Here is a 57,671-nt window from a genome sequence, read left to right on the forward strand (position 1 = left end):
CATGCAGGACACCCCGCTGTCCATCGGACAACTGGTCCGTTACGGCACGTCGATTCACCCGTCCGCCGAGGTCACCACCTGGAGCGAAACCGGTCCGACCACAGTCACATTCGCAGACCTGGGCCGTCGCGCCGCCCAACTTGCGCACGGACTGCGCGCCCTCGGCATCGACGACGACCAGCGCGTGGCCACCTTCATGTGGAACAACTCCGCCCACATGGAGGCCTACATGGCCATTCCGGCAATGGGCGCGGTGCTGCACACCCTGAACATCCGTCTGTTCCCTGAGCAACTCACCTACATCGTCGACCACGCCGACGACCGCGTGATCATCGTCGACGCGAGCCTGCTCCCTCTGCTCGGGCCGCTGCTGCCGACCATGCCATCGGTGCGTCATCTCATCGTGGTCGGCGCCGACCCCGCCGGGGTACGGGCGCCCGAGGGTATGGAGGTGCACGGCTACGACGATGTCCTCGCCGGTCAGCCCGAGGAGTTCGACTGGCCCGAGCTCGACGAACGGTCCGCTGCCGCAATGTGTTACACCTCCGGAACCACCGGCGATCCCAAAGGTGTCGTGTACTCGCACCGGTCGATCTGGTTGCATTCCATGCAGGTCTGCATGACCGACGCGATGGCGCTCGACCAGTCCGACACGGTGCTCGCCATCGTGCCCATGTTCCATGCGATGTCGTGGGGCCTGCCCTACGCGGCCCTCATGGTCGGGGCGTCGCTGATCATGCCGGACCGTTTCCTGCAGCCGGCCCCACTCGCCGAGATGATGACAGCGCTGCGGCCCACCGCCGCCGCGGCCGTGCCCACCATCTGGCAGGCGCTCCTGGTGTATGTCGAGGACCACCCGACGGATCTGTCGTGCCTGCGCGACGTCTCGGTCGGCGGCAGCGCGTGCCCACCGAGCGTCATCCGCGCCTTCCACGACAAGTACGGCGTCCACATCTCGCAAGCCTGGGGCATGACGGAAACGTCGCCGCTGGGCACGTCGGGCCGTCCCGACGCCGGACTGTCACCTGAGGAAGAATTCGATTTGCGTTGTACGCAAGGACGATTCGTGTCCGGCGTCCGCGCCCGGTTGGTCGGCGACGTCGGCACCGAGCTGCCCTGGGACGGGCAACACGTCGGCGAACTCCAAGTGCGCGGACCGTGGATCACCGGCAGCTATTACCGCGACGACACCACGGACAAGTTCGACGACGGGTGGCTCCGCACCGGCGACGTCGGCACTATCTCCGAGGGTGGCTACCTGACGCTCACGGACCGCTCGAAGGACATCATCAAGTCGGGTGGCGAGTGGATCTCGTCGGTCGAACTCGAAAACCACGTCATGGAACACCCCGCCGTGCGGGAAGCCGCTGTCATCGGGGTTCCCGATCCGAAGTGGGACGAGCGGCCCCTGGTCGCCGTGGTGGTGCGCGACGGGCAGAGCGTGACCGCGGACGAGCTCCGAACGTTCCTCGACGGACGCGTCGCGCATTGGCAGCTTCCGGAGCGCTGGACATTCATCGACGAGGTCCCCAAGACCAGCGTCGGCAAGTACGACAAGAAGCGGCTGCGGAGTCAGCATGCCGATGGTGGGCTCGAGGTCGTCGAACTGGTGTGATGGATGGCCCGAGCCGTGTCGTCGAGCATCCTCACTGCGCGGAGGCGTCCACCATCTGCCGAAGTCGCTGCAGGGTGGCCTCGATGTGCTGGGTGTTGACTGTTCCGCGGTCGCGGACTCCCGTGGCCAGACCGCCGATTCCGACGAACCAGCTCGGTCGACGGTCCCACATACGTTCTGTCACTGTAGTTTTCGAATCGATCGTCTCGATGTCGTAGCGCCAGTGCGCGATCGGAATCGACGTCGGACCGTAGTGGACGTCGAATGCGAACACCTTGCCGGGGAAGGCGTCGGTGACGGTGCAGGTGGTGGACCATCGGTGCATTCCGTTGCGGTTGCGGCCCTTGAACTTGGCGCCGGGCCGGGCGGAGTCGCCGCTCGACCACTGCATCGAGTGGGTTTCGTCGGCCATCTCGGAGAATGTCGTCAGATCGGTCAGGACGGCGAACACCGCATCCGGTCTCGCCTCGACCGAAATCGTCCCCGACGCGAGTGGGGTGGCTGCTTCGTGTGACACGTGCTCCAGTCTACTGAGTGTTCACGCCTCGGACCTCGGGCTGTTCACGCAAAGAGGTCCATCGTTGTCCGCAATAGTTGCCACGATGAATACATGACCATCACCAAGCCGCCCGTTCCCTTCACCGTCGACGTTCCGCAGTCCGATCTGGACGACCTGGCCCGACGCGTTCGCGACGCCCGTCTCCCCGAACCCCTCGGCGACGACGACTGGAGTACCGGTGTTCCCATCTCCGTCCTGACGTCGCTGGCCGCCACCTGGGTCGACGACTTCAGCTGGCGAGACATCGAGACGCAGCTTGCGTCGTTCCCGCAGTTCCTGGTGGAGATCGACGGACAGCGCATCCACTACCTGCATGTGCGGTCCTCGCGTGCCGATGCCACACCCGTTCTGCTGTGCCACGGGTGGCCGGGGTCGTACCTGGAGTTCCTCGACTTCGTCCCGATGCTGACCGAGCCGGACGACGCGGACAGTCGTGCGTTCGACGTGGTGGTGCCTTCCGTCCCCGGATTCGCGTTCTCCACGCCGTTGACGGGCGACGGATGGAGCACCGACCGTGTGGCGGGGGCGTTCGTGGAGTTGATGAGTCACCTCGGATACGACTCGTACGTTGCGCAGGGCGGCGACTACGGCGCCGGCGTCGCACCGGCGATGGGTCGTCTCGACCCCGACCATTGCACGGCCATTCACGTCAATGGGTCCATCGGCGCACCTTTCCAGGAACCTGACGAGGACGAGCAAAAGCGTTGCACCGAAGTCGAATTAGACCGCTACCGTCGCGTCGGGGAATTCATGCAGTCCGAGTTCGGGTACATCTCCATCCAGTCGACGCGGCCGCAGCTGATCGGCGCCGCGATGACGGACAGTCCCGTCGGTCAGCTGGCGTGGATGCTGGACAAGTTCCGGGCGTGGACCTATCCGTTCGACGCCGAACCCGACGGACCGCTGGGCCGCAACAGAATTCTGGCGCACGTCACGCTGTACTGGCTGACCCGCTGCGCCGGGAGTGCCGCCTACATCGTCTACGCAGCGGACGCCGGTGCGTGGGGTGATCAGCCGCAGAAGCCGTCGCAACCGGTCGGCGCCATCATGTTTGCGCACGACATCGGCATCCGGCACCTCGCAGAGCAGGAGTTCGACGTCGTGCATTGGACCGAATTACCGGACCACGGTGGGCATTTCGCCGCGATGGAGAATCCTGCCGAGTTGGCGGTGGATCTGAGGAAATTCCTGGACGTGATCGACGCTTCCCGATGACACAGTCGTTCAGCGAGAACGGCTTCCCCGATCGGAGAGCTCGATCGACGCTTCGCCGTACGCCCCGCCGGTCACCATACTGTTGTACTCGAGCGCCGCATCGACCCAGAATTTCAGACCCTCGTCAGTGGCCACAGCCTTGTCCTCGACCGTGATCCACCCTTCACCTGTCGACTGGTCATCGCCCAAGTCGGCGCGACGGGCCCCGTCGATTTTCAGGTACTCGGCGTCGCGCTCGCTGTCGACGCGAACGAGTAAGGCATCCCGACCGACTCCGACGCAACACGCCATTGTGTCGTTGACGATGAATCCTTTTCCGCCGAACATCTTGAGCTCACGCAGACGTTTCTGGTATGACAGAGCGTCGCGCACCCGCTCCACGAGTTCGTCGTCATACGCCATGGGCACACCTTTCTCCGGAACTTCCATCGAATCGTGGTTCGCACATTCCCGCAGGGTTTCGACACAATCGGACTCGGACATGGCACGGTATCCGCATGCCTGTGCGTCAGCCGGAGAACCCGCAGCTCGTGAACAGCGCCGAGACGGCAGTGTGGACGGCGTTGTCGAACCAGCTCGGTGAGCACGATTTCATCGCTGCGAATCAGCGAGTCACCGACCGCGGCAAGGACCACGAGATCGATTTCGTGGTCGCACTCGATGGACTGGGCGTCGTGTGTATCGAGGTCAAGGGCGGACAGGTATCGCACGACGGTGAGACGTGGTGGCAGCGACGCCGCGGTGACGACGTTCGCATCGACCCGGTGAATCAGGTCCTGGGCGCAAGCTATTCGCTGCGGGACTACGTCGAGAAGGATCCTCGCTGGACGCAGGGACGGGTGCGGTGGGATCACGTCGTCGTACTGCCGAACGCCCAGTTGCCTGCTGATTTCGCCATGCCCGGCTGTCCACGGTGGAGAGTCATCGACCGCACGCAGATGAACCAGCTCTTGCCGACGCTGCGAAAGCTGTTGAGCAGCAAAGAGTCCAACCAACGCTCGCTGTCGGTCACCGGCGTCGACGAGTTGGCGGCAACCCTCAGCGGTCGAGGTCTACCGCAGAAGGACGTCCTCGCACGCGCACTCGCCAACGAGGACGAAGTCAACGCGTTGACCGACCAGCAGGCAGTGATCCTCGACGCCATCCGCTTGCTCAGACGCGTCGAAGTGCGCGGCGGCGCCGGCAGCGGCAAGACCTTTCTGGCCGTCGAGCAAGCGCGACGCCTGGCGAAATCGGGTGAACGCGTTGCGTTGCTGTGCTATTCGCACGGTCTCGCGTCCTACCTGCGTCGGCTCACGTCCACCTGGCCGTGGAAGGAGCGCCCGGCGTATGTGGGGGAGTTTCACGCATTGGGAATGCAGTGGGGTGCTGCCAGTGGGCCGGATGAATCCGTGCGGACCGCGTCGACGGTGAAGTTCTGGGAACAGGACCTGCCCGAGCAGATGGTCCGGTTGGCCGGCGACCTGGAGTGGGGGCACCGATTCGATTCCGTGGTGGTGGACGAAGCGCAGGACTTTGCAGACGCGTGGTGGCATCCGCTCGTGGAGTCGCTGCGCGATCCCGAGGGCGGTGGGCTTTTTCTTTTCAGCGACGAGGCGCAGCGGGTGTTCGACCGGCAGGGAACGCCTCCGTTGCAACTCGTCCCGATCGTCCTCGACCACAACCTGCGCAACACTCGTCAGATCGCGTCGTGCTTCACTCCGTTGGCGGGCCACCGGATACGGTTGCTCGGTGGAGACGGTCCCGAGGTGACGATGGTGCCGTGCACTGTCGACGACGCTCTTGATCGCGCGGACGATCAGATCGACGCGTTGTTGGACGTCGGTTGGCGACCCGAGGATCTGGCGATGCTGACCACGGGAAGTCGGCATCCCGAGCAGGTGTCGCGGCAGAGCGAGGGCCACGAGGCGTACTGGAACAGCTTCTGGGATACCGAGCAGGTGTTCTACGGCCACGTGCTGGGATTCAAGGGGCTCGAACGGCGCGCAGTCGTGTTAGCCGTCAATGAATCCGGTCATCGCGACCGCTCGCGCGAGCGCCTCTACGTCGGGTTGTCCAGGGCGCGTGACCAACTGGTCGTGTGCGGGGATCCGGACTTCATCCGGGACGTCGGCGGTCCGGAATTGGCGTCCCGGCTGGGGCTGTGACACCCGCCTGAGCGACGGTGTTCAGCGCCGACCTGTCCGCGTTGCCACACATCACGCATTGGACGCGTCGGGACGATCTGATCCGCCTGCTGGCGTCGTTTCCCCAGGATGAAGCTCTGGGGGCGATGAGTGTCCGGCGGTTGCGTTAAAGCTCGGGTTGTATCAATCCGCTCGCGAATCCCATCCGGTCCACTCAGGTAGCAGAGGTGCTACTCTCTTGGCATGGACTCCATCGGGCTGAAGGAATTGCGCCAGCACGCGTCCGACTACGTCAAGCGCGCAGAAGCCGGTGAATCGATGCTGATCACAGTGTCTGGTCGCGCGAGTGCTGTTCTCGGGCCGGCAGTGCGCAAGCAGTGGAACACCTACGCGGAGGTCTCCGAGGTCTTTGCGGCTCCCGCAGATCCGACGCTTGCTGACGACCTGGCCGACAGAAACGACGAGATCAGGGACCCTTGGCAGGCATGAGAACAGTTCTCGACACGAGCGTGGTCATTGCCGACCATCTCGACGAGGTCGAGGGTGAACTCGCTATCAGCTCGATCACGCTGGCAGAACTGCACTTCGGCGTGCTGGTTGCGTTGGATCCGCAGCAGCGAGCGGCCCGTTTGCAGCGCTTGGTTGCCGTTGAGCGAAAGTTCGAGCCGCTGGCGGTCGATACCGAGGTTGCACGAAGCTACGGCATCTTGGCTGCTGCGGTTCGTGCCAGCGGGCGCCGGCCGCAGGCGCGCGCCATGGACATCATGATCGCTGCGACAGCACTGGCCCACGGTGCGCGACTGCTGACGAGGAACGCTTCGGACTTGCGTGGGATCGAGCATCTCATGCAGATCCGAACACCCGACTGACGTCTTCAGCGCGGACGATCGCTGACCGCATGTAACCCACGCGAGCGCGTCCCGACTGTCCCCACCCAGCCCATCCACAGGAATACTGGCCACAAGGCCAGTCGTTCCAGCAGTCCGCCGAAATCTTCACTTCCAGACAGCGTGAAGAAGGCGACGGACGACGCAACCGTGACAGCACCGATGATCCACGCGCTCGTCGATATCCAGCCGAATCCGGTGAAGGCTCTGGCAGCAGCAAACATCGCGAGCTGCAACGCGATGAAGGACGGCGCGGACACCAGCACATGTAGTTCCAGATCGACATCGAGCGGCACCAGCCCCGTTGCCACCGAGCTGACTCCTCCAACAGCGATGAGCCACAGTGCGACAGTGGAGCTGCGACGCTCTGGCCAGCTTCGTCTGCTGAGGAGGGCGCCGACGATCAGGGCGATGCCGGACACGACGAATGCTCCGTTCATGACCGCGTGCAGAGGCGAGCAGACGGCGACAGGGCCGTACGCGTAGGTGATATCGGTACACGTAGTCGCGCCTAAGTCGCTGATCGTGTTGTCCAACAGGCTGTATGGGCTGCTTGTCGTGAAGCTGAGAGCGACCTCGACAAGGATATAGAGCGGCTGGACGGCCAGCATCGCCCAGCCGATGTGGGTCGGAAGAGGGCCGGTGGTCGTATCGGACATGGTGGCCACCCTTCCAGAGTCGGCGGTGTCGGGTCGACGTCCTAGATGCCGAGCTGAAGCCGCCCAGGACGCAGCGAATTGTTTTCGTCGGAGTGTCCGGCACCGACATCTCAGCGGCCCCGCCCTCGCGGAGTACTCAGCTCACCAACCCGGCCCGAAACGCCACCAACGCCGCGCCCACTCGACTTCCCACTTCGAGCTTCTGGAACACCGAGCTCAAATGCGTCTTCACCGTGGTCTCGCCGAGGAACAGTTGCTGGCCAATCGCGGCATTGGTTGCGCCGGTCGCCATGACGCGTAGGACTTCGATTTCGCGGTCGGTCAGCCGTTCGAGTCCACCAGTCGATTCCCGTGGACGTGCGGTGACGATCTGCCGCACCGACTCCTCCGAGAACAGGGTCTTGCCCGCAGCGACGACGCGAATGGACATCTGAAACGTCTCGGGCGCTTCGGATTTGCTCAGGAAGCTGTGAGCCCCTGCTTCGATGGACTGCACAACGAGATCGTCGACGTCCATTGCTGTCATCACCACCACCTTGGGCGGTTCGGGCAGCGCCATCATGCGGCGGGTCGCTTCGAGCCCGCCCACTCGGGGCATCTTGAGATCCATCAACACCACGTGCGGCCGGTGGTTGCGCACGGCGTCCGGGACTTCGTCGCCGTCGGACACGCTCTCCACCACGCGGATGTCCGGCGTCGCCGCGAAAATGTCGGCGACCCCGCGGCGAACGAACGGGTCGTCGTCGGCAAGGACGACCCTGATCTCGAAAGGCGATGTCATGGTGGAACAACCGTAACCGGCTGGTCCGACAGTCCTAGGAATACCAGGGCAACCAGGCCGTGACGACGAATCCGCCTTGCGCAGCGCCCGATGTCAGGTGTCCGCCCGCGCTGCCGACCTGCTCCGTGAGGCCGCCGAGGCCGTGGCCGGCTCCAGGAGTCGACGACACCGTACCGGCGAGGTGGTTGCGTACCTCGATCGTGAGCCCGCTCGCGTCGGAACCGCCGACGGACACCTGCACGGGTGAACTCGGAGAGTGCTTGTGAGCGTTGGTCAACGATTCCTGAACTACTCGATAAGCGACGTGGCTCGTCAGCGGCCCCACATCACCCGGTGCGACGTCCTGGACGTAGCGCACCCGCATGCCCGTCGTACGCGCGCTGTCCACCAGATCGCCGATTCCGGCGATGCTGCGGCGACCGGAATCGATGCCACCGGTGTCGGACCCGCGCAGGACCCCGATGATGCGTTTGAGTTCGTCGAGCGAATCATGAGCCGTGGAGCGAATGAGTGACGCCGTGTTGGATACCTTCGCCGGACCGTCGCCACTGTTGACCTGCATCCCGCCCGCCAACAACGAGATACGGCTCAGACCGGCAGCGAGGGTGTCGTGCATGTCGCGTGCGATGCGGGCACGTTCCTCGGTCAGCAGCATTTCCTCGCGGAGTTTCGCCGATTGTGCGGTGACGTGGTCTCGGGAACGGACGGCGTTGTCCAGATCGGTTTTTGTTCGCCTGAAATACGCGATCCCGAGCACAATCAGAACAAGACCCAGAGCGACCATGCACGGCACCCACAGCGGAAGATTCCATTCCGGCGCGGGGCCCGTTTTGTCGACCCGGATTCCGATCGTCAACACCGAATAGTCCCTGCGCCGGTACGCGTCGTAGCTCAGCGACGCCGAGCACGCGAAGAAGACGACAACAGTTGCACCGACAAGCCGCCACCCACGAGCAACCGCCGTTACCGCGAACAGTGCGAACAGTGCTGCGGTTCCGTCGGTAGGGAAGAGCAGTGGACCAGCGACGCTGACGGCGAGTACTAGCCAGGGTTTCTGCCGTCGCCAGATCAGGGCGACTCCCGCCGCAAAGTTCAGCACGCTGCCAACGGCGACACTCCACGGCGGCGAACCCGAGAATCCGGCCAGACCTGCAGTCATGAACGTGCAGAAGAGACAGAACGCCACTATCGCGGTGGTCGCGGCTCGGCGCCGGACCTTGGCAGCGGTGGTCGTCATCGGGCCGAGCTTACGGCCGGACACCGACAAGCGGATCGTTCGAACGGACCGACCGAAAGTAGGAACGAGCGCGACCGGTTCGACGATCCGCTGCGCCTCCTGTCTGCGGTTTCGTGGAGTCATTGCGACACCGCCCGGTGTCGATGTCGACCGGAAGGACCGCAGTCATGACGTACCCGCAGAACCCCGCGCCTCAGCAGCCGGAGAAGAAGAACTGGGCCGCCCGCCACAAGATCCTGACGGCTTTGGGCGTCGTTATAGCTGTGGCGGTTGTCGTCAACCTGGCTTCCGGTGGGTCGGATTCGTCGTCGGTCAGCTCGGTGGCCTCACTGTCGTCGAGCGCAGTCGATGCTTCCGCTCCGGCAAGCGAGCCGGAAACGGAATCGAGTCCGGGTATCGGAGTTCCGGTGCGCGACGGCAAGTTCGAGTTCGTGGTGCAATCCGTCCAGCCGGGCGTGACGAGCGTCGGTGAGAACTACGTGGAGCAGACACCGCAGGGGGAGTACGTCCTGGTCACGCTCAGTGCGGCCAATATCGGCGACCGTCAGCAGCTTTTCGACATCACGTCCCAGAAGCTCCTCGACGCTGCCGGCCGTCAGTTCTCGGCCGACACCGTCGCGACCATCACGAACGACCCGAACATCAGCGTCACGCAGATCAACCCGGGCAACTCCGTCGTCGCAACTCTCGTGTTCGACGTCCCCGCGGGGACGTCCCCGGCCGAGATCGAGTTGCACGATTCGTTGTTCTCCGGCGGCACTGTCGTGGCTCTTACCTAGCTCGATCGAACTTGTCGGTACCCCGTTCTACAGTCCCCTCATCAGTTCGCTCCACGGCCTTTCTCGGGCCGCATCACCCTTTGGGAGTTTTCATGACCGACTCTTCTCTGTCTCTCGTTGCCGCGTTGCTCGACCGCTCCGGATCCATGCAGTCCATTGCCGACGACACCCGTGGCGGGTTCGACGCGTTCATCGCCTCCGAGCGGGGTCATGACGGCCGGACCGTTGTCACGCTCGCTCAGTTCGACAATGAGTACGAGTTGGTCTACGAGAACCGTCCGATCGAGGACGTGCCCAATCTTGTTCTGCAGCCTCGCAACTCGACGGCGCTGTACGACGCGTTGGGGCAGCTGGTCACCGACATCGGAACGAGCTTGGCCGCGCAGCCCGAGGACGAGCGACCGGGTTCGGTCACCGTACTGGTCATGACGGACGGGCACGAGAACGCCAGCACGGAGTGGACGCACGCTGCGGTGCGGTCGCTCATCGAGCAGCAGGAGTCGCAGTACAACTGGGACTTCGTGTTCCTCGGCGCCAACATGGACGCGGTCGAGACCGGCCGCCGGCTCGGTTTCAAGGCGGACAAGTCGATGACGTACGCGACTACCAGTGTGGGAGTGTCGGCGGCCTTCTCGGCTGTGGCGGACTACCAGAACCGGAAGCGGGTGTCACCGGTTCCGATGGCCGTTCCCGGCTTCTCCGAGAGCGATCGGCGACGGGCCGGGGGAGAGTAGCTACGCCCGCTGCCGCCGTCGGTAGCTATCTCGTCGCTCATATCCGATCTCGCTTCAGCAAGTCAGTGACACAGGACACTACCGCTTTCCCGTCACGTTTGAGTTGTAGTCGAGAACCGCGTCTATCCAGAACCGCAGGTTGTCCTCGCCTGTCAACGCTGCGTCGTCGACGGTGATCCACCCCTCGCCCATGGACCGCTCTGTGCCCATCTCCGCGCGGCGAGCCCCGTCGACCTTTAGGTAGTCGGCGTCGCGGTCACCTGACACGCGAACGAGGAGGGCGCCTCCACCGGTTCCGACGCATACGACCATCTTCTCGTTGACCATGAACGCGAGGCCGCCGAACATTTTTCGCTCGCGCAGGCTTTCCTCGTCGGACAGGGCGGCGCGGACTCGATCGGCGAGTGCGAGGTCGTAGATCATTTGGACACCCCTTTCCCTGCGTCGATCGAATACCCATCGACGCGGGTGCGCAAGGGCATGATGTGCAGGCGGCGGCGGGCGTGGCCATGATTCTGCGAGTCCAATGGGCAACAGCGAGGAACATTTCCCGAGCACTTGCACATTTCACTCGCGAAATCGGTAGGGAGGTCCACCGGCTGACGTGGAATCTCCCGAGTCAGGAGCGCCCTGAATCGGAACCAGGGGAGGAGGGCACGTACTCCATCAACTCGAACGACTCCCGCACCACCGCCCGCAGCTCCGCCAACCCGCCCTCGATCTCCCCGGCCGCCCTCGCCTGCACCAGCACGTTGCCCAGCGCCGACCCTTCGACCGGACCCGCGACGACGGGAAGACCCGTGGCGTCGGCGGTCAGCTGACACAGCAGTGTGTTCTGCGATCCCCCTCCGACGATGTGCACCACCTCGACGTCGATCCCCGCCAATTCACCTGCAGTACGGACGGATCGGGCATACGCCGCAGCAAGGCTGTCCATGATGCACCGGATCGTTTCCGCTGGATTGGACGGCTCCGGCACCCCGGCCGCCGAGCATTCGGCCGCGATGCGTGCGGGCATGTCGCCGGGCGGCAGGAACACCGGCAGGTCCGGGTCGATCACTGAAGAGCCGGGCAGCCCCACAGCTTCGTCCAGCAACTCGGTCAGCGACACGGTCAGCCCGTCTCGCTCCCACTGCCGCAGCGACTCCTGCACCAACCACATCCCCATGACGTTGCGCAGCAGGCGGACGGTGCCGTCGACGCCGGCCTCGTTGGTGAAGCCGCCGACGCGGGCTTCCTCCGTCACAACGGGTTCCGTCGTCTCGACCCCCACCAAAGACCATGTGCCCGAAGCGATGTAGGCGAACGATGGTGTCGACGCGGGGACTGCGACGATGGCCGACGCGGTGTCGTGAGTGCCGACCGCGACGACGGACGACGGTGACCCAACGAGCGCTGAGACATCCGAAGTCAGCGAACCGATCACCTCGCCTGGTGACAACAGGGAAGGCAACACGTTGAACGGCAGCCCGAGCGACGCGATGGAATCGCGATCCCACGTCCTGGAAAAAGGATCGAGCAACCCCGTGGTCGACGCGTTCGTCACCTCGCCCACCTGCACCCCGGTCAGCCAGTACGCCAACAGATCCGGGATCATCAGCAAGCGGGCCGACAAAGCCAACACCTCGGGCCGCTCGGTCTGCAGTTGAAAGACCGTGTTGAACGGTAGGGCGGCAATTCCGTTGCGCAGGAACAGGTCCTCGTGGTCACCGTCGGTACGCGTGTCGCGGTAGTGAAACGGTACCCCGAGCATCCGCCCGTCGGCGTCGAGTAGCGCGTAGTCCACGGCCCACGTGTCTATCCCGATGGATGTCAAACCAACGTCCAACGAGTCAACGAGCGTCCGCAGTCCGTCCAGCACTCCCTGATAGAGATCCAGGATGTTCCAGTGCAGCGACCCGCCCAGCTGCACGGGCCGATTGGGAAACCGCGCCATCTCGGTCAACGTAATGCGACCATCGACGATTCGCCCGAGCATCACACGACCACTTGACGCACCGAGATCAACTGCTGCGTAGGCGTTCACCTGAGGAACGCGGCAGCAACACCCGCATCCACCGGGATGTGCAGCCCGGTCGTGTGGGTCAGTTCGCCGCCGGTCAACGCGAACACCGCGTTGGCCACATGCTCCGGAAGAACCTCGCGCTTGAGGAGAGTGCGCTGGGCGTAGTACTCGCCCAACTTCTCCTCTTCGACGCCGTAGACGGCTGCACGTTTGGCGCCCCACCCGCCCGCGAAGATGCCCGAGCCGCGGACCACACCGTCGGGGTTGATGCCGTTGACGCGGATGCCGTGGTCACCGAGCTCGGCCGCAAGCAGCCGAACCTGGTGCGCCTGATCGGCTTTGGTTGCCGAGTACGCAATGTTGTTGGGGCCGGCGAACACCGAGTTCTTCGACGAGATGTAGACGATGTCCCCGCCCATGCCCTGCTCGATCATGATGCGCGCGGCTTCACGGGAGACAAGGAAAGAGCCTCGGGCCATGACGTTGTGCTGCAGATCCCAGTCCTGCAAGGTCGTGTCGAGTAAAGGCTTCGAGATGGACAGCCCGGCATTGTTGACGACAAGGTCGACGCCGCCGAACGCCAGCACTGCTTCGGCAAACCCGGCAGCGATCTGACCCTCGTCGGTGACGTCCGCCGCGATGCCCACGGCAACGTCCAACCCACCGATCTCAGCAGCTGCCGCAGCAGCTTTCTCCAGCGAGAGATCGGCGATGACGACGCACGCCCCCTCGGCCGCAAGCCGTGTCGCTATGGCCTTGCCAATGCCCGACGCGGCCCCGGTGACCAATGCGACGCGGGTGGCAAGAGGCTTGGGTGCAGGCATGCGCGCCAACTTGGCCTCTTCCAGCGCCCAGTACTCGATGCGGAACTTCTCCCGCTCGTCGATGGGGGCGTAGGTGGAGACGGACTCGGCGCCGCGCATGACGTTGATGGCGTTGATGTAGAACTCACCCGCCACACGCGCGGTCTGCTTGTTCGCACCGAACGAGAACATGCCGACACCGGGCACCAGCACGATGGCCGGATCGGCGCCGCGCATCGCGGGGCTGTCCGCGTCGGCGTGCTCGGAGTAGTAGCGGGCGTAGTCCTCGCGGTAGGAGGCGTGAAGCTCACGCAGCCGTGAAGCAACCTCTTCCAACGGTGAAGAAGGAGCCATGTCGAGCACCATCGGGCGCACCTTGGTGCGCAGGAAGTGATCGGGGCACGACGTTCCCAACGCCGCCAGCCGTGTGTGCTCGGCCGACGCAAGGAAGTCCAACACCACTGAGCTGTCGTCGAAATGGCCAACCTGCGGTCGGTCCGTCGAGGCGAGCCCGCGGATCAGGGGGAACAGGGCAGCAGCTCTCGTTCGTCGATCATCCGAAGACAGGGGGCCGAAGCCATCAAGAGCTGGCCCGAACGGTTCGTCCCGACCGTTGTCGGCCAGGAACTGCTCGGCCGTGCGGATGATCTCGAGGGACCGCGCTTCGCTCTCCTCGCTGGTGTCGCCCCACGCGGTGATGCCGTGCCCACCGAGGATGCAGCCGATGGCCTGCGGATTGGCGGAAGCAATAGAGGCGATGTCGAGGCCGAGCTGAAATCCCGGTCGACGCCACGGGACCCATACGACGCGATCGCCGAAGCACTTGCGGGTCAGCTCTTCCCCGTCTGCGGCGGTCGCGAGCGCGATGCCGGAGTCCGGGTGCAGGTGGTCGACGTGCGGGGCCTCGACCAGTCCGTGCATCGCCGTGTCGATCGACGGCGCGGCGCCGCCCTTGCCGTGCAGGCAGTAGTCGAAGGCCGCGACCATTTCGTCTTCGCGTTCGACACCGGGGTAGACGCTTTTCAACGCGCGAACCCTGTCGAGACGCAAAGCGGCCAATCCGGCCGGCTTCAACGTCCCGAGGTCGCCGCCGGACCCCTTGACCCACAACAGCTCTACATCCTCACCGGTGACGGGGTCGGTCTCGGTGCCCTTGGCGGAGGTGTTGCCTCCGGCGTAGTTGGTGTTGCGCGGATCGGCGCCGAGTCGGTTGGACCGGGCGATGAGATCGTCGATCGTGCTCACTGAGACAGCTCCTGATTAGACGTGGGTATACGAAATGCCGAGCAACTCTGCTGCGGCCTTGATGTCCTTGGCGCGGTGGCCGGTGCACAGCGCCCAGTGGTGACCGGTTCCGGTGGCGCTCCACTCGTCGGTCCACTCGCCGGGATCGCGACCGAAGTCGACGCGGGAGGTGGTGTTGCCGATCTGCAGCAACGGACCCGGAACGACGGTTCCCTCGGACGTGATGAAGGTGAAGGAGCCGTCTCGGTTCTGGCCGATGGCGAACGTCGTGACCGGGCCGGGTTGGACGTCGAATTCGACGCTGATCCCGTTGCCGCGCTTGCCGTGGTAGACGCCCAATCCGCGCAGAAGTGGCTCGGCGGAGGAGATCTGGAGGTGAGCCGGCCCGTCGTGCCCCATTTCGACGACGCCGTCCCGGAAGTTCAGTGCCTGCAGTTCGGTGAACGATCCGCCGGCACCGAGTCGGTCCGCGATGAGCATGGCCACGGCAGTGCGGATGTCGTATTCGCCGGCCAGCGGCACGCCGCGGGCGGTGAGCAGCGATGCACCCAGAATCATTCCGGCACCGAGGCGTTCGTGCAGTTCCCCGTCGAGGCCGCGGTGGTAGTAGGCCATGGCGTCGAGACCGAAGTCGTCGACCAAGCGGTCCAAACCGACGGACACCTTCGCGCCCCAGGCGAAGTCGTCGTCGACCACCGAGTCGTCGATGTGGAAGACGCTGCGGGCCATGTCGAGTCGCTCGCTGATCTGAGCGTCGGTGACGGCCTGGACCCGAACGCGGAGGTCGTCGAACTCGAGTACCTCGACGTGCGCACCGAACTGCGACGAGAGCAGCGTCATGTCGGTGGAGATGTCGAGCATCCCCGGGTAGAGGTGGCCCATCAGGCCGAGGCGCGAATGCCGGAGCGCTGCGCGTGCCGACGCGGCGCCGACCCACGCGTCGATGCGCGACCAGGCGTTCTCGTCGTGCAGGTAGCCGGACACGGAGCGGAAGTCGATCCCGCTACGGCGAAAGACGTTGGCCACCTCGGGGAGTGGGCACTGACCGCAGTAGGCCAACCACTCACCGGTCCCGGTGGTCGCGTGGTCCATCGCCTCGGTGGGTTGGAGGTCGATCAGCAGAATGGGGGCGTCGACGCGTTGCGCGATGGGTAGCACCATCGACGATGTCAGATACGTCGTGAGGAAGATGACCACCAGGTCGCAGTCGGCTATCCGCAGCTTCTCGGCGGCCACTACCGATTCGGTTGCATCCGAGACGAATCCGGCATCGATCACCGTTGCTTCCTGCTTCTCGAAGCGCTCGGTGACGTACCGGGCCGACTGCTGCAGGGTCGCCAGCAGGCCGGGGAACTGGGGCCAGTAGGCGCCTAGTCCGCCGGCCACCAAACCGATGCGGGTTCGGCGAGGCGCGATGCGTTCGAGCATCACGCTCCCCACCCAGCCTGCTGTCCGCCGACGCGGTCCGTCTCGACTCGTTCCATGTAGCCGGAGCGGGCGAACGCCGCGACAGGATCCCGGTCCAGACCCTGTGACTCACGAAGATCGGCGAGAAGGCCGCGGACGTCGGTGTTGTACGCGTCCATCAGAACCGCGTGTGCGCCGAGGATGTCGCCGTCGATCTGAGCCTTCTCCAGCGCGGACGCGTCGACGAGCAAAGCCTTGGCCGTCGCTTCCTGCACGTTCATGATCGAGCGGATCTGGCCGGGGATCTTCGGTTCGATGTTGTGGCACTGGTCGAGCATGAAGTTGATGCCCGAGGTCGGTAGGTGAGCGCCGACCGAGACGATCTCGTGCATGATGCGGAACAGCTGGAACGGGTCAGCGGCGCCCACGATCAGGTCGTCGTCCGCGTAGTTACGGGAGTTGAAGTCGAACGCGCCCAACTTGTTCTGCCGGATGAGCTGCGCGACGATGAACTCGATGTTGGTGCCCGGCGCGTGGTGGCCGGTGTCCAACACGACCTTTGCTTGGTCGCCGAGGGCGAGGCAGTGCAGGAGCGACGTGCCCCAATCGGGGATGTCGGTGTGGTAGAAGAACGGCTCGAAGAACTTGTACTCGATGAGCAGCGTGTGGTCGGCGTCGAGGCCGGCGTAGATCTCCTGCAGCGATTCCGCGAGACGGTCTTGCCGGGCCCGAATCGAGTCCTGCCCTGCGTAGTTGGTGCCGTCGGGAAGCCAGAGCTTGAGAGTCTTGGATCCGGTCGCCCGCATCACGTCGATGCACTCGAGGTGGTGCGCAACGGCCTTCGCACGAATCCGCTTGTCGGCGTTCGTGAGTGAGCCGAGTTTGTAGTCGTCGTCCTGGAAGACGTTGGAGTTGACGGCGCCCAATGCGACTTTGTGGTCGGCGGCGAACGACGCCAACGAGCTGAAGTCGTCGACCTTGTCCCACGGAATGTGCAACGACACTCGGGGAGCGGCGCCGGTGACGCGGTTGACCTCGGCGGCGTCGGCAACCTTCTCGAACGGTGTGCGGGGGACGCCGGGGGTGGTGAAGACCTTGAACCGAGTGCCCGAGTTGCCGTAAGCCCAGCTCGGAACCTCGATGCCGAAATCGGCGAGCGCCGAGATGTCCTGTACAGCAGCGGTGGTCATGACACGTCACTTTCAAGTTGAGTCTCGAGGTGGAAGAGCTCGCGCAACAGCGTGAACCCTTCGTCGGGGGTGGCAGACCCGAGGCCCGTGAAGAACGGAGCCATCTGGGCCTGCCACCGTGCGTTGACGTCGGTACTGCTCATCGCTGCCTGCGCCGCGTCGAGATTCTCGCTCTCGACGTATCCGACGATCAGGCCGTCGTCACGGATGTGCAGGGAATAGTTGTTCCAGCCGTTGGCTTTCAGCGCCTGGAGCATCTCGGGCCACACCGCGGCGTGACGTTCGGAATACTCCGGAACCGATTCCGGTCTGAGCTGCAGCGTGAAGCAGTACCGGTTCATCTCTAGAAGTTGTACTGGTCGATATTGGCGTTGTCGAAGACGGTGGGCGGCCCGAGGACCAGTTCCCCGTCGACGCCGATCGTGTAGTCGCCGAGCTCGCCGGCCTTGAACTTCTCACCTTCGGCGCCGGTGATCTGACCCGATGCCAGGGCTGCGCCCGCGTAGGCGGCGAGGTAGCCGATATCGGTGGGATCCCAGAGCGCAAACTGCTTGACCGTTCCGTCCTTGACATACTCCCGCATCTGGTTCGGGGTGCCGAGGCCGGTCAGGACGATCTTGTCCTTGTACGACGAACCCGAGATGTAGCGGGCGGCAGCAGCAATGCCGACGGTGGTCGGGGAGACGATCGCCTTGAGATCCGGGTAGGTCTGCAGCAGACCCTGGGTCTCCTGGAACGACTTCTGATCGTCGTCGTTGCCGTAGACGGTGGTGACGAGCTCGATGCCGGAGTACGCGGGGTTCGATGCGAGCTGCTGCTTGAGCACCTCGATCCAGGCGTTCTGGTTGGTGGCGTTGGGAGTTGCGGAGAGGATGGCGATCTTGCCGGAGCCGCCGATCTGGTCGCTGGTCATCTTGGCCAGTGCCTCGCCGACGCCTTCCGTCGTGGCCTGGTTGATGAACAGGTCTCGGCAGTCCTTGGACGCGTCGGAGTCGAAGGTGACGACCTTGATGCCGGCGTCGCGTGCCTGGTTCAGCGACGGGCACACCGCGTTCGGGTCGTTGGCCGCGATCGCAATCACGTTCTGCTGCTGCTGAATCAGCGTGTTGATGTAGGAGACCTGTGAGGATGCGCTGGCGTCGTTCGGGCCGACGAGCTTGTACTCGCCACCGAATTCTCCCGTTGCCTTCTCGCCGCCCGCGACCTCGATGTCGGAGTACGGGTTGTTCAGCTGCTTGGGCAAGAAGCCGAACTTGAGGCCGCTCGTGATCGGCGCATCCGGGTTGGCGGTGCCGGTGACGCGGCGGGCGCTGTCCGAGGACGAGTCGGTGGCCGAGTCCTGGGTGGTACCACCGCATGCGGTGAGGGCGAGGGACAGGACTGCGAGCCCTGCCATCGGAGCCAGCATCAGGCGCCGAGAAGTTCGGGACATGAGGAACCTTTCGTGAAGGGTGAAAAATCAGGGGCGAGAAAGTGATGTGCGAACCCGGGTAATGATGTTGGGAAGTAGTACCGCGACGATGAGCAATATTCCGGTGACGACCGTCAGCGCTTCGTTGGAGATGTCCTCGAGACGCAATGCGTTCTGCAGTGCCGCGAGGAGCACCACGGCGGCCAGGACTCCGACGAGTCGGCCCTTGCCTCCGAAGATGGAGACGCCGCCGAGGAGAACCGCTGCCACGACGGACAATTCGAGACCGGAGCCGTTGTCGGCGCGGGCACTGGAGTACCGCAGGCTCCACAGCACCCCGGCGAGAGCTGCTACCGCACCGGCGACGACGTAGAGCCAGAACTTGATGCGGTTGCCGTTGATACCCGCAAATCGAGCGGCGGTGGCGCTGGCGCCGGTGGCGTAGATGTTGCGGCCGAGCGAGGTGAACTGCAGCACCGCGCCGAACACGATGGCCAGGATCACCAGCGGAATGGCGAGGTTCGGTACCGGGGTGTCCCCGATCGTTCCGGTCACCCATGAGGTGTAGACGCGGGGGAAGTTGGAGACGGCCGTGTCGCCCAGCAGCACGAAGGCAAGCCCGCGGAACAGGGCAAGTGTGCCGATCGTGACTGCGAGAGAGGGCAACCCGAGGGTGGCGACCAGGAAGCCGTTCAGGGCTCCGAGGAGCGCGCCGAGCAGGATGCACATCGGAATGATTGCTTCGATGGTGAAACCGTTGTTCCACATCCACCCCATCGCGGCACCGCTGAGGCCAAGGGTGCTGGCGACAGACAGGTCGATCTCACCGGTAACGATGATGAGCGTCATCGGCAGGGCGATGAGGAAGATCGGAGCGAGGTCGAGCACCAGGAACGTGAAGTTGGTGGTGCTACCGAAGTCCGGGTTCATCACCGAGGCGCCGAGCACCACGACGATGGTCAGGAAGATGATCGCGGTGTCCCAGCTGCCGAGCAACTCGCGCAGCCGGCTGGTCTGCGGGGTGGCGGGAGCAGGGGCGTCGGGGCGGGTGGCGAGATCATTCGACATGAGCGCTCCTCTTCCGGAGTTGCTGGGCGGCACGCACTGCCGCGATACGGTCTGCCGCGATGGCGACGAGGATGAGCGCGCCCACGATGGCCTGCTGCCAGAACTGATCGATCTGCAACACGGGGAGCGAGCTGTTGATGGTGGTGAGCAGCAGGGCGCCGAGTGCAGCACCCCAGACGGTGCCCACACCGCCGACGACGGCGACACCGCCGACCACACACGCCGCGATGACGTTGAGCTCGTACCCGGTTCCGGCGGCCGCGTCGACGGTGCCGAAGCGTGCGGCGAACATGACGCCGGCGATCCCGGCCATGGCCCCGGAGAAGGCGAACGCGGCGAGAGTGCGCTTGCCGACGGAGATTCCGGCGAGTTCGGCGGCGTGACCGTTGGAGCCGATGGCGTAGAGGTCGCGTCCGCTGCGGTAGCGGGCGAGGTAGAGGCCGGCGCCGATCAGGGCCACCACCGCGACGAGCACCAACACCGGGACACCGAGGACGTTGGCGGTGCCGAGATCGAGGAACGCCCCGGGCATCTCGTCGGCCGTGATCTGCTCGCCGCCGGCCCAGAAGAAGGCGATGCCGCGGAAGATGTACATCGTGCCGAGCGTGACCACCAGCGCAGGAACTCCGCCGTAGCGCACCAGCAGCGCGTTGAAGACGCCGCACACGGTGCCGACGACGATGCCCGCAAGGATGCCGAGAACGATTGGCGCCCCGGACTTCATGACCGATCCGGCTGCGAAAGCGGAGAGCCCCAGCACCGAGCCGACGGACAGGTCGATGTTCTTGGTGATCATCACAACGGTCTGCCCGACGGCCAGCACACCGATGATCGACGCAGCGAGCAGCAGGTCGCGGATGCTCTGCCCGGAGAGGAACGAGCTGTTGGTCGCCGCCGTCACGGCGATCAGGACGACCAGCGCGGCCAGGATGCCGAGCGATCGCATCCGCAGGACCTTCTCCACGAGGGAGGGGCCGTCGCGAGTGATCGGCTTCAGCGGCTCGGCCGTCTGTGCAGGCGGGGTGGTGATGCTCATGCTGCGGACTCCGTTCCCATGGCGGCGAACATGACCGATTCTTCGGTGGCATGGGCGCGGTCGATTTCGGCGGCGATGCGGCCTTCGCGCATGACGAGCACGCGGTCGGCCATGCCGAGGACTTCCGGCAGTTCGGAGGAGATCATCACGACGGCGACGCCTTCGCTGGCGAGCGTCGAAATGATCTTGTGGACTTCGGCTTTGGTGCCGACGTCGATACCGCGGGTCGGCTCGTCGACAATCAGGACGATCGGGTCGGTGGCCAACCACTTGGCCAGCACCACTTTCTGCTGGTTGCCACCGGAGAGGGTGCCGACGGGGTCGGTGATGCGGGCGAATTTGGTCTGGAGCTTGCGGGTCCAGTCGTACGCCGAGCGCCGTTCGGCGCCGCCGACGAGGAAACCGAAGCGCGCCAACGCAGCCGAGCGAGTCAGCGTCGCGTTGCGCTCGATCGACATCTCGGGGATCAGGCCCTGCTGACGACGATCCTCGGGGACGAGGGCGATGCCGGCGCGCATGGCGGCCTTGGGGTTCGACGCTTTCAGTTCTTTGCCGCGAACCTTCACTACACCGGAATCGCGGGGGTCGACGCCGAACACGGATTGCATGACTTCGGAGCGACCTGCCCCGACCAGTCCGGCGAGCGCGACGATCTCGCCTGCCCGAACGTCGAAGCTGATGTTGGAGAACACCCCTGCGCGGGAGAGGTTCTGGACTTCGAGGATCACCGCGCCGGGTTCGACGTCGATTTTGGGGTACAGGGCGCCGAGTTCGCGGCCGACCATCTGCTTGATCAAGTCGTCGACGGTCATGCCGTCGAGCGGGGAGGTGGAGATGTGGCGGCCGTCGCGCATCACGGTGACGCGCTGGCACAGCTCGAAGATTTCCTCGAAGCGGTGCGAGATGAACAGGACTGCGGCGCCGTCGGCGCAGAGGGATCGGGCGACGCTGAACAGCCGCGCGACTTCGTTGCCGGAGAGGGCGGCGGTGGGCTCGTCCATCACGATCACCGACGCTTGGGTGGACAGGGCTTTGGCGATCTCGACCAGTTGCTGATCGGCGATGGAGAGGCCGCTGGCGAGACGATCGGGGTCCAGGGGGACACCGAGGCGGGTGAAGAGGGCGTCGGCGGCGGCGTTCATCGCGCTGCGGTCGATCATGCGTCCGTGGGTGGTGGGCTGCGCGCCGATGTAGATGTTCTCGGCGATCGTCAGGTCCGGGAAGAGCGTCGGTTCCTGGTAGATGACGGCGATGCCCTGCGCTTTCGCCTCGGCGGGGGAGCCGAGGGTGATCTCGGTGCTTCCAGAGAGGAGCGTGCCGGAGTCCGGCTTGTGGACACCGGCCAGCATTTTCACGATGGTCGACTTCCCGGCGCCGTTCTCGCCGACGAGTGCGTGGGCCTCCCCGCCGTAGAGGGGAAACGAGACACCGGAGACAGCGGCGACGCTTCCGAACGACTTGGTGACGTCGCGGACTTCGAGCAGGGGAACAGCGGTGGGCGTCGTCGTGCTGGGGACGCTCATGCAAGCAACCTCCGTTGATCTGAACGCGTCTGATTGAAACGGTTCATTGAGTGGTTAGAAGCTAGAAGTGATGAGGGCCACGCGTCAACCCCGTGACCCCGATCACTCATCTCTGTGACTGAATCGTTATAACTGCTGATCGACGCGCATGACCGTCGGCGGAGGCCGACACGAACTCACGCAGGGTGTCCACGCTTGCGCAACTACCGGTAAACCGTTTCAATGACCCCAACGCAGGAGAAAGGGGGTGAGACGTGGCAGCCAGCATGCGCGAGGTCGCAGCCCTCGCTGGTGTCTCCATGGGAACCATCTCCAACGTGCTGAACAAGCCCGACATGGTCTCCGCCCCCACCCGCGAACGCGTCGAAGCGGCGATCGCTCAGCTCGGCTTCGTGCGCAACGACGCTGCCCGCCAACTCCGCGCCGGCCAGTCCCGCATGCTCGCCGTCGTCGTGCTCGACGCCCGAAACCCCTTCTTTCTCGACGTCGCGGCAGGCGCCGAATCCGTCGCCGATCGAAGCGATTTGCTGACGGTCATCGTCGGCAGCGGTGAGTCGGAGGAACGCGAGAATCGCCAACTGCGACTGCTCATGGAGCAACGCGTGCAAGGGATTCTGCTCAGTCCGGTCGGCGAGAACATTCCGATGCTCGACAAACTCGACCGCCAAGGCACTCCCGTCGTCCTGCTCGATCGCGGCTCCCGTGCACCGGGCCGGTCCTCGGTCGCCGTCGACGACGTCCATGGCGGGCGCCTCGCCGCACGGCACCTGATGGACCTCGGACATCGCACCCTCGTCTACGTCGGCGGGCCGGAAAGCATTCGGCAGGTACGTGATCGACGATCCGGCGCCCTCGACGCCGTCGCCGAATCGGCCAGCACCCGCATGTCGACGCTGTGGGCGCCGTCGCTGTCCATCGAGGCCGGCGCCAAAGCTGCCGCCCAAATCCTCGACGCGACGGACCGGCCCACCGCCGTCGTCTGCGCCAACGACCTTCTCGCACTCGGTGTGCTGCAGGAATGCGTCCAGCGCGGGGTGCGTGTTCCGGAGGAGCTGGCGATCGTCGGGTACGACGACATCGACTACGCCGCCGGCGCCGCAGTCCCGCTCACCTCCATTGCGCAGCCTCGCGCCGAATTGGGCCGGGCCGCAGCCGAACTGCTGTTGCAGCAGGTCGCTGCGCCGGTGGATCACGAATTTCAGCAGCTCACGTTCAGCCCGTCACTGGTGGTGCGCGGCAGCACCGATCACGGCTGGCGCGGGTCCACGCTCTAGGAGGCTCCATGCGCATCGCTCTGTTCGCCACGTGTCTGGCGGACGCCCTGTTCCCCGAATCGGCCAAAGCGACGGTGTCGCTGCTCGAACGGCTCGGCCACACCGTCGTCTTCCCGGCCGATCAGACGTGCTGCGGGCAGATGCACGTGAACACCGGATACCTCAAAGAGGCTGCGCCGCTTGTCCGTCACCACGTCGAGGTGTTCGAGGAGGCGACCTGGGACGTGGCCGTGGCGCCGTCGGGTTCGTGCGTCGGTTCCGTTCGACACCAACACGCGATGGTTGCCCGACGTGCCGGTGACGAGGACTTGGCCGTCCGTGCGGAAGCCGTCGCGTCCAAGACGTACGAACTGTCCGAGCTGCTGGTCGACGTCCTCGGTGTCACCGACGTCGGCGCCTACTTTCCCCACCGCGTCACCTACCACCCCACCTGCCATTCACTGCGGATGCTGCGGGTCGGCGACAAGCCACTGGAGCTGCTACGCAACGTACGAGGGATGACGCTCGTCGAACTGCCCGAAGCCGAATCCTGTTGCGGCTTCGGCGGAACGTTCGCGCTGAAGAACTCCGAGACGTCGACGGCCATGCTCTCGGACAAGATGTCGAACGTGCTCTCCACCGGCGCCGAGGTGTGCAGCGCCGGCGACTCCTCGTGCCTCATGCACATCGGCGGCGGACTGTCCCGCATGCGAACCGGCGTCAAGACCGTCCACCTGGCCGAAATCCTGGCGTCGACGGAGGCAGTGTGACCACCTTTTTGGGATCCCCCGGTATCGGAAATATCCGGGGCGACGAAAGCTTCCCGAAAGCGGCGAAACGCGCCCTGCAGGACACCCAGATGCGCCACAACGTCGGCGCCGCCACCAAGACCATCCGCGAGAAGCGCCTCAATGCCGTTGCCGAGTGCGACGATTGGGAAGAGCTGCGGCTCGCCGGCAGTGCCATCAAGACCGACGTGATGTCGCGACTGCCCGAGCTGCTGGAACAGCTCGAAGCCAACGTGACCACCCGCGGGGGAGTGGTGCACTGGGCGCGCGACGCCGACGAAGCCAACCGCATCATCACCGACCTGGTGAAGGCCACGGGCAGTGACGAGGTGGTCAAGGTCAAGTCCATGGCCACCCAGGAGACCGGGCTGAACGAGTACCTCGAAGCGGAGGGCATCGCCGCGATCGAGACCGACCTCGCCGAGCTCATAGTCCAACTGGGCGACGACAAGCCGAGCCACATCCTCGTCCCCGCCATCCACCGCAACCGCGCGGAGATTCGCGAGATCTTCCTGCGTCGCATGCCCGGCGTCGACAGCTCGATCACCGACGAACCGCGCGAGCTGGCGATGGCGGCACGCGAGCACCTTCGACGCAAGTTCCTGTCCGCGAAAGTGGCGATCAGCGGGGCGAATTTCGGTGTCGCCGAGACGGGGACACTGGCGGTGGTCGAGTCCGAGGGCAACGGCCGCATGTGTCTCACGCTGCCCGACACCCTCATCACGCTGATGGGTATCGAGAAACTGGTGCCGACATTCGCTGATCTCGAAGTGTTCATGCAGCTGCTGCCGCGCTCGTCGACCGCCGAGCGCATGAACCCGTACACCTCGATGTGGACGGGGGTGCACGAGGGCGACGGGCCGCAGAACTTCCACCTGGTGTTGATGGACAACGGGCGTACGAACGTGCTTGCCGACGAGGTGGGCCGCGCTGCGCTGCATTGCATTCGGTGCAGTGCGTGTTTGAACGTGTGTCCGGTGTACGAGCGGACGGGTGGGCACGCCTACGGCTCGGTGTATCCGGGTCCAATCGGCGCGATCCTGTCCCCGCAGTTGACGGGCACCACCGGGCACGACGACCCGAATGCGTCGCTGCCGTATGCGTCGTCGCTGTGCGGTGCGTGTTTCGATGCGTGTCCGGTGCGCATCAACATCCCCGACATTCTGGTGCATCTGCGGGCCGAGCAGGTCGACTCCGAGCGCGGCGGCATTCCCGGCGGTCAGGAGATTGCGATGCGCGCGGCGGGGTGGGCGATGAACTCGCCCAAACGCTTCGGGATGGCGGAGAAGGCCGCGGGTGTCGGCCGCCTGCTGGCGGGGAAGAAGGGTCACATCGAGTCCCTACCGTTCCCAGGGTCGTTGTGGACGACGAGCCGGGACATGCCCGCGCCGCCGAAGGAAACGTTCCGTGAGTGGTGGGCGCGTACCCATGAGCAGTAAAGATGTGATCTTCGAGCGGATCCGGTCGGCGACGGCGGGAGGTGTTGTCGGCGCCGAGGTGCCGCGGGACTACGACCGGGCATCGTTGGTCGGGCCCGGCGACGTGGATCGTTTCGCTGAGACGGTCGACGACTATCGGGCGCAGGTGTTTCGGGTGTCGGAGTCCGAGATTGCGGCGACGGTTCACGGGTTGTTGGGCGAGGGTGCCCGCGTCGTGGTGCCGGTCGATTTGCCGCCTTCTTGGGTGGAGGGTGTGTCGACGGTTTATGACACCGGCTTATCGGTCGATGAGTTCGACTCAGTCGATGCGGTGGTCACAGGCTGCAGGGTCGGGATTGCCGCGACGGGGACGATTGTTCTCGACGCCGGCTTCGCGCAAGGCCGGCGGGCGTTGACCCTGGTGCCCGATCACCACATCTGCATCGTGCGGGCGGATCAGGTGGTCGAGACCGTTCCGCAGGCGTTTGCGGTGTTGGATGCGACGCGGCCGCTGACGTTCGTCAGTGGCCCGAGCGCGACGAGTGATATCGAGTTAAACCGGGTGGAGGGGGTGCATGGGCCGAGGCGGTTGGATGTGGTGATTGTTGAAACGGTTGCTACTAGCTAAGCGCGTGCTTTCGGTACGGACGTAGAGGCGCGGGACCTAGACGCCGTCGCGCCGCGCTCGCATGGGGCCAGCCACTTCGCCAGGTGATCGCGAACCCGGACGGCCGAGATTCTGCGTTTGTCCCGGAGACCACGGTGGCCGGCAAGATGATCACCGGGGGCGACCTACCGCACTTCGACAAGGACGGGAGGGGCCGAGAGGCTCATGGTGATGGGTGCGGCCGCTCTTGGGGGCGAAGGTGTTCGCAAATGCGATGGGTGGGCATTTGCGCGGACCAGGGGGCTGCGGCGGGGGTCTGAAATGGAGGCCTGTGCGTTGATCTTAAGCGCATCGACGAGTCGAAATCCGTAAGGACTCACGCGCCTTAAAAGCGGGTTAGGCGGAATTACGAAATTTTTGGTACGCCACGTCGAGAAGTGTGGGATCCGGTCTCGATGCAGATTTTGGCAATACCATCAGCTCTTTTCCGTGCCTTTCTTGCAATCCGTACTGAAGCATCGGTCCATCGTGTTCTAGTAACAAGTCCGTCCGAATTTCGACAAAGAAATCAGGCCGCACACCAAGGATCTGCGTATCAAATGCCGCGTGATGTATCTTGCAAAGACTCAGTCCGTTTCTCACCGAAGGTATGCCAGCCTCGTCATGATCGGGAATTATGTGCGCTGCATCAAGGAGCTGACCGAGTCCCAAAGCGCATACGGTGCAACGTGTGCCGTACGCTTGCATCACACTGGCTCGAAATACCGGTTGATGTAGCCTTCGCTTGCTCTGTACTTGAATGTATCTTTTCATTTGTTCGTTTATGTTCGTGCCACTTCCGATGAGCTCGGCGACATCGGACGTAGCGACAGTGAATTGATGCAATTGCGGTTCTTCTGCAATCAGGTAGACAGGAAAGAGTGGTTGGTACATTGCGACCTCTACTCCAAAAAACCATATCAAAGGTAGTTGCCGGTTCATCGCCTCCCGCAAGGCGCGGTTGTCCGGGATGTCAGGATCTTCTCCACGCCATTTGTATCGCAAGAGTCCGTCGTCGCCCATCTCGTCTTCGTATGGTCGCGTTGTCGTTCTACGTCTACTGAAAACGGTCCGAATTGATAGTGCGGCATCAATCTGCCGTGGCTTTCGAATGCCCCGCTGGGGGTCCATTAGTCTCAACGGCTGACCGTCGAAGGTAAAATCCTTTAGATCCGTACTCGAGATGGCGTCCAGGCCGTCATTGGTTCGAATCGTCAGCCAGGACATGGCTTCTCGTCTGAGTCGGAGGTCGTATTCATCAGCACTCTCGACCATCATGTAATGCCAACATAGGTGTTCATCCCCGGAGTATCGCTCAGGACCATCATTCCGGTCGACACAACCTCTGCGGGGCATGTCGGAACGCTGAGCCTCGCCTAACAAATCGCCTCTACTCCCGGGTCGAGCTCACGCGGACTGATAGGCACGTCGAGGCGCAGGGCGCGGGCACCATTCGCCCAGAGCGAGGCTCTAGTAGACAGGGCAGCTCGCCAACACGCCGGGGCGCAATGAGCTTCTGGCCGCCGTCGAGCCCTTGCACTCATGGCCCTACTGACCCTGGGAACTGGAACAACCGGTGCCCGGCCTGCAGGTGAGGTGACTCGCGCATATTTTGGTAGCAAGGAACAAGACTTCCCGTTTGCGCTTGGTCCTCCTTGGAGGGCGACTACGGACGCGGCTAAGGGTTCGACGCAGTCGGGCTGTCGATCTCTCCGCGGTCAGGTTGCTCCGCAGACCCCCAGGCCGGAGAACTTACCCCACCCAGCTCAGCCTGTGGTCTTCTGGCGGTTCAGATCCCGTCATTGACGATCGTGCATCAAGAGAACGGTGTTACGTCGAAGAGTCCAGCGAACCTCAACGGTGGGGCTCACACCGCTCGCTAACGAACTTGACTCCGGTGCCGATAAGCACAACAACACTCGCGGAGGAGCCGCGATCGAGGGCACAAAGATTGGGTTGCATGCCTACCAGGGTCTACACCGGTTGTCGTGACTGCAAGAGCTGTACAAACTCTGACCTCGCGCATGCGGGGCGCAAAATGGGCCGCGCGTCTGCAGGCGTAGTCACGCTCGGTGTCTCCGAGCTGGCAATGTCCACCAAGAAAAAATGTCGAAATTGTGGGCACCAGCTGAGTCTTCACGGAAACGTTGCTTCGACGATGTTCGTCGAACGTCCAAGCGCGGGTCAGACTCCGACACCTACTCACCGCTCGGTCTTACCGGACCAATCGCAAGTCGGCAGTGAGCCAGCAAGACCAGGTTTCTTCAGCCGAGTTTATAAGCGTGTTCGTGCGTTCTATGCGCACCCTGACGAAGAAACGAGGGCGAAGCGCCGCTTTGGAACTGCCGTCGGGCTTATCGCCTTCGGGCTAATCGGGGGAATAGGTAACCTCGGTGACGGCCAACTTGGCGGGGGCATTACAGGACTAATTGTGGCAGTGATCGGAGCGGTCTGGGCCATTCGTGAGCGAGTCGCCGTCAAGCGCCGCCGTGATGGGGAGGTCATTAGACGAGCCCAGGCTCAACATTTTTCCGCGGACCCTGACCGCCAGATCTACGGCGACTACCCGCCGCCACGGCTTGGCCCGGACGAAGCCGGTTGAGCGGTACGAAGCAAGGTCCGCCAGCATGCCGCCGGCCTACCTCACCTAGTGTTTCGCTGAGACGGACGGTTTGTGACCTCGATAGGTAGTCCGCGCAGCGCCTGCTCTCCGCCAACCGCGCATCGGTGATCGCTGGAGCTTCCCCATGGTCCGGCTTGAACGCAGTAGGGGCGACTCCTCGCCCTACCGAGGCCAAAGCGAGCGCTATGCACGGTGATTCGAACCTTCCGCCCGTAGAGGGTTGATTAATGTAGGGGAGGACAGCATCGAAGGGTGAGGGCAGCAAGATGCTGTCGCCGTGCGAATTTACGTGAGGATTTTCACTTGTCAGACATAGCCTGGTTGGACACGTCACCTGACGAAGAAAGGCGAATGCGTGAGCTGGTGAAGATGTTCGCCGACACGGCGACGCTGGATGACATTGGTATCGGTGGGGTGCGTGACAGCCTTGCAGACCAGCTGTTTCCGGCAACCTCGACCGTGCATACCCGAGCTCGGTACTTCTTGTTCATTCCCTGGATCCACGCTGCGGCTGCGGCCAAGTTCACCGGCACCGCGGTTGTGTCGAAAGCCAACGATCGCGAACGTGTGTTCATCGAGACGATGAAGGCAGCGGGCCACACGCAGGGTCTGATAGGCAGAATCGCAGGAAAAGGCGTCACCATCCTGCCCTCCAGTATTTACTGGTCGGCACTTGGCAAACTCGGCATCCGAGAGGACAGTGGACCAAGATCCGCGTGGCAGGTAAGCGTCGAGGCGCCCGCCGGCTTCCCGAGCGACGTCGAGTCCGGTTTCACGATGACGCCTGCGGAAGCAGCCTGGCTCCAGGAGCGAATACTTGCGACGTCGCCGACGTCCTATCTGGCGCACCTGGTGACCAATGGTCTGAATGTTGACATTCGCGATTTCGAATCGCCCTGGGACCACCCAGCTCTCGAATCTGCGTCAGGCACCATTCGAGCCACGGTTAGACACGCCCGTCTTTTCTCGCTGGCAATCAACGGGGCTGCGCTGCTATACAACCTTCTAGTCGCCGAGAAGTACGACGGGGTGAAAGGGTCAGACCAGGCGGGATATGTCGAAGCATATCGCGATCTACTCGCCGAGTGGGCGGAGCGAACGGCGAACCATGCCACTGAGCTTCGGAGCTGGGACGTGGCCGACTTTTGGTTGTCGGTGGACCGCGGTCGCTCGACGCCTATACCACCGGGCACCAAGGTCTTTGTCGACGAATGGATTGCTGCTGTAACGGCAGATGAGGCAACGAAGGCAGCGTCGTCGTCGCACCTGCGCCGCCTTGTTGCAACCCGCGAGCGTGCTAACAAGGGCGAACAATCGAGGCTGAATAACGATCGCGCGCTGAAAAATTGGGCTGGTGCATCGGGGGCCGGCCAGCTCGTCTACCGCTGGCCGAACGTGCAGACACTAGTCGGCGACATTGCGGAAGGACTCGGGCATGCTGCCTCCTGATAGTCGAACAACGCTCCTGAAGCGCCTCCAGCCGCCGGCGGGATATTTCGTATCTCAGGTTGTGGGAACCACGTTTACCCTTGACCTCGACAGCGCGATGCTGCCGTCGCTCGCACTGTCACGAAGTGCTGCAGCTGACTCCGCAGATCGTCTAGAGACCATTGCGGCTGTACAAGCAAGCATCGGCGAGATCAACATCTTTCACCAGAGCGGTCTGATCAAAGTGCCACCGAATCGCTCTCGCTTGCACACGTTGATGGAGCCCGCCTTACATGCTGTGCGGCCGAGCGGGAGCTTCGTGTTCCACCCCAAGATCTGGCTGGCGCGGTACGAGAACTTCGACACGGCTGACGTGAAGCTGCGGCTGATTGTTCTCAGTCGCAACTTGACTCGTGATCGGTCGTGGGATGTTGCCCTGACCCTCGACGGGCAGATCGAGTCAACCCGACGGCCGCAGAACAAGCCACTCGTCGACTTTCTTCGCTACCTACCGACGACAGTCACGCCCACGCTGTCCGCCGACCGTGGGGCGAACATCGACGCGCTTGCGGAGGAGGTTCACCGCACACTATGGGAACCACCCCCTGGCTCAAAAGACTTGACGTTCCACATCTTCGGTGTTCCAAAAATACCCAGGCCAAAAATCGACTTCTCCGGGTATAAGCATCTATTGGTATCCCCCTTCCTCACCGACGACGGATTCGAGACAATCGCCGACGATGCGAAGGGTTCGCTGACAGTTGTGTCCCGTCAGGAGGCGCTCGACGGGTTGAGTAAAGAAAATGCCGACTGGATTGACGATGCGTATGTTCTCTCGCCCACAGCGGGAATCCCCGCAGACGAAGAGGAGTCAACCGGTGGACCGGTGCTCTCTGGTCTGCACGCCAAGCTGTACTGCGTGGAGCGGGCCAAGTTGGCGCACTTGTTCATTGGATCGGCGAATGCAACCCGAAATGGGCTCGGCGGCAACGTCGAAATCCTGGTCGAGCTCACCGGCAGTGTAAGCGCCTTCGGCGTCGACACCTTTCTCGGTAAGGACGGGTTCACATCCATCTTGCAGCCGACGACGATCGAGCAAGCGGGCGCGAAGGACGAGGACACTCAGGTTGCCCTCGACGGTTTCCTGCGGCGCATCGCCTCGCTGCCTATGCGATCCGAACTCAGCCAGTCCGACGAAACCTACCGGTTGCACCTCACGAGCGATGATTCAATTCCTGCCACTCCGGGAGTGAGCCTGACAGTATCGTTGCTGACCGACAAATCCACAACAACATCGGTTCCGAGTGGTGCATCGGTCGACGTGACATTCGGCGGCCTTGCTTTGTCCGACGTCACCGCCTTCGTCGTGTTGACAGCGTCGAACAATGACGGTCAGTCGAGTTCGGCCGTGTTCAAATGTGAATTGATCAATGACATCCCGGCCCGCATGCACTCGATCATCACCCGCGAGATCAACAGTCCAGATGCGTTCCGGCGTTTCTTGTCGCTTCTGCTGGCATTCGGCGCACCGGCAGAATCCGACGGCGACCCCGAGGACGGCGGTTCGGACGGTCACGCCGGTCGATGGGATGCGCTCGAGAGTGGTCTCTTCGAGCAATTGCTACGGGCCGCCAGCCACAGCCCAGAGACGCTGGACCAGTTATCCGGGGTTGTTACCAGCATCATCGAGAACGACGATCCGCACGGCGTGCTTCCGGAGGGATTCCGAGACCTCTGGATTGCCATCGCAACAGCAAGTATCATGGAGGCGAAAGCGAATGTCTGACAGGTCATTCCGTGCCGAGTCGCATCTCGAGCAACTCCGGCCGTTCCAGCGTGCAACCGTCGAGCATGTCACGGATTCGTTCTACCGCAACAAGACCGGAACACGCTTTCTGGTGGCAGATGAAACCGGCCTGGGAAAGACGATGGTCGCGCGCGGTGTGATCGCCCGGGCAATCGAGGCGCTGCAGGATGACCCAGAGGTCGACAGAATCGACGTCATCTACATCTGCTCCAACGCAGATGTGGCGCGTCAAAACATTCAGCGGCTCGACATCCTCGGCAACCAAATCCACATGTCGACAAGGCTCAGCCTGCTTGCCGCAAACAGCACAGCTTTGAAGAAGGGTGATCGCTCGGCGGGTAAACCAGTGAACCTCGTATCGCTCACGCCAAGAACTTCTTTCCCTGAGAAGGGGTGGAGGTCGGGTACGGCTGAAGAGCGTGCGTTGCTCATGGTCATCCTCACGCACCGCCTGCAGCTCACCGGCGCGGCGAAAACCGCTGCGTATCGAATTCTGCAGGGGACCGTGAAGTCGCTCGATGCCTTCAAGCAGCGTGTCTCCGACTTCGAATTCAGGCTCAATGCGAAGCCCGGCCACGGCGCAGCCCAACTGGATCAACAGATCGTCGACAAGTTTTGGGATCTCATCGGTAGTCAGGACGACGGACAGTCTGTGCTGCAGCTGTTCGAGGGTTTGCTCGCGCAGACCAAGGGCAAGTCCGAAGTCCCCGGAGGCTACAAAGCGTCGTCCGCCGTTGTCAGCAAGCTGCGGAAGCTGCTCGCCCGTGCCAGCGTCGACGCCCTGGAACCCGACCTGGTCATTCTCGACGAGTTCCAACGATTCACTGAGCTGCTCAAGGCCGACGATCCGGTCAGCGAGCTCGCACAAGATCTCTTCACCTACAAGCACGCAAAAGTCCTTCTGCTGTCAGCCACCCCGTACAAGCCGATCGACGACAAGACCGAGACCGGGGACTCGCATCAGGCGCAATTCCTCGGCGTTCTTAGCTTTCTAGCGCAAGGCTCGTCGGGAGAGGGCGCAGAGGGCATCGAAAAGCTGCTGGGTGAGTACCGAGACGCCGTGAAGAACCGGCGCGATCCGGGAGAGCTACGCGATCGACTTCGCAGCGAATTACTGGCCTTGATGTGCCGTACCGAGCGCCCACCGCGCGTGCGCGAGTCGATGGTGGAGGAGCGGCAAGTCCCGTCGCCGGCGATCTCCTCGGAGGCAATCGCGCAGTTCATCAAATTTGGCGAGCTGGCGAAACTGGTCGACAGCGTCTTACCGATGGACATATGGAAGTCGGTGCCGGAGCTGGTGCACTTCTTCGACGGGTACCAGCTCGGCCAGTACGTCGCTGACGACGTCGAAGACGGCGTCACAGAAGTGAAGGAGCTTGTGCGAAAGCTGGATCGGTTGGATCCGAAGGCGGTCGACTCCTTTGCAGAGTTGCCCGTGCGGAATCCCCGCCTCCAGGCACTGATCGATCAGACCACCGGTCAAGGGTGGGAGACGATGCTGTGGATGCCGCCGTCGCTGCCCTACCTGAAACCCGGCGGACCGTACGCCTCGAGCGATGCGGGTGGTATGACGAAGAAGCTCGTGTTCTCCCAGTGGACGGCAACGCCCACTGCGGTCGCTTCGCTGCTCAGCCACGATGCGAGTCGCCGCATCGCGCGATCGGGCGTTGAAACCGGCCGACCGGTCACGGCGTCCAGCGAGAACGTTTCGCAGCGGTTGCAGTTCCGCAAGAGCGGTGACCAGCTCACTGCGATGGCCGGGTTTCTACCTTTCTTTCCGATGCCGGGGCTAGCCGATATGGCTGATCCGCTACGTCGCGCAGGGGCTGCGGGTCGACCATTCGATCGCGAATATGCAGAGTCGAGAATTGCAGGCGAGTTAAGTTCTCAACTTCCGAAGGCCGCCACAGAATCGGGCGCGGGCGAGGTGGCGTCTCGAATCTGGCAGTGGCCATTGGCATTGAGCGACGACAAGCTGGATTCTGCGCTGAGTGGTTTCGTCGCCGGAATCACGGCCGCGGACGCCATTGCTGGGCGAGGCGCGAAAGCGGGCATCGAAAGTGCCGACGACCGAGACGATCAGAAGTCGGTGATCGACGAGTACGTCGCGGAGGCCGCGGATACTCATCGCACTCGTGCGTCACTCGATCTCACTCGGATTCCGCCGAAACTGGCCGAGCAGACCGCGCGACTCGCGATGCATTCGCCGGCCAACTGCGCATGGCGAGCGTTCGGTCGATTGTCTGTCGACTCGTCAGCGGTAAGCGATGCGGGCCGCTGGCGAGCGGCCGCCATCGTGGCATCAGGGTTGCGAGGTCTCTTCAACCGGTGGGAGTCGGCCCTGATTCTGGATAACCTGTACGGAGTCGATCTGCCGTACTGGCAGAAGGTGCTCAGCTATTGCGCCGACGGCAACCTGGAGGCCGTTCTCGACGAATACCTCTTCCACCTTGTACAGGTGGAAGGCAACAGTGAGTTCGACGACGAGGCACTGATCAAGTTCGCGTGGCACGCCGCAGGTGCGCTCAAGCTCAAGCCAGCCACGTATAAAGCGAAGGACCCACTCCAGGAAGGCGGCGACATCGATTTCACGAGTCGGTTCGCTCTCCGCTACGGAGTAGGGGCGCAGAGCGACGACTCAGCAAGGCCTGGCGAAATCCGCGAGGCCTTCAATTCTCCGTTCTGGCCGTTCGTTCTCGTCTCGACCAGCGTGGGCCAGGAAGGTATCGACTTCCATCCGTGGTGTCACAACCTCGTGCACTGGAACGTGCCGGGCAACCCTGTCGACTTCGAGCAACGAGACGGGCGCGTCAATCGATTTCGGGGGCATGCTGTTCGGCGCAACATCGCATCGAAGCACGGGTCGAAGATGTTGGCCGCCGCAAACCCGTGGGACGAGGCTTATCGACTTGCAGGGCAGGACGCCCCGTACACTGACATCCCAGGGCTTGCGCCTGAGTGGATCTACCCGGGGCCACACAAGGTGATTCGCGATGTGATGCCGTATCAGCTCAGCGTGGATACGGGGCGATTGAAACGTACGCATGAGCGGGTTGCGTTGTATCGCCTCGCCTTCGGTCAGCCGCGTCAGGAAGACTTACTGGAACTTCTTCGGTCGTCCGGTGTGACCGATGAGCAGGCGGACTCGTGGCGCCTAGGTCTGCGGCCGTGAGTCAAACTGAAGGATTGAGACCTTCCAGGCTTCCAGCAGGCCCGCCATTGCCACTGCAGAGACGGGCTTGATCTCGCTCGCAGAAGGCGACGTCGAAGTATGTGTGACGGCGGCGTTCTCGTCGGCGGCGTATTACCGGCGGGGGTAGCGGAAGGTGCCGCACGCGGCGAATAGTGGTACTCGGTTGCGGATCGGCGGAGGGTCGGTGGAGCAAATTAGTCGCGCAAAGAAGAATTACGAGCGGGATGAACTTGCGGTAACGGATGCAGCCTGGCGTGTGTGTATAGCTGCCGAACTGCATCGGCGGGTCGATGGTTGATTTCACAATTCTGCGTCGATGACACGCGAGTAACGGCGCCTGGCATGTCTCCGCGCGACACGGGCCCCGAGACCCCCGTACACTCGACCGACGGGTCGATGGGTTCATCTGAGCAGTTGCCCTAGTCTTTGGGTCGGGGTCAGTGAAAATTTGGGGCTCTCCGATGCTCAAGAAGTACATGTCGTATGATTGGACGCGGTTAGTCTTGCAATCTAAGCAACTATAGGAAATCGCGCAAAGTTTGACGCTACCAACCGACCATCACGACAAGCCGGCGCTTAGTTACCAAGATTGACGATTACCGAAACGAAATTGTTCAACAAAGGATCGGAATCAAATCGTGTCATCAAAAAGTCTACTTTCGACGGAGGTTGACTCACTGAATCTGGTTTCGCGCGGTTGGGTAGATGTTGCCTGCAGTGCGTTTATCGAGCAGACCTACTCGCCGGCAGGCCGATGGATTCAATGGCTACGAGTTGTCGTCGACGCTCGTCACGACGGAGTTCCGTCCTTTTCAAAAGATGGCCACCCTGCCTCTGTGCTCCCTCAATTGCTTATCGATTCAACCATCAATTTTGGCGTCGTTGGAAAATCGTCATTTGCTCTTCCTCGTGTGCCAAGTTCGCGGTCCGGTCGGCGTGTTCGGATCGTCGGTTCCGATTTTTTCGGTACTAGTGCCGAAATGCGGCCTCAGAATGAGCTGCAAGCAGAGGTCGCCCTAACTTGCTATGACGTTCTTTCCGAGAATTTCGATGATTCCATCTTGCTGTCAGATTCCGGTTTGGAGATGGTGGCTCGTGATGAAGTTAAGAAATCCGCGCTCACATTTTCATGTAGTTCGTTAAAACTTCTTGTAGACAGAGAGGATGATGACGAAAAGTTCCAGAATAGCTCTGATTCCGAATATTGCTTGCGTGCAGCAGGTGAATTCTCCTTGGAAGACATAACCAAAATCTCCGCACGTCCTCATCTGTCAATTTACAATGATCTAAACGATCTCGTCGCAGACCAAGAGCTTGGCGTGATCTGGTCTAGCCCGGATATTATCGGCACTAGGCCGCGCTGGCGAATTTCGGAGAAACTCACGTGTCTTGACTTTAATGCACCGCTTTCCAGAGCGGCATTTGCTTGGCGTGACTGATCAGTCGGTCAACCCGGTTCTAGACCGCAGAACGGTAAGCATCTCGGTGTTATTCGCCATCCCAGCGCCCGATTACTCTTTTATCGGATGCGGCGATCTGTGCAGACTCTCGGTCGCCCAGACGCACGCCGAGGGTCTCTCTTGCGAGTTGCTCAGGTAACGCAGCGGAGAACTTTAATCCGCTGAGCGCGCCTTTGTCTACGGCAGGGTCTTGCCACTGCACGTTCGCAATCGCGGCAGCAATTTGCTCCGGTGTGACACCTGGAAGCAATCGGACCGAACGTTCGTCAACACGTTGTCGAGTCTCGATGACACTAGGTAGCGAGGCGACAAGTGTCCTGTTGGCGGCTGTACCGGCCCATGAGAACCACCGACCGGCAGTTTCGGTCGGCAGGTGCACAACGAATCCGCGCGCGTTGACGGTGGGAGCGAGGCTTGCCCGGAGGTCTCGCAGCTGATCTTTCGCCCGCGTCGTGAGACTTATTCCTGGAGGTTCGGCTCCCATCACTACCTCACGCATCGATCGCGCAACCATGAAACCAATGCCAGACGGGAGGCCACTCCACTGTGCCTTTCCGCCGGAGTCGACGGGATCAACCCACACTTTCCGACGCTTCCAATCGACGTGTGTAACCTGCCACGAGCGTCCCGCGAGTAACAGTGTTCTTGGACCCTCGACCTTGCCGACGAGAAGCTCGGTTCCCACAGTGCCCACGTCGTTTCGTCCTGCGATCACCGAGAACTCGGGTGGTGCACTGAAGACAGCCGTGAGCTCGGAAAAGTATCGATGCCCGAATCGCCGTTCTGCCTCGGGACCGATGTGAACTAGATCGCCGTCCGCGTCCAGATATCCGTTCTGAACTAGATGGTCGAAAATGGCGTCTGCATGCTCATCGAAAATAGGCAGTGACCCCCACCACTTCTTCCAGGTCGATCTCCCGAGCCGGTGCTCCTGCAATGTCGCCGCCAGAAGTTGTTGGGCCGCAATATGTCGCGGTGACGAAGGAGGCTGTATGGGTTCGACCCAACCTTTCGACCAGGCAAGGAGCATTCCGGTCGACAGCAGCAGTTCATCATCGTCGATGCACAGAAACAGACAATTTCGCGAGGTGTCGGATCGCCGGCCGGTTCGGCCCAGGCGTTGTAAGAACGACGCCACTGTGCGGGGTGAGCCAATTTGAATAACGCGATCCAAATCGCCGATGTCGATACCAAGTTCGAGCGTCGACGTGGCGACGATGACGGTGTCACGTTCGTCGGCGAATGCTTGCTCGGATCGCCGTCGCTCAGCCGCGGACAACGAGGAGTGTGAGAGAAATGTCGTGATTCCGTTATTGCGCAAGGCCGCACCGAGCTCTTCTGCGCGCCGACGACTATCGACGAAGACAAGTCGCTTTTCCCCGGCGTGCAGAGCCGATATGACCTTGGCGGCATTCGAGATGGAGTGCACGAAGTCGACGGTGATGTCCGGAACTTGACCGGCTGAAGTTTCCGGTGCCACCACTTTCCGGGGGCGATCGTCAAAGCTGCCCTGCACCCACTTGGAAAGGAACTCTGGGTTACCCACGGTGGCAGAGAGCCCAATCCGCTGTAGCGGTCGGTCGGCGACCCGAGACAGACGCTCAAGGACGGCAAGTAGGTGCCAGCCACGATCGTCGCCGGCGAATGCGTGGATCTCGTCGACGACGACAGCTCGAAGGCCTGCGAAGAACAGGCGAGGGTCAACTTTTGTCGAGACGAGCATCGCTTCGAGAGACTCGGGTGTCGTCAGAAGTATGTCAGGTCGGGACGACAGAATGCGTTGTCTGGCAGGCTGTCCGACGTCACCGTGCCACAGTGCAGCTGAACGGCCAAGCCACTGAGCATACGTGTCCAGCCGCGGCTGCAGGTTGTTCAGCAACGCTTTGAGGGGGCAGACGTAGAGGACCGACAGTCCTTCCCATCCCTCTTCCGCCATCCGGGTCAAGAGCGGAAACGCTGCCGCCTCCGTTTTGCCGCCCGCTGTGGGTGCCAACACGATGCAGTCTTCGCCGCGGAGCACCGGGCCGACCGCAGCTTCTTGAGTCGGCCGCAATCCGCCCCACCGAAGTGTGTTCGCGAGGTGGTACTGCAGGCCCGGGTGAAGCTGGTCGTACGCGTCCGTCACGGCCCGAGATCCACGTCGTCGGCCGAGACTGCTTCGCGCTCGGTCTCATTCATCTCGCTCGGTGCAATCCGCACTTCGTAGTCCACACGCGGATCGAAATCCGGGAACTGGTCGATCTTGTCGAGAACGTCCACGAGTTTACGAAGATACAACCGGGGTGCGATGCCGATGCGACCACCGAGCCCACCAGCAACGGCGGACGCGAATGATCGCAGGAAATCGTCATCGGCTGTACGGGTGACGCGGTCTGGGGCATCCGCGTCGTGAATGTAGAGATCGCGGACGCGTTGACCGAGTTCCAGCAGGCGGTCGGCATCGAACCCGGTGAGGCGAATTTGTGGAGCGCGGGGGTTGTCGAACCTCGGGTCTCGTGAAAACTCAGTATGCAGGCGATCGGCGAGAGGTGGGAGAAGCTGAATACCTTGCCGTCCCTCGAAAAACGCGGGCGTGCCGGTGATCAGGAGGTACAGGCCAGGGAAGTGACCGTCGTGGACCTCGTCGACCAGCTGACGTAGTGCGTTCAGTGCTTTCGCTCTGGCATCGCTGCGCACACGTTGCAATGTCTCGACTTCATCGAGAACCAGCAAGAGGCCCGGGTGGCCAGCGTCGGACAGAATTGCGAGGAGCCCCCGTAGAAATCCGAGGGCGAGGAAATGGTCGAGATCTCCCCTCACTCCTGCCCGACGCTTGACCGCAGCGGCGACGTGCGGCTGGCCTCCCAGCCACGCGACGAGAGCATCGGCACCGTCATTGTCGCCCTCTGCAAGGAATCGGCGATAACCGCGAATTGCTATGGGAAACACCGGCGCCCGCAGCGCGACGTCTGCCAGGCGACGCTCGACGAGCGTATCGACGTCGACGTTCTGTTCGGCCGCATCATCTTCGACGCTGAACAACCATGCGTCCAGAACAGGGCGCAGTGCGCTTGGGGGGAACGAGGAAGTGCGGAGTGATTCAATACTTCGCCGGTACACCGTTTCGAGCTTGTGCAATGGGGTGTCGATCTCGTTGATCTGTACCTCGGCGACGGCGAGGCCACGTGCCAGCGCCTGCTGCGCCAACCAGCGGGAGAAGAAAGTCTTCCCCGATCCGTACTCGCCGCGAACAGCTTTGAATGTAGCGCCCCCTTGTGCCACGGCGTCGAGCTCACTGCCCAATGTGCGCTCCAAATGGCCCAGCCCGACCGCGAGCTGATCGAGACCGTGCGCGGGAACAGTACCTCGACGAAGCGCGTCGAGAATTTCGCGACGCCGTCGTGCAGATACTGCGCTTGTCACAGCTTGACGCCGAACTGCTCGGCGAGGAGTTCGGCGTTCAATGCCACAGCATCGGAGCTCACCGCGAGCACCTCGTAACCTTCGACGTCGAGGACTCTCTTTGCTTGCATAAGCGCGCCCCGAGCACGTTGATTCGAGACGGCGAGTGCCGAGGCTGCCTGCCCGATGGTGACTTCGCGCGCCGCGGTCGCTGCTACGGCGTCGATCAAGGCGGCGAGTTGCGTCGGCTGCAAAGCAAGCCGCCGCCCCCCGATCGTGAGTTGTCTTTTGAAGACGACAGATTCGATGACGAGAGTGCCCAGGCTCCTCGCTGCCTTGATTGCAACTGGCTCATCGAACAGACTCGGCGAGTCGTCAACGGGCACACTCTTCTTTCCGCGCTTAGAGGGCGTCGTCACCGCTTCTGGCGCCACTGGGGATACTGAGTTCGCCTCCCACCACGACGGTTCGCTTCGGCCGACCGGTAGCCATTCGGGGGCCAATGCCGACACGTCCTGTGCGAGAACAAAGACGGGCACCAGTGCTTCGGCGGGGGACCCGCCTCCGTGATAGCCGGCTGTGCGCCCCTGGTACCGCACCTTCTCGTCGACGGCGAGAACCGCTGTTCTGTCGGCCGTCAAGACTCGTGGGCCGGTTACGAGCACCTCGCGTTCAGGATCCAGTGCGGCCACGTCGGCATGCGCTCGGTGGCAGTACGCCGAACTGCGTGAGAGGTGTTCACCGTCGCCGTAGTCGATGATGTGCCCGTGGTCGGATGTAATCACGACCGTTCTCCCTGCCCTGCTAGCGGCTTCCATGAGGGGCGTCAGATGCGTGATCGAATCCATTGTCCAGTCGGTGCGCCCGGGGTCTGCATGATGCAGTGTATCGTCGACATAGTTCAAAACTGCGGCGACCAACGGGCGATGCTGTGTGTCGGAGATGGCGCCGACCAGTTCGGTCGCAATCTGTGCCCCTTTCGGTATGGCGTCGAGTGCGGCTTTGTGAAAGATGACCGGGCCGGTATTTGCTGCGGGGCGTAAATCGTGACGGGTGAGCGCGTTGACGAACTCGCGTCGCTCGACGTCGGATCCACCTTCGAACAATTGCGCTGCGAGTAGGGAGCACCTGCTCTTGTTGGTCAATGTGGGAAGAACAGCCAAGGCGTAACTGCGAGTGGGTGCGCCTGGTGTCCGAAGCTCCGTCCAACCGCGACTCTCTGCGGTGGACATCAACGCTATCGCTGCGGGTAGAGACAACGCATCCAATACGAGCAGCAGGGTGGGTTGGCGTCGTGCCAGCGGGATGACAAATGTCGGGATAATATTCTCCACCGTGGAGATGTCGGGCTGTGGTGAGTCGGCAAGCGCATGCGCGAATCGACGGTCGTTGTCGCGACGACGCTCGACCGTACGGTGAATCAGTTGCCTGACCCCGTCGACGAGTTCCGTGTCGGATGCACCGCGTCGCACGCGGTTCAGTTGGATGTCGACCCATGCGTCGTCCCGAAGGTAGGCGTCGCTGGTTGTTTGCAAGGTGCGGCTGGCGGACTGCTCGGTAGCAAGCCATCGAACGAGCCGAACCGATGCCTCGAGAATCGACAAATCTACGTCTAGCTGAACGTCGAAGTGTTGCTGGTGATGAGTCCAGGCTTCTTCGACGTGGGCAAGTCGCGGGGCAGTGACTGCGCCTTCCTCGTTGAGGTCCTGCAAAGCCGTACTGATCGCGCGCGCAAGGGAGCGCCGCCGCGAATTCAAGCCGACCGCAAGGAGATCCGACCGTGCCGCCCGCGGAGCAGCGTCGGCATCCTTTGCGATTTCGGACGCCTCGCTCAACACACGACGGCGCGTCGGTGCAGTCATCTGGTGGCGGACAAATCCATTGGCAATGTTGGCCCACAAGGTCGCGAGTTCGGAGTCCGTGCCCCGTAGGCCCCGTGCAGCTAGAAATAGGTCGCGCGCATGCGAGTCCTCAGACAGGTCGAACACCCCGATCACCACTCCCAACGGGACGAGCTCCTGCAGTCGTCCCGAGTCCAGCAGACTTAGAACAACTGGCTCGAGCCTTCCAGCCTTAGACCCCAGCCATGTCGTGAACCTAGCTCGAATGGACTCGGCAAGCTCGACGGTCGACGCAGAGTTGTCTGCTCGTGTCGTGCTCCACTCAAGCACCGCCAGCGAGTCGATCTCGGTTTCTCGTGAACCAACGATTCCCATGGAGCCCGCTGCGATTGCAGTAAACACATGATCGACAGTCAGAACTCCCGCTGGAGCCGATGAGTAGTCGTCGGGCCTGAGAGTGTCGAGAAGTCCCAATGCAAAAGCCCGATCGTTCTCCACTCGGTACAGCGCGGGCTCCATCGTGCTCGCACCGAAGTTGCTCATAAGTGCGTCCCACGGGTCCGGGGTGAGCAACCTCCCATTGACGAGGTGTGCGAGCGCGCTGGACCCCAACTCCTCCTCGTCCAGTGGGGTGAGCAGGACCACCCACGGGTCGGATCGATGGGTGTACAACGCTTCCCACACAGAGAGGACCGACGGGCACGGCACGACCACCACCGGGTTACCGTCGAAGTGGAGTGCGGGCCCGCTCCATTCAGCGGCAGCGTGCAGACCCAGCACGCCACGTGAGTAATTCTTCTGGGCGACAACAGCGAGTTTTGCTCCCACCACGGCCCGTGACGCCACCATCGCCGTCATAACGAACTCCACGACACGGTGATCGGATATTTGTTCGGGTCCGATCCCAGCGACTTGACGAGATCCGATAGCTCAGCTTCGTTGCTCACCGTCTTGGTGGTGGCTGGTTCTGGTTTGGGTCCGACCGGCGGGCCGGAGATCCACTTCGCCAGTTCTCGGGAAAGCGCGGTCAGGTTTCGCGCTAGTTCACCGTCAGGAGTGGATACCGAGCTGCTGAGATGGTCGAAAATGCTTCGAGCGTCGTCTCCACGAGGGCCGCTCTCGGAGGTGCCCTGGATCAGAGTCGTGATCATGACCCAGTGAAACGCGTTCAACGCAACGATGTCCTGTGCGGCCGACTCTCGCAGACGCGCTGCCGTTTGTAGTGACACCTGTAGGTGCATGTCGGCCAGCGAGCCGATAAGCTCAACGTTGGCACTTGTGCGGCTGAGCTGCTTGAGCGTCGACTGCAATTCCACAATTGCTGAGGATCGATTGGCCGCGCCGTCGGGGAGTTCGAGCGCTCGCTCCGCGGTCGCCAAGGCGCTGATCAGCGCGCCCAAGTCCTCCAGTCCTTCCGACGCCCTCGATCTGATCTGCGCGGCAAATTCTGCAGCATTGGCTCCAGTCAAGAATGTGCGAGGCATCGTGTACCCGAGGAGCTTTGCGGCATTATCGCGCGCGCGCTCCCAATCAAATTCGTCCGGCAGCGCTTCTGCGCGGAGCTCGATGGAAGGACGGAACTTGCCCAGTGGCGGGGTGGCTATAGCTTGTCCGGCCTCTACCCATGCGCGCTTGCGCAGCTGCGACCACGCGAATACGACAAGGTCTCGTACTTCTGGCCGCAAGCCCCACGATGGCATCAGGTTTTCGATTCGCTGGTTCAGGTCTCCGACCGTGACCCGACCGTTCGTTTCAGCTCGGTCCAGTTCACCGGCCCAGAACGCGAATGTTTCCGGCCCGAAGAGGAAGTGGTCTTCTGTTGCTTTCCCGACCTGCAGCGGTCCGGCGATCCGTTGGCACGCCTTCCGCTCGACGCCGGGCTCGGTGGGAACTCGCCCCTCCCGATGGGAGGCCGCCGACTCGATGTACGTGCGTACCGTTTCGAGTTGACGGATCGTCACCTCTTCGTCGGGGAGGCTGAAATCTGGGTGACGTGGATACAGGGTGGAGAACGCCTGGTCCACAATTTTATCGAGTGCACTGGACAAGTCTGTTGCAATCGGAAGAACGGGCCCTAGCTCGCGCGACAGAGAGGACAGAGCTTCGTATTGAGGCAAGTCGTCCACAAAGTACTGATTTTCGGGCGAATCGATGCCGTACGCCTGTTTGAGTAGTAACCCAAAGGATGCGAGCGTGCCTCGGTACAGGTTCTCGAGAATTCCGCGGGCCTGGGCTTGATCACTGGCCGACAGGTGGTCGGTGTTCTCGCGCCATCGGTCGCCGATCCCTGTAAAGAGCCAGTTGAGTTTGACGAGCAAGGCCAGCTCGTCGGTTGCCTTCTCGGAGAAGAACCGTGGGAGCCACACAATCGTTCGTCGACTCGTCGCCCCCATCAATCGATCGACTCGCGCGATGTCGTCTTCGCTGGTGTAGCCGTCCTCGTCGAAGGGGTAGTCCACCACGATCCGCCAGGTTCCCGGGCGGCTGTCGAAGGACGCTTCCGGAAGTGAGGACGCGTCTCTGACATTGCCGAACACAATGTCGACTTCGCGCCGTGAACCTCGCCAGGTCACCGACTTAACGGCTGCCCCACCGAGATCACTCTGCGTCGAGACATCAAGTGCTTTGTGTACCAGGTCGCGTACGAGCTGTCGTCGCGCGCCCATACTGTCTTGGCGGCTGATACGGTCGATTACCGACTGATAGTCGACGTCCGCCAGCTGCACGCGGATTACGGGGTTCGTACCCTCGCCGAGGCTGATCTCAGGGATCTCGCGTTGCCATTCTCGGATCACGCCGAGCACCGTCCGCGCTTCTCCGCCTGCCATTCGCGACTTGATGGAACCGTGATTCAGTGCTGCCAGTCGAGAAGAATCGATGTCGCCTAACGCCGGTACTTTGGGTGCTACGGCAGCAAGCAACAGGGTCTTGGCCACGCGTTCCTGTCCTCGATACCCGGCCGGCACTGACTGCGGATCAGATGTCAGTTGTTGCTCCGTGACCTCGTGCTTTGACATGAGTGCCGGACGTAGCTTCGTGGTGTAGAGATCTGTCGCTGCTTTGAACATCGTCTGTGCGTGCGAGTCGATAGGAGTGTTTCCGGATACCACGTATTCGAATGCGTCCCCGACGGGAACAAGGTCCTCGACCGTCAAGGTGTCACGACGGTCGACAAGCATGCGCTGCATAACCTTTAACGCAGTGCGCTCGCGCTGCATCACTGCCGACAAGTTACGGAGAGTGGACACCAGCACCGGTGAGAACGGATACGTCAGTCGAAACTCTTTCTCTGAGGCGCCCCGGTGCTCCTCTGACGTGTTCAGGCTGTCACGAAGGATGTCCCAGACTTCGGGTTTTCTCGTTACGTCCGAAAACGCTGCGTCGATAATTGCGGCGGCCTCGGTGTTCTTGGGACGTAAAAGTCGCGCGTGGGCGATCTCGGCGAGATTGTCATCCCCGAGTTTGATCTCGGTCAATCTGCCCTTTTGATAGTGAAATGCCCTGTCAAGCGCGTCCTGTTCTGCTCCGGATGCTCCTGCGTCGGCAAACCATTTACGGAGGTCCATTTGTCGAGAAACGAACGAGATAACAGGTATTGATCGTCGCGTTCCCGACGATTCGACAAGCTTCGTGATCTTTTGCGACTCGCGGGCAAAGAATTCGTTGTCGCGCACAGCGAATGCAAGCCAGAGAACTAATTCGTCGAGAAACAGAACGATGCCGGCGAAACCCAGTGACTTTGCGTGCTCGGTGATGGCGACCAGCCCGCGGTCCAAGTCGATGTACGCAGCACTCTCAGTGAAGGAACGGAAGTACGTGTCAACCAAAGCTGACACCAAGGATCGCCTCTGCGGGTCCTCCGGGCCGGCGTGCCTGGCCGCGGAGTATTCGTCGACCGTCCAGTTGGATTCGACTATGTTGCCCCACCCGTCGTCCTCCGAGTTCGAACCGAGCCCCCGAAGGAATGATTCGTCACCGAGGCGCGCACGGAGATTGTCGGCGTCGCGGAGTAGCTCGTCGGTCACATGAATCGCTGGCAACGGAGCCTTTGGGTGCAGTTTGCGAACCTGCTCGAGATATCCCTTGAAGACGGCCTCTTCGAGACTCTTGGCACCGAGGAGGTGGTACGTCAGACGCAGCAGTTTTTTCCCCGACAGATCTGCGTCGTAGCGACCGGTCAGTTCACGGAACTGATCTGTTCTAGCAGCCGCATGGTTGCCAAGTAGTGCGTACAGGACCGCCATGAAGTGACTCTTGCCGGAGCCGAAGGAACCTGTGAGGTACGAAGCTCTCGATGTGTTCATGCGCAGCGCGTCGGACACGAGGTCAAGCGCTGCGACGAAATTCGCGCTGAGCGATTCGGTCAGAACGTATTGATCCAGAGTGGCACGCAAAGCGGCATCGTCATCCGTACTCGATGTGAGTCGCAGGACGTAGTCGTCCGCGCCTGCTCGCTCGGGGATGTCGATGAGGTCCTTGAGTAGCTGAGCCATTAGGTGGTTGCTTTCTTGGTTCGGCGTCCGCGGGTCGTGGGTGTGGGTTGCCAGGTGGTGAGGTCGGTGGTGGTGAGGTGGTGGGTGGTGAGGTGGGTGTGGAGTTCTTCGTCGATGGTGTCGGCGAGTGATTGTCCGTAGTCGGGGTCGATGGTGTTGTGCCATTGGCGGCACCAGGGGGCGAGTTCGTGGAGTCCGGCGATGAGGGGGATGAGTTGGTCGGCGGTCCAGCCGTCGTCAGTGCGTTCGGTGGTGAGGGTGGCGAGGGCGAGGGCTTGGTCGCCGTGGTCCCATCCTGCCCAGCCGAGGAGGAGTGTGGGGTCGGTGCCGCGGCTGGCGTCGGGGTAGGAGATGACGCGTTCTTTGGGGACGTCGAGTTTGCCGCGGTGGCTCCAGTAGGAGGTTTTGCGGAAGTCGGTGGGTTTGTATTTCGGTGGCACGGGGATGGGGGTGTCGAGGTGTTCGCCGGCGTCTTCTCGGCGTTGGAGGTCCCAGGTGTGTTCCCAGGCTTGACGTTTGTCGAGGCCAGTGGGTTTGTAGCGGTGGGCGGCGAGGTAGGGGACGTGTTCGGTGTCGAGGAGTGTGGTCAGTGCGGTGGTGGTGGTGATGTCGGGGTTGCCGGCCCAGGTGGTGAGGACGTCGCGGTAGGTGGGGTCGTGGTCCATGAGGTCGGCGAGTTGGGCGATTGATCTGGGGGTGGGTCGTCCGTCGCGGTCGTACCAGAGATCACGGTTCTCGAGTCGGTCGAGCAGCCAATCGCGTTGAGCAGCAGCCACTTGCTTGCCCCAGGGTTCGGTGGCCCAGCGGCGCTTGTATTCGGGGCGTTCGAGTAGTTCGATGTGCGGGTTGGTGGCGATCGCATCGAGACGCCGCTGCAACAATGCCTGGTAGTCCGCGGGCAGATGCGCCGGGATCTCGGTGACCGGAGTGGATCGGTGATTCCAGTGACTAAACCACGTAGATGTAGCCACGCCTTCATGGATTTGTCGGGCAAGGCCCACTTCAAACGAACGCTCTCCCAAAGTGATAGAGGGAACGTCGCCGGTGTAAGTAAGGTCTTCGTCGATCAGGCCAAAAATTCGGTAGTACTCCCAGTCAAGTTCTTCCTGTTCCGCAATCATCAACCCTCGAATGCGCTGAAAATCACGTTGCGCCACTTCGAGTACGGCACGAAGCGGGGCTTTAACTTTTGCAACTGCAGTAGGCGTTACTGCAGCGGCATGTCTGGACAACTCATCCAGTCGTTGGCTTCTGACCAGCGGCAGCTCTGTAGGTAATGGAAAATCCTTGAGCGTCGTTACTGTGAACTCGAATCGCTGTTCCCACTCCTCGTCCGCGCCGGCCTGTTCCGCGCCTGGTCTGCCTTTGTTGTGGCTGTTTTGTTTCAGCCAGAAACATGCCGATGAGGTGTTGAGAAGCCCGAGCAATCGGAGGTAGTCTGTTCTCGACGCACCTGGGTGAAGCGCGATTACCGGCGCGGACCTGTTGAACGCCACGAGCTCTTCGGTAATCGCAAAGTGATTGTGGGTCGTAAGTACCGGCCATACAATTAGCAGGGGACTAGAAAGTTTGTCGACGTAAGCCTCGCGATACTGCCACCATTCAATGCGATCATTTTTTTCGATAGGGATGCCAAAAATTTTCCGCTGCTCTAAGAGGCGTCGGTTCGGCCAAAGCTCCTTCTCCTCGGCGGTGTTTAATTGCCGTTCGAATTCCTTACTGTACGGCCAGATTGAAACTTCACTTAAATTGACTGAATAGTCCCGAACGTTTTCACCGCCCGCAGCTTCCACAAATTTTATCCCTGGGCCTGCTTGGATCGGAAGCGCGTAACGATTTAAGCAGGAGCGGGCTCGACCGAAAGCGTCGTCCTCTCCGGACGTTGTTACGAGCCCGATTGACCTCACCGCGGATGCCAACAGTTGCGAGTTGCTCAAATATTTTGCAGCAACTGACTGAGCCATTCCGCCGCTTAGGCTCCAAGGATGTTTAGCGAACAGTGCTCTTGGTGACTTTCGAACGCTTGTATATATGTCCTCGTGTTTGTTGAGATCAATGCTACTTGCAATCGAGTTCCACACCAGACCTGCCCGTGCTTGGTCCGGCTTTCCAGGCTCTCCTCGCTTTCCGAGAGTGGTTCGGATCGAGTCACCGGTAGGCGGCCGATTTCTGCCGACCATTATGACTGTGGGAGTCCCGTGTCCGGGGATATAGGCACCGGAGGTGTCGATGATTTCTTTCAGGTCGATGGCGGGCAGGAATTGTTCAATGAGTTTGGTTCCGAATTCTCGTTTCATGAAAGAGTTTGATGTAATCTGCCCGACCCAGCCAGCGGGTGTGCGTCCGTCGCGTCCGTCGCGGGCTAGGCGGAAGAACAGTTCCATGAACGGCACGGTGAGGGCATATTGGCGGTGGGGTGTGGTGTAGAGCTGTCGGTACAGGGCGTTGAGTGCTTTGTCTTTTACAGTGATGTACGGGGGATTTCCGACGACTGCGTCATGCTCCCGTTGAAGGATTCGGAACAGAGCGTCGGTATTCTCGATCGGGTTTGTATCTGGATCATGAATGTCGTCCGTCGCGCCGAAGGTCAGGAGATCGGGGGAGAGTGCCTGCTGGGGTGAGCCCCAGAGGAGGCTGTCGCCGGCGGCAAGGTGGGTGGTGTAACCGAGGGGTTGTTCGAGGTTGGTGTCGCCGGCTGCGGTGATTGCGGCGATGAGAAGTCGGAAGCGTGCGATGGCGACGGCGAAGGGGTTGATGTCGACACCGTGGACGGCGTCGAGGGCTTTCTGGACTAGTTCGCGGTTGCCGAGGGCAGGTGCGTGGTGTTGCCAGCGGGTGTGGAGTCGATGGAAAGCGCCGAGGAGGAAGTGTCCTGATCCGCAGGTGGGGTCGATCATGGTGAATCCGTCGAGGGGGCGGTCGTTCATGGCGGGTTCGAGGGTGCGGTCGAGGATGAATTCTTCGACGAATTCGGGGGTTTGTCTGAGGGCATACAAGGTGCGAGCTGCCGCCGACAGGTTCTCATAGACGTCGCCGAGGAAGCGGGTGTCGATTCCGGTGAAGACCCACTTGTGGCTACCTGTGTCGTCTTTGTCCCACCAGAACTCGAGGAGCGCGCGGGCCGCGTCGCCGGAAGGTGCGACTTGCCACATGGGTGCGTAGCTGTCCACAAGGCCTGCGGTGGCGGGGTATCTGGCGAAGTGGTGCGCTATGCTAGTGAGCCAGTCGCGGTCGGTGTGTTCGGGGTGCGCGCGGAAGTAGGCAGTGCGGGTGTCGAGGGCATGGCCGCGTTCGTCGTCGGTGGGCCCGCTGATCCAGCGGTGGGTGACGAGGTGGTTGTCTTCGCAGTAGCGAGCGAAGACGGTGAGCAGGACCCAGGACACGGCGGCCTGGGTGATGCGGTCGTTGCGCCACTCGATCCATGAGACGCCGGTGCGCTCAGCGCTCAGAAGCGTCTGGTACTCGGTTCGCCAGGCTTCGATGACGCCGTCCTGCCGCAGAGAGATGTCGTCGCCCTCCACCCGCACCTGCAGGTCGTACTCGACGTCGAGCACCACCCGACGTAACGCCGACACCAAATCTTCAGATTTGAACGCCATACTTAAGCTCCTTCTACTTCAGAGGGCGACGCCCAACCGATGTCCCAAGAAACGAATTGGCCACCGGGAGAGCTCAGTTGGACTGACCGGTGGTCGATGTAAAGCCCGCGTTGACCTCTAATCTGCGGGAGCACCAGCCATATTGGACGTACGCGTCGTACCGAGAGATCGCTGAGCACCGGCAAAAGATCCATAGCTCCATACCGGGCAAGCGCAGCGGGTTCCGTCAGCACCAACGGGCTACTGGTGTCGTTTGCGCTGAACGCCATCTGCCGGAGGTGATTGATTACCGAGGGCATCGACAAACCGACAAGCGTCTGCAGTCTGGTTGCATCTTTGCTTGGAGATGGTGCAGCATCGGCAGCACGAACTAGATCCCAGGAAATACCGCGCTCTCTGGCGGTTGCGCTCATCGCGTCGATAATCGACCCGGTGATGTCGTAGACCTCGCCTCCGTAACGATCTGCAAGCGCTTGGGCAACAGCAAGATGAGCAGAAGGGCGGGTCGGTGGGACAGGGACTTTGACCGCCATGAAGCCGCGCTCCGCAATAGATTGTGCGAGTAGTGCTTCCGACCTCTGACGGGTGATGGAGCTATCACCGGCCGTCTTTGTTGAGCCTGACCCCGTAAAAGATCCACGGACCCCTGTGCTTGTCCTCGTCTGCAGGTTGGTGACGCTTGAAGGACGGGCGTCAGCGAAGTGATAGTTGCTTCCGTCGAAGGTCAATCCCACTCCACTGTGCTCGACGATTGAGTCCAGTCTGGGGCGGTGGGGAAGGCGGTCGAGCGCGGGAAAACGCGCTGCCACGCGGCTTTGAATCTGGTTGGGCGACAACGTTTCTACCTGAGAAATTCCAGACAGAGCCAGCTTCAAGCATTCTGCGGGTGATATCGCGATATTGTGCAGCTCACCGCGTCCCGATACCGCTGCCTGGGAGGAACCCGCCGCAGCGAGCTTGACAAGTCGTTGCTCCGACGGCGGAGAGATCATCTCTGAATCCTGACCGGATGCCTTGCTATACCCGTCCGAAAAAGCCATTCGAAGGGCACTCGCTGCCTTAGCGGCGGGGATGACCGCGTGTAGGTCTGACGTCACGAGGTCATCAGCATGAGCGGCGGCAGCCTCGGCGGCAGCCAACAGCGACTCGTCCTGGGCGATCAATGTGAGCCGGCGGCCGTGACGTCGTCTGACCAACTCTTGAACCCCGGATGCCGATTCCCACTCCGTCAAGCGATCGAGCGCGACTCGCAGAAGACCGCCGGCGAGTCTGTCGGCTTCTGCCCTGGCAGTGACGTCACCCGGCGACGCGGCGTCGGCGGGAAGTCGAGATCTGACCTCCTCCCGAAGTGTGGCCACAGCCGCTACGCCACCTGATTCGTTCAGGATGGTTGTGACGCTGTCGACCAGAGCATCGAGAAGTGCGCGGGCTTTGTCGTCCTCCGCCCAATCGCTCTGCAGCTCCTTGATCAGCTGGGGGCCGCGCTGAGGTGCTTTACCGAGATGCGCTGCAATCTCCGTCACCGAAGCGAATTCGTCGATGCCGGGTGTTGCTCCGAGAATTGCCTCGGCGGCTTGTCTGCGTGTGCTGGAACCACGGCTTTCTGTGACCGCATTGAGCAGCAGGTCTTTTGCGTCGGTGAGTCCCATGAGGCCGTCGCGGCCGCGCCGCCGTTGTTTTCCGAGCCGCGCGGTCCATTCTCGATATCGATCTTTGATTTCGCGTCGTGTGTCTCGGCCTTCGCGAGCGACAAGGCGATTCAACAAAGCCACATCGAGGGCAAGTAGCTCGCCCACCGTGGTTACCTGGAGGGTGAGTAGCGCGGAGGCACCTCGGACAGACAACCCCGCCTGTGCCAGGAGCGTACCGGCATCTGCTTTTCGGACGCGATCGTCGTCCTCAGCGGTCTTCTTGTCATCGACCGTGTGAAACGCGTTCTGCCACAAACGAAGCATGTCTTCAGCCGTGTCGGGACGTTGCCCGGCCGTCCGACTCAGCGCCGATCGGAAGAAGGTGAGCATTCCAGTTCGGACCGCACAATCGAAAGCGTCGGGGTCTAACGTGATGTCGTCGGTGACCACCGCCGGGTTGGCCTGTGCGTCGGTTCCGTAGCGAGGAGTGCCGCCGGTTGCCATCTCGAACAGCACCACTGCTGCGCCGTACCTCTCAGCAGCTGTGTCGTACTGCGTTCGGCCGCCCGTGCCGAGGAATGGATCCAAATAAGGCGGCGAACCTGCTTCGACGTTTCTCACGTCGATACCTGCCATCGAGAAGTCGTACATCAGAACTCTGCTGTCCGACGACGCCTTGGTGGTCTTGATTCCCAGGTTGGACGGCTTGATGTCGCGGTGCATGACCCCCGACCGTTCTAGAGCGACCACGGCGGCCAAGATGTCCGAACCCCACCGCTCCAGCTGATCGAGAGACAAGCTGCCGGCCCGCGACGCCATTTCCTCGGCCAGGGTCGTGCGACCGGCGAAACTCAGAAGAAGTGCGGTGTGTCCGTCCAGGTCGTCAAGAACGTCATGGAGGGTGACAATCCGGTCTTCGTTCTGGAGTTTGCTGAGTACGAGAGCTTCCGCCCGCAATCGTTGCGCTGCATCGGAATTGAGCGACACTTTAAGGACCCGCTCGGCTTTGACCTGCTTGTCCTCGACCAGAAGTCCGACCGCAGTGGATCCCACCCCGAGGCGCCGAGTCACGACGAAGCGGCCATCTGTACCCAGCTTGGTCCCCGGCCCAGCCGACGTCGGGTCGACGTCGTCATCGATTCGAACGAGTTCAGTGCGAACATCGTTGAGACCGTCAACAAAGAGCGCGACAGACTCTGTGCGTTCGGCTGGGCTGCCCTTGGTGGCGTCGAGAACGAGTTGTCTCAACGCAGTCGGAACTTGCGGGACCTCTGCAGCGAGGTCCAGTCCGCCTTCCCTCTGGAGACGCTCCAACAGGCCGCCTCGGTCGGTTGCTGGGTTCGTGCCACCGGACATCAGGTAGAAGGTCAGAGCGCCGAGACCGAAGACGTCGAGCTTGGCGGGATCTGCGGGGCGAAGACCTTCGGGCGCGGAGAAGGTCCTCGCTGCGTCGCTCATGGACCCAGCCATCACGCTGAGCGGACCCTCGGACAATCGGGTTACACCCGAATCAGCGTTCGCCGGCAGGACTCCGGCGGTGTCCCAATCGAGCACCTGAACCACGAGGTTGGCTGTGCCGCGTTCACGAATCGACACGGCTCTCGGGTTCAGAGATCTGTGAACGACTCGGTTTCGGTGCGCGTACTGCACGATGTCTGCGAGCTGAGCGATCAGATCGAACTGCTGCTCCAACGTCAGGCGGCCGCGATGGTCGGCCAGCCACAGGTCGAGAGGGACGTCATCTTTTGCCTGAGGAAAGACGAGACCAACACCTAGTTCAGGATTGTTGACCAGGTCCACTGGTACCTGTAGCCCGTCGTGCCGCAGCCGTGCGAGAAGTCGGAACTCGTGTTCGACCGCGCTCCGCCGTGCAAACGCGTCAGCCGATGAGGCACCCGGCTTCGGTACGTAGAAACGGATTCTCGCGTGGCGCTCGGTGTCGACGTGGTGAAACGCCGGCCAGTCTTGCCAGCCGTCACCGTCTGCGAGGGGTGTCTCGTCGATGATCCAGGAACCGACCTCGCGCTGTCGTCGAGGAGCAAGCCCAATCGCCTTCATGAGATCCGAGATGAGGAGCCCACCCTCCTCGGTCACGGGAGCGCGAGTAGCCGGTGCGAGGAGTCGATGAGACAGGCCCGGGAGGCCAGTCGAAGCATCGCCGTCAAGCCCGTACAGGTTGATCTTGGAATGGTCTGGAAGTTCGCAGCGGGTGTCGGGGTGGTGCAGAAACACCAGTTCTTGTACATAAGGAACGGCGTTGCGCGGATAGTTGCCGACCTTGGCGCGCAGAGTGTCCTTCAACAGCGTGGAGAAGCGCTGCGCCTTGCGTCGCGCGAGCAGCAAGGGTGAGTCCTCCGAACGTCGCCCGTCGCGTGACCACACGTGGTCGTTACCCCTAATCGTGCCGCGGTAGTGCTTCAACTCGATCAAGTACAGAGTGTCTCGGGCAAGGACCAGTAGGTCGACCTCATGCCACCGACCAGAGTTGTCACGGAACTCGAAGTTCGACCATGCCCTGAACGGGGGGGCGTCCGGAAGTAATGCCTTGACTACGTCGAGCCCTGCCTGCTCGTGGGCGAACTGTGAGGGAGAGACCTCGACCCAACGACCGTCTTTCACATGACTCCCACTCGTACGGCGCCGCCACGTCTTGCTCGGGCGGTCGTTCCCTGTCAACGAACGTATCGTTTCCAGCACCCGCTGCGTTGCAGGACGCTCCGATTGCTGTCGAAGGGTGCCTTGCTACTGAGCCGGCGAGTAAGCGTCTGCGCGCATGTTAGTTTCTGCTGATTCGCCGGTCCGGCGACGTCTACAGCGGAGGTTGACGTGGCAAAGATCAGGTCGTTGGCACCCAGTACTCAGCGGGTCGGTGCGCACGCCACCGAGGTGGATTGCGAATTCGCCGTTGTGGCAGACGGTTCGGGAGAACCATTGGTGCATCTGTCGACGTTTGGCTCGGACGCGCGCGCCTCGAATCGCAAGAGTAGCCAATCGATGCAGGTGGATCGCGCTATCGCGGAACAGCTCGTCGAGATGCTCACCGATATCTTCGACCTGCGTTCGGTTGCTGTGCCACAGGCGGCTGAACAAACTGAGGGTATTTCGCATCAACCCGTCATCAGCGTCGACGTCGACGAGCCACCGATCGACCGAAGAGTACAGGCTGTGCTGGACACACCGGGATTTCAGGACAGGTACAACACGTACCGGCCCCGATTTGCACCGCGGTCCATCGCGCTGGTGCTGAGCGCACTTACCGGTGCCGGAGGGCGCATCACCCTGAATCGCCTTGGCTCGCTTCTCGGTATTCGACCCGCGCGAGCTCGCCAGAGTGCAGCAGTGCTGGAGCAGGTCATCAATGATGATGGACTTGCAATTTTGGCGACGGCGGATGGTGAGCTCGTACTCAACGTGCCAATGTTGTTCGAGCACTATGGTGTTCGCTAGAGCGGCACATCCTCCGCGCTGACCATTTCGCGCTCTGCCTCGGTCAAGTCGGCTGCGCCGATCATAACGGAGTAATGCGTCCGCGGATCGAAGTCAGCGAATTGGTCCACCTTGTCGAGCACGTCGAGCACCAGCTTGCGAAGGAACAGGCGCGGAGAAATTCCGACACGACCCCCCAACTTCCCTGCTACAGCGACTGCGAGATCGTAGATATAGCCGTCGTCGACCAATGTCCGCACCCGTTCTGGATCAGTCGTTCCCTCTGCAAAGAGGTCTCGCACTCGTCTGCCCACCTCCGTCAGCTTGTCGAAATCGAAGGGCGACAAGCGCAGCTGTGGAGCTCGAGGATTGTCGAACCGCACGTCGCCTGAGAAGTCCGTGTGCAGTCGTTGCGCGAGCGGTTCCAATTGCTGGACACCCATCCTGCCGTCGAAGAAGGCTGGCGTCCCGGTGACCAATACGTACAGGCCCGGGTAGCGGCCCGAGTCCACTTCGTCCACGAGTTGGCGGAGGGTGTTCAGTGCTTTTTCTCGTACGTCGGACCGCATGCGCTGCACTGTCTCAACCTCATCGATCACTAGCAGCAGACCCGGGTGGCGTGCGCCGCGCAGCACCGCGAGTAGGCCTTGCACGAAGCCGAGAGCAACGTTGTGGTCGACCTCGCCTCGGATGCCGGCTCGCGCCTTGGCTGCAGCACTGACATTGGGTTGCCCTCCGAGCCATGCCAGCAGTGCGTCAGCCACCGCGACATCGTTGCGCTCAAGTGCCATGTAATAGGCGCGGAGGGCCATCGGAAAAGCTGGCGTCACACGCGATACGTCCTCCAGACGCTTCTCCATCAGCGAAGTCACGTCGGAGGGACGGGGTTCTGGCCTACCGGACAGTTCCGCAGCGTCTTCTTCGATCGCGTAGAGCCACGCGTCGACCACATTACGCAGCGCTGAGGGCGGAGCGGACTCGGTGCGAAGTGACTCCACCGACCGCCGGTAGATGGCTTGAAGCTTGTGCAACGGGGTTTCCGACACGTTCACTTGTACTTCTGCCACCGCCATTCCGCGTTGCAGAGCCATGTGAGCTACCCACCGAGCGAAGAAGGTCTTGCCCGAGCCGTACTCGCCCCGCACAGCTTTGAACATCGATCCGCCCGTCACCACAGACTCCAGGTCTTCCTCCACGGTTGAGCGAAAGCGATCGATACCTACTGCGAGAACGTCGAGACTGCCTGAAGGAACCGTTCCGTGGCGAAGGGCCTGCAAGATCTCACGACGACGAACGGGTGACAGAGCCATTGTGGGATCCTTTCACGCGCGGAGAGTTCGTAGAGCACTACGCGCCTGGTTCACGGTCATGCAAGGTGCAGTTCTGTCATGTTTAAAAACCTGTTCTCAAGTGAGTGAGATCAGGCCAGAGGCTCAGGATGGCAGCCAAGACGTGTGGGCGTGTATACCCCGACTGGTGGTCCAGAGTAACTCCGATTTTGGTGAATATTTCGCGTAAGTCCTCCAATATGGGTTCGTGCGCCGAATTGTGACCGAGGAGAAAGTAGTATGCCCGTTGGGGTGACGCGTTTTTGTCGATGAAGCGATGAATGACACGTGCCGGTGGATAGACTTCATTCGATGGGTGTGCTCGACTTTTGCGAGACCCCATGATTGCGGCAACATGTACGCCTTCGTCGAGCCGCGCGCTTTCCCCATCGAAGAGTTCGTCGTGAAAAGTGTAAAGAAACTTTTCGCCTGGTAATCCGGACTCGTCAATAGCCGCAACGTGTTTGGCTGCCAATTCCTCGGCGATATGCTCGGCCTCGGCGGATAGAGTGTCGTCGTACGACATCAGTGCAGGGAATAGTTGGTAGACCTTTTCCGTCGGTGGCAGGGCATCGGGCCCGCCGTCGTCATCGTCATCCTCGTAGTCGGTATTGGCGACCTTGTCGTTGCGCTTTGTTCCGTAGATATCAATCAGTGCCGCGAGGTCGGACTGGGTCAATTTTTTGGCATCGGACTTGACCGCAACCAGGTAATCACGAGTCTCATCGATCGATTCCAAGCTGTCGGTCATCAAGGCAGCTTCCGACCAAGTGGTGGCTGATGCGCCGGATGCGTTGCCAGATCCAACAACGACGAACGCATCCTGCCTGTCTGGCTCGAAGAGCAAAACCTTCGCGTGAAGTTTTGAATGCGAGTACAACACGACACCCTTCTTCGACCATGCAAGAAGGGTGTTCGGATCGGTGGAACCAGAGGCCACAGCGTTTTTCGAAGCGTTCACCACTATGCTCGAACCTCTACCCAGGGGCAGTGTTTGGGCTCCTTGGGTGCCGACGAATGCAATTGCTGCTGAGATGTGGTTCTGAAATGACTTCACAAGGGGAGTCAGTTCGTCC

At 62.1% G+C, this 57,671-nt stretch carries 40 protein-coding genes (2 of these 40 only partly in view); 16 read left to right on the forward strand and 24 right to left on the reverse strand.

Annotated features, from left to right (window positions below):
- Positions 1–1,615, forward strand: partial view of a long-chain fatty acid--CoA ligase gene (locus IEW02_RS05605; RefSeq protein WP_188543649.1) — the 3' portion only. 11 nt of this gene lie to the left of the window's left edge; only the last 1,615 of its 1,626 coding nucleotides appear in the window; the start codon falls outside the window, past its left edge; its stop codon occupies positions 1,613–1,615.
- 31 nt (positions 1,616–1,646) lie between these two features.
- Here IEW02_RS05605 and IEW02_RS05610 read toward each other — a convergent pair whose 3' ends face one another.
- Complete coding sequence (locus IEW02_RS05610) at positions 1,647–2,132, reverse strand: SRPBCC family protein (protein WP_188543650.1); 486 nt, start codon at positions 2,130–2,132, stop codon at positions 1,647–1,649.
- A gap of 93 nt (positions 2,133–2,225) precedes the next feature.
- Here IEW02_RS05610 and IEW02_RS05615 point away from each other — a divergent pair, with 93 nt between their 5' ends.
- Positions 2,226–3,389: an epoxide hydrolase family protein gene (locus IEW02_RS05615; protein ID WP_188543651.1), complete on the forward strand. Its 1,164-nt coding sequence runs from the start codon at positions 2,226–2,228 to the stop codon at positions 3,387–3,389.
- 9 nt (positions 3,390–3,398) lie between these two features.
- Here IEW02_RS05615 and IEW02_RS05620 read toward each other — a convergent pair whose 3' ends face one another.
- Positions 3,399–3,791 (reverse strand): TfoX/Sxy family protein, encoded by a 393-nt coding sequence (locus IEW02_RS05620; protein WP_188543652.1) that lies wholly within the window; start codon positions 3,789–3,791, stop codon positions 3,399–3,401.
- A 95-nt stretch (positions 3,792–3,886) separates the two neighbouring features.
- On the opposite strand from IEW02_RS05620, the gene IEW02_RS05625 reads away from it, so the two are divergent.
- The 3 genes from IEW02_RS05625 to IEW02_RS05635 all read left to right on the forward strand — a co-directional run bounded on the left by IEW02_RS05625 (position 3,887) and on the right by IEW02_RS05635 (position 6,384).
- A complete protein-coding gene (locus tag IEW02_RS05625) occupies positions 3,887–5,536 on the forward strand; it encodes an NERD domain-containing protein (protein ID WP_188543653.1) in 1,650 nt (549 codons plus the stop codon).
- 222 nt (positions 5,537–5,758) lie between these two features.
- Positions 5,759–6,004: a type II toxin-antitoxin system Phd/YefM family antitoxin gene (locus IEW02_RS05630; RefSeq protein ID WP_229745787.1), complete on the forward strand. Its 246-nt coding sequence runs from the start codon at positions 5,759–5,761 to the stop codon at positions 6,002–6,004.
- Complete coding sequence (locus IEW02_RS05635; protein ID WP_188543654.1) at positions 6,001–6,384, forward strand: type II toxin-antitoxin system VapC family toxin; 384 nt, start codon at positions 6,001–6,003, stop codon at positions 6,382–6,384. Before IEW02_RS05630 ends, IEW02_RS05635 begins: the two co-directional genes overlap by 4 nt.
- Before the next feature lie 5 nt (positions 6,385–6,389).
- Here the strand turns inward: IEW02_RS05635 and IEW02_RS05640 are convergent, their stop codons facing one another.
- From IEW02_RS05640 to IEW02_RS05650, 3 genes are all read right to left on the reverse strand, one after another.
- Entirely contained in the window at positions 6,390–7,061 is a 672-nt protein-coding gene (locus IEW02_RS05640) for a DUF998 domain-containing protein (protein WP_188543655.1), read from the reverse strand.
- 136 nt (positions 7,062–7,197) lie between these two features.
- Positions 7,198–7,842 (reverse strand): response regulator transcription factor, encoded by a 645-nt coding sequence (locus tag IEW02_RS05645; RefSeq protein ID WP_188543656.1) that lies wholly within the window; start codon positions 7,840–7,842, stop codon positions 7,198–7,200.
- Between the two features lie 34 nt (positions 7,843–7,876).
- Positions 7,877–9,079, reverse strand: coding sequence for a sensor histidine kinase (locus IEW02_RS05650; protein ID WP_188543657.1), 1,203 nt, complete (start codon positions 9,077–9,079; stop codon positions 7,877–7,879).
- Positions 9,080–9,246: 167 nt separating this feature from the next.
- Here IEW02_RS05650 and IEW02_RS05655 point away from each other — a divergent pair, with 167 nt between their 5' ends.
- Both IEW02_RS05655 and IEW02_RS05660 read left to right on the forward strand, forming a co-directional pair.
- On the forward strand, positions 9,247–9,858 hold the full coding sequence (locus tag IEW02_RS05655) for a DUF4352 domain-containing protein (protein ID WP_188543658.1): 612 nt from the start codon (positions 9,247–9,249) through the stop codon (positions 9,856–9,858).
- Positions 9,859–9,950: 92 nt separating this feature from the next.
- On the forward strand, positions 9,951–10,592 hold the full coding sequence (locus tag IEW02_RS05660; protein ID WP_188543659.1) for a vWA domain-containing protein: 642 nt from the start codon (positions 9,951–9,953) through the stop codon (positions 10,590–10,592).
- Positions 10,593–10,670: 78 nt separating this feature from the next.
- Here IEW02_RS05660 and IEW02_RS05665 read toward each other — a convergent pair whose 3' ends face one another.
- The 10 genes from IEW02_RS05665 to IEW02_RS05710 form a co-directional block, all read right to left on the reverse strand.
- Positions 10,671–11,015, reverse strand: a complete 345-nt coding sequence (locus tag IEW02_RS05665; RefSeq protein WP_188543660.1) for a TfoX/Sxy family protein — start codon at positions 11,013–11,015, stop codon at positions 10,671–10,673.
- Between the two features lie 196 nt (positions 11,016–11,211).
- Positions 11,212–12,618: a rhamnulokinase gene (locus tag IEW02_RS05670; RefSeq protein ID WP_188543661.1), complete on the reverse strand. Its 1,407-nt coding sequence runs from the start codon at positions 12,616–12,618 to the stop codon at positions 11,212–11,214.
- Positions 12,615–14,645, reverse strand: a complete 2,031-nt coding sequence (locus IEW02_RS05675) for a bifunctional aldolase/short-chain dehydrogenase (protein ID WP_188543662.1) — start codon at positions 14,643–14,645, stop codon at positions 12,615–12,617. The genes IEW02_RS05670 and IEW02_RS05675 overlap by 4 nt, the downstream gene beginning before the upstream one ends.
- Positions 14,646–14,660: 15 nt before the next feature.
- On the reverse strand, positions 14,661–16,073 hold the full coding sequence (locus IEW02_RS05680) for an L-fucose/L-arabinose isomerase family protein (RefSeq protein WP_188543663.1): 1,413 nt from the start codon (positions 16,071–16,073) through the stop codon (positions 14,661–14,663).
- Positions 16,073–17,242 carry an L-rhamnose isomerase gene (gene rhaI / locus IEW02_RS05685; protein ID WP_188543664.1) on the reverse strand — a complete coding sequence of 390 codons (1,170 nt, stop codon included), beginning with the start codon at positions 17,240–17,242 and terminating at the stop codon, positions 16,073–16,075. Before rhaI ends, IEW02_RS05680 begins: the two co-directional genes overlap by 1 nt.
- Positions 17,239–17,583, reverse strand: a complete 345-nt coding sequence (locus tag IEW02_RS05690) for an L-rhamnose mutarotase (RefSeq protein ID WP_188543665.1) — start codon at positions 17,581–17,583, stop codon at positions 17,239–17,241. The genes rhaI and IEW02_RS05690 overlap by 4 nt, the downstream gene beginning before the upstream one ends.
- Positions 17,584–17,585: 2 nt before the next feature.
- The gene (rhaS, locus tag IEW02_RS05695; protein WP_188543666.1) at positions 17,586–18,674 is read right to left on the reverse strand and encodes a rhamnose ABC transporter substrate-binding protein; all 1,089 of its coding nucleotides are present in this window, start codon (positions 18,672–18,674) and stop codon (positions 17,586–17,588) included.
- A gap of 27 nt (positions 18,675–18,701) precedes the next feature.
- Positions 18,702–19,721: an ABC transporter permease gene (locus IEW02_RS05700; RefSeq protein WP_188543667.1), complete on the reverse strand. Its 1,020-nt coding sequence runs from the start codon at positions 19,719–19,721 to the stop codon at positions 18,702–18,704.
- Positions 19,711–20,757 carry an ABC transporter permease gene (locus tag IEW02_RS05705; protein ID WP_188543668.1) on the reverse strand — a complete coding sequence of 349 codons (1,047 nt, stop codon included), beginning with the start codon at positions 20,755–20,757 and terminating at the stop codon, positions 19,711–19,713. Before IEW02_RS05705 ends, IEW02_RS05700 begins: the two co-directional genes overlap by 11 nt.
- Positions 20,754–22,280 carry a sugar ABC transporter ATP-binding protein gene (locus tag IEW02_RS05710; RefSeq protein WP_188543669.1) on the reverse strand — a complete coding sequence of 509 codons (1,527 nt, stop codon included), beginning with the start codon at positions 22,278–22,280 and terminating at the stop codon, positions 20,754–20,756. The genes IEW02_RS05705 and IEW02_RS05710 overlap by 4 nt, the downstream gene beginning before the upstream one ends.
- 254 nt (positions 22,281–22,534) lie before the next feature.
- On the opposite strand from IEW02_RS05710, the gene IEW02_RS05715 reads away from it, so the two are divergent.
- From IEW02_RS05715 to IEW02_RS05730, 4 genes are read left to right on the forward strand one after another with little or no spacing between them, the layout of a single operon-like run.
- On the forward strand, positions 22,535–23,554 hold the full coding sequence (locus IEW02_RS05715) for a LacI family DNA-binding transcriptional regulator (protein WP_188543670.1): 1,020 nt from the start codon (positions 22,535–22,537) through the stop codon (positions 23,552–23,554).
- An 8-nt stretch (positions 23,555–23,562) separates the two neighbouring features.
- Positions 23,563–24,303: a (Fe-S)-binding protein gene (locus IEW02_RS05720; RefSeq protein ID WP_188543671.1), complete on the forward strand. Its 741-nt coding sequence runs from the start codon at positions 23,563–23,565 to the stop codon at positions 24,301–24,303.
- Complete coding sequence (locus tag IEW02_RS05725) at positions 24,300–25,760, forward strand: LutB/LldF family L-lactate oxidation iron-sulfur protein (RefSeq protein ID WP_188543672.1); 1,461 nt, start codon at positions 24,300–24,302, stop codon at positions 25,758–25,760. The genes IEW02_RS05720 and IEW02_RS05725 overlap by 4 nt, the downstream gene beginning before the upstream one ends.
- Complete coding sequence (locus IEW02_RS05730) at positions 25,750–26,367, forward strand: LutC/YkgG family protein (RefSeq protein WP_188543673.1); 618 nt, start codon at positions 25,750–25,752, stop codon at positions 26,365–26,367. The genes IEW02_RS05725 and IEW02_RS05730 overlap by 11 nt, the downstream gene beginning before the upstream one ends.
- Positions 26,368–26,742: 375 nt before the next feature.
- On the opposite strand, the gene IEW02_RS05735 is transcribed toward IEW02_RS05730, so the two are convergent.
- Positions 26,743–27,408 (reverse strand): HNH endonuclease, encoded by a 666-nt coding sequence (locus IEW02_RS05735; protein ID WP_229745789.1) that lies wholly within the window; start codon positions 27,406–27,408, stop codon positions 26,743–26,745.
- 1,852 nt (positions 27,409–29,260) lie between these two features.
- On the opposite strand from IEW02_RS05735, the gene IEW02_RS05740 reads away from it, so the two are divergent.
- From IEW02_RS05740 to IEW02_RS05755, 4 genes are all read left to right on the forward strand, one after another.
- Positions 29,261–30,457, forward strand: coding sequence for a DUF6361 family protein (locus IEW02_RS05740; RefSeq protein WP_268236701.1), 1,197 nt, complete (start codon positions 29,261–29,263; stop codon positions 30,455–30,457).
- Positions 30,444–32,222, forward strand: coding sequence for a phospholipase D family protein (locus IEW02_RS05745; protein WP_188543676.1), 1,779 nt, complete (start codon positions 30,444–30,446; stop codon positions 32,220–32,222). The genes IEW02_RS05740 and IEW02_RS05745 overlap by 14 nt, the downstream gene beginning before the upstream one ends.
- The gene (locus tag IEW02_RS05750) at positions 32,176–35,415 is read left to right on the forward strand and encodes a DEAD/DEAH box-containing ATP-dependent helicase (RefSeq protein WP_229745791.1); all 3,240 of its coding nucleotides are present in this window, start codon (positions 32,176–32,178) and stop codon (positions 35,413–35,415) included. The genes IEW02_RS05745 and IEW02_RS05750 overlap by 47 nt, the downstream gene beginning before the upstream one ends.
- 659 nt (positions 35,416–36,074) lie before the next feature.
- Positions 36,075–36,875, forward strand: a complete 801-nt coding sequence (locus tag IEW02_RS05755) for a hypothetical protein (protein ID WP_188543677.1) — start codon at positions 36,075–36,077, stop codon at positions 36,873–36,875.
- 49 nt (positions 36,876–36,924) lie between these two features.
- Here IEW02_RS05755 and IEW02_RS05760 read toward each other — a convergent pair whose 3' ends face one another.
- Genes IEW02_RS05760 through pglW form a run of 6 tightly spaced genes read right to left on the reverse strand, consistent with a single transcriptional unit; the run spans position 36,925 to position 54,460 of the window.
- Complete coding sequence (locus tag IEW02_RS05760; RefSeq protein ID WP_188543678.1) at positions 36,925–39,021, reverse strand: DEAD/DEAH box helicase; 2,097 nt, start codon at positions 39,019–39,021, stop codon at positions 36,925–36,927.
- Positions 39,018–40,298: a BREX system ATP-binding protein BrxD gene (brxD, locus tag IEW02_RS05765; protein ID WP_188543679.1), complete on the reverse strand. Its 1,281-nt coding sequence runs from the start codon at positions 40,296–40,298 to the stop codon at positions 39,018–39,020. The genes IEW02_RS05760 and brxD (IEW02_RS05765) overlap by 4 nt, the downstream gene beginning before the upstream one ends.
- Positions 40,295–42,976 (reverse strand): BREX-2 system phosphatase PglZ, encoded by a 2,682-nt coding sequence (gene pglZ / locus IEW02_RS05770; RefSeq protein WP_188543680.1) that lies wholly within the window; start codon positions 42,974–42,976, stop codon positions 40,295–40,297. The genes brxD (IEW02_RS05765) and pglZ overlap by 4 nt, the downstream gene beginning before the upstream one ends.
- Positions 42,973–46,611 carry a DUF6079 family protein gene (locus tag IEW02_RS05775; RefSeq protein WP_188543681.1) on the reverse strand — a complete coding sequence of 1,213 codons (3,639 nt, stop codon included), beginning with the start codon at positions 46,609–46,611 and terminating at the stop codon, positions 42,973–42,975. Before IEW02_RS05775 ends, pglZ begins: the two co-directional genes overlap by 4 nt.
- Entirely contained in the window at positions 46,611–50,210 is a 3,600-nt protein-coding gene (gene pglX / locus IEW02_RS05780) for a BREX-2 system adenine-specific DNA-methyltransferase PglX (protein WP_188543682.1), read from the reverse strand. Before pglX ends, IEW02_RS05775 begins: the two co-directional genes overlap by 1 nt.
- 2 nt (positions 50,211–50,212) lie before the next feature.
- Positions 50,213–54,460, reverse strand: a complete 4,248-nt coding sequence (gene pglW, locus IEW02_RS05785) for a BREX system serine/threonine kinase PglW (protein ID WP_188543683.1) — start codon at positions 54,458–54,460, stop codon at positions 50,213–50,215.
- 207 nt (positions 54,461–54,667) lie between these two features.
- On the opposite strand from pglW, the gene IEW02_RS05790 reads away from it, so the two are divergent.
- Positions 54,668–55,288: a hypothetical protein gene (locus tag IEW02_RS05790; protein ID WP_188543684.1), complete on the forward strand. Its 621-nt coding sequence runs from the start codon at positions 54,668–54,670 to the stop codon at positions 55,286–55,288.
- On the opposite strand, the gene brxD (IEW02_RS05795) is transcribed toward IEW02_RS05790, so the two are convergent.
- Together brxD (IEW02_RS05795) and IEW02_RS05800 are read right to left on the reverse strand one after the other, a co-directional pair.
- Positions 55,285–56,577: a BREX system ATP-binding protein BrxD gene (gene brxD, locus IEW02_RS05795; RefSeq protein WP_188543685.1), complete on the reverse strand. Its 1,293-nt coding sequence runs from the start codon at positions 56,575–56,577 to the stop codon at positions 55,285–55,287. The two genes, IEW02_RS05790 and brxD (IEW02_RS05795), sit on opposite strands and share 4 nt — an antisense overlap.
- An 82-nt stretch (positions 56,578–56,659) precedes the next feature.
- Positions 56,660–57,671, reverse strand: the 3' portion of a protein-coding gene (locus IEW02_RS05800; protein WP_188543686.1) for a phospholipase D family protein. The gene runs 62 nt beyond the window's last position; 1,012 of the gene's 1,074 nt are visible here — the last part of the coding sequence; its start codon lies beyond the right edge, outside the window; it ends in the stop codon at positions 56,660–56,662.

It is taken from the genome of Rhodococcoides trifolii (genome assembly GCF_014635345.1).
GTDB lineage: Bacteria > Actinomycetota > Actinomycetes > Mycobacteriales > Mycobacteriaceae > Rhodococcoides > Rhodococcoides trifolii.

Coding starts and splice junctions, on each gene's coding strand:
- IEW02_RS05615 (WP_188543651.1), top strand. CDS start 2,226: ATGACCATCACCAAGCCGCCCGTTCCCTTCACCGTCGACGTTCCGCAG.
- IEW02_RS05620 (WP_188543652.1), bottom strand. CDS start 3,791: ATGGCGTATGACGACGAACTCGTGGAGCGGGTGCGCGACGCTCTGTCA.
- IEW02_RS05625 (WP_188543653.1), top strand. CDS start 3,887: ATGCCTGTGCGTCAGCCGGAGAACCCGCAGCTCGTGAACAGCGCCGAG.
- IEW02_RS05630 (WP_229745787.1), top strand. CDS start 5,759: ATGGACTCCATCGGGCTGAAGGAATTGCGCCAGCACGCGTCCGACTAC.
- IEW02_RS05635 (WP_188543654.1), top strand. CDS start 6,001: ATGAGAACAGTTCTCGACACGAGCGTGGTCATTGCCGACCATCTCGAC.
- IEW02_RS05640 (WP_188543655.1), bottom strand. CDS start 7,061: ATGTCCGATACGACCACCGGCCCTCTTCCGACCCACATCGGCTGGGCG.
- IEW02_RS05645 (WP_188543656.1), bottom strand. CDS start 7,842: ATGACATCGCCTTTCGAGATCAGGGTCGTCCTTGCCGACGACGACCCG.
- IEW02_RS05650 (WP_188543657.1), bottom strand. CDS start 9,079: ATGACGACCACCGCTGCCAAGGTCCGGCGCCGAGCCGCGACCACCGCG.
- IEW02_RS05655 (WP_188543658.1), top strand. CDS start 9,247: ATGACGTACCCGCAGAACCCCGCGCCTCAGCAGCCGGAGAAGAAGAAC.
- IEW02_RS05660 (WP_188543659.1), top strand. CDS start 9,951: ATGACCGACTCTTCTCTGTCTCTCGTTGCCGCGTTGCTCGACCGCTCC.
- IEW02_RS05665 (WP_188543660.1), bottom strand. CDS start 11,015: ATGATCTACGACCTCGCACTCGCCGATCGAGTCCGCGCCGCCCTGTCC.
- IEW02_RS05680 (WP_188543663.1), bottom strand. CDS start 16,073: ATGCTCGAACGCATCGCGCCTCGCCGAACCCGCATCGGTTTGGTGGCC.
- rhaI (WP_188543664.1), bottom strand. CDS start 17,242: ATGACCACCGCTGCTGTACAGGACATCTCGGCGCTCGCCGATTTCGGC.
- IEW02_RS05690 (WP_188543665.1), bottom strand. CDS start 17,583: ATGAACCGGTACTGCTTCACGCTGCAGCTCAGACCGGAATCGGTTCCG.
- rhaS (WP_188543666.1), bottom strand. CDS start 18,674: ATGTCCCGAACTTCTCGGCGCCTGATGCTGGCTCCGATGGCAGGGCTC.
- IEW02_RS05700 (WP_188543667.1), bottom strand. CDS start 19,721: ATGTCGAATGATCTCGCCACCCGCCCCGACGCCCCTGCTCCCGCCACC.
- IEW02_RS05705 (WP_188543668.1), bottom strand. CDS start 20,757: ATGAGCATCACCACCCCGCCTGCACAGACGGCCGAGCCGCTGAAGCCG.
- IEW02_RS05710 (WP_188543669.1), bottom strand. CDS start 22,280: ATGAGCGTCCCCAGCACGACGACGCCCACCGCTGTTCCCCTGCTCGAA.
- IEW02_RS05720 (WP_188543671.1), top strand. CDS start 23,563: ATGCGCATCGCTCTGTTCGCCACGTGTCTGGCGGACGCCCTGTTCCCC.
- IEW02_RS05730 (WP_188543673.1), top strand. CDS start 25,750: ATGAGCAGTAAAGATGTGATCTTCGAGCGGATCCGGTCGGCGACGGCG.
- IEW02_RS05735 (WP_229745789.1), bottom strand. CDS start 27,408: ATGGGCGACGACGGACTCTTGCGATACAAATGGCGTGGAGAAGATCCT.
- IEW02_RS05745 (WP_188543676.1), top strand. CDS start 30,444: ATGCTGCCTCCTGATAGTCGAACAACGCTCCTGAAGCGCCTCCAGCCG.
- pglZ (WP_188543680.1), bottom strand. CDS start 42,976: ATGACGGCGATGGTGGCGTCACGGGCCGTGGTGGGAGCAAAACTCGCT.
- IEW02_RS05775 (WP_188543681.1), bottom strand. CDS start 46,611: ATGGCTCAGCTACTCAAGGACCTCATCGACATCCCCGAGCGAGCAGGC.
- pglX (WP_188543682.1), bottom strand. CDS start 50,210: ATGGCGTTCAAATCTGAAGATTTGGTGTCGGCGTTACGTCGGGTGGTG.
- brxD (WP_188543685.1), bottom strand. CDS start 56,577: ATGGCTCTGTCACCCGTTCGTCGTCGTGAGATCTTGCAGGCCCTTCGC.